At 65.8% G+C, this 57,671-nt stretch carries 41 protein-coding genes (2 of these 41 cut by a window edge); 21 read left to right on the top strand and 20 right to left on the bottom strand.

Annotated features, from left to right (window positions below; all coding sequences use genetic code 11):
* The 7 genes from ACFFGY_RS00380 to ACFFGY_RS00350 all read right to left on the bottom strand — a co-directional run.
* Positions 1-1,105, bottom strand: the 5' portion of a protein-coding gene (locus ACFFGY_RS00380) for a mandelate racemase/muconate lactonizing enzyme family protein (protein WP_377042357.1). The gene continues 74 nt to the left of window position 1, outside the view; 1,105 of the gene's 1,179 nt are visible here — the first part of the coding sequence; its start codon is at positions 1,103-1,105; the stop codon falls past the left edge of the window.
* Positions 1,106-1,123: 18 nt separating this feature from the next.
* Positions 1,124-2,221 carry an ABC transporter ATP-binding protein gene (locus tag ACFFGY_RS00375; RefSeq protein ID WP_377042356.1) on the bottom strand — a complete coding sequence of 366 codons (1,098 nt, stop codon included), beginning with the start codon at positions 2,219-2,221 and terminating at the stop codon, positions 1,124-1,126.
* A 74-nt stretch (positions 2,222-2,295) separates the two neighbouring features.
* Positions 2,296-3,201 carry a carbohydrate ABC transporter permease gene (locus ACFFGY_RS00370; protein WP_377042355.1) on the bottom strand — a complete coding sequence of 302 codons (906 nt, stop codon included), beginning with the start codon at positions 3,199-3,201 and terminating at the stop codon, positions 2,296-2,298.
* Positions 3,198-4,157 carry a carbohydrate ABC transporter permease gene (locus ACFFGY_RS00365; protein WP_377042354.1) on the bottom strand — a complete coding sequence of 320 codons (960 nt, stop codon included), beginning with the start codon at positions 4,155-4,157 and terminating at the stop codon, positions 3,198-3,200. The genes ACFFGY_RS00370 and ACFFGY_RS00365 overlap by 4 nt, the downstream gene beginning before the upstream one ends.
* A gap of 72 nt (positions 4,158-4,229) precedes the next feature.
* Complete coding sequence (locus ACFFGY_RS00360) at positions 4,230-5,738, bottom strand: extracellular solute-binding protein (RefSeq protein WP_377042353.1); 1,509 nt, start codon at positions 5,736-5,738, stop codon at positions 4,230-4,232.
* Positions 5,739-5,811: 73 nt separating this feature from the next.
* Entirely contained in the window at positions 5,812-6,555 is a 744-nt protein-coding gene (locus ACFFGY_RS00355) for a ribonuclease activity regulator RraA (RefSeq protein WP_377042351.1), read from the bottom strand.
* Positions 6,556-6,602: 47 nt separating this feature from the next.
* A complete protein-coding gene (locus ACFFGY_RS00350; RefSeq protein WP_377042350.1) occupies positions 6,603-7,919 on the bottom strand; it encodes a mandelate racemase/muconate lactonizing enzyme family protein in 1,317 nt (438 codons plus the stop codon).
* A 424-nt stretch (positions 7,920-8,343) separates the two neighbouring features.
* Between ACFFGY_RS00350 and ACFFGY_RS00345 the strand changes: the two genes are divergently transcribed.
* The 4 genes from ACFFGY_RS00345 (at position 8,344) to ACFFGY_RS00330 (ending at position 16,580) form a co-directional block, all read left to right on the top strand.
* Entirely contained in the window at positions 8,344-9,381 is a 1,038-nt protein-coding gene (locus ACFFGY_RS00345; protein ID WP_377042349.1) for a LacI family DNA-binding transcriptional regulator, read from the top strand.
* A gap of 306 nt (positions 9,382-9,687) precedes the next feature.
* Entirely contained in the window at positions 9,688-10,668 is a 981-nt protein-coding gene (locus tag ACFFGY_RS00340) for an aldo/keto reductase (protein ID WP_377042348.1), read from the top strand.
* A gap of 1,009 nt (positions 10,669-11,677) precedes the next feature.
* Positions 11,678-14,647: a carbohydrate-binding domain-containing protein gene (locus ACFFGY_RS00335; RefSeq protein WP_377042347.1), complete on the top strand. Its 2,970-nt coding sequence runs from the start codon at positions 11,678-11,680 to the stop codon at positions 14,645-14,647.
* Positions 14,648-15,464: 817 nt separating this feature from the next.
* Complete coding sequence (locus ACFFGY_RS00330; RefSeq protein WP_377042346.1) at positions 15,465-16,580, top strand: RMD1 family protein; 1,116 nt, start codon at positions 15,465-15,467, stop codon at positions 16,578-16,580.
* 153 nt (positions 16,581-16,733) lie between these two features.
* On the opposite strand, the gene ACFFGY_RS00325 is transcribed toward ACFFGY_RS00330, so the two are convergent.
* A complete protein-coding gene (locus ACFFGY_RS00325; RefSeq protein ID WP_377042345.1) occupies positions 16,734-17,219 on the bottom strand; it encodes a CYTH domain-containing protein in 486 nt (161 codons plus the stop codon).
* A gap of 185 nt (positions 17,220-17,404) precedes the next feature.
* Entirely contained in the window at positions 17,405-17,899 is a 495-nt protein-coding gene (locus tag ACFFGY_RS00320) for a CorA family divalent cation transporter (RefSeq protein ID WP_377042344.1), read from the bottom strand.
* Between the two features lie 326 nt (positions 17,900-18,225).
* On the opposite strand from ACFFGY_RS00320, the gene ACFFGY_RS00315 reads away from it, so the two are divergent.
* Positions 18,226-22,800 (top strand): choice-of-anchor I family protein, encoded by a 4,575-nt coding sequence (locus ACFFGY_RS00315; RefSeq protein WP_377042343.1) that lies wholly within the window; start codon positions 18,226-18,228, stop codon positions 22,798-22,800.
* Between the two features lie 454 nt (positions 22,801-23,254).
* Here the strand turns inward: ACFFGY_RS00315 and ACFFGY_RS00310 are convergent, their stop codons facing one another.
* Positions 23,255-25,582: an Orn/Lys/Arg family decarboxylase gene (locus tag ACFFGY_RS00310; RefSeq protein WP_377042342.1), complete on the bottom strand. Its 2,328-nt coding sequence runs from the start codon at positions 25,580-25,582 to the stop codon at positions 23,255-23,257.
* An 858-nt stretch (positions 25,583-26,440) separates the two neighbouring features.
* Between ACFFGY_RS00310 and ACFFGY_RS00305 the strand changes: the two genes are divergently transcribed.
* Positions 26,441-27,775: an OmpA family protein gene (locus tag ACFFGY_RS00305; protein ID WP_377042341.1), complete on the top strand. Its 1,335-nt coding sequence runs from the start codon at positions 26,441-26,443 to the stop codon at positions 27,773-27,775.
* 255 nt (positions 27,776-28,030) lie between these two features.
* Here ACFFGY_RS00305 and ACFFGY_RS00300 read toward each other — a convergent pair whose 3' ends face one another.
* Together ACFFGY_RS00300 and ACFFGY_RS00295 are read right to left on the bottom strand one after the other, a co-directional pair.
* Positions 28,031-29,191: an alpha-hydroxy acid oxidase gene (locus ACFFGY_RS00300; RefSeq protein WP_377042340.1), complete on the bottom strand. Its 1,161-nt coding sequence runs from the start codon at positions 29,189-29,191 to the stop codon at positions 28,031-28,033.
* 251 nt (positions 29,192-29,442) lie between these two features.
* Positions 29,443-29,823 (bottom strand): DUF427 domain-containing protein, encoded by a 381-nt coding sequence (locus ACFFGY_RS00295; RefSeq protein WP_377042339.1) that lies wholly within the window; start codon positions 29,821-29,823, stop codon positions 29,443-29,445.
* A gap of 429 nt (positions 29,824-30,252) precedes the next feature.
* Here ACFFGY_RS00295 and ACFFGY_RS00290 point away from each other — a divergent pair, with 429 nt between their 5' ends.
* Complete coding sequence (locus ACFFGY_RS00290) at positions 30,253-30,792, top strand: cytochrome b (RefSeq protein ID WP_377042338.1); 540 nt, start codon at positions 30,253-30,255, stop codon at positions 30,790-30,792.
* Between the two features lie 149 nt (positions 30,793-30,941).
* A complete protein-coding gene (locus ACFFGY_RS00285) occupies positions 30,942-31,922 on the top strand; it encodes an aldo/keto reductase (RefSeq protein ID WP_377042648.1) in 981 nt (326 codons plus the stop codon).
* 436 nt (positions 31,923-32,358) lie between these two features.
* Here the strand turns inward: ACFFGY_RS00285 and ACFFGY_RS00280 are convergent, their stop codons facing one another.
* Positions 32,359-33,948: an ABC transporter substrate-binding protein gene (locus ACFFGY_RS00280; protein WP_377042337.1), complete on the bottom strand. Its 1,590-nt coding sequence runs from the start codon at positions 33,946-33,948 to the stop codon at positions 32,359-32,361.
* 407 nt (positions 33,949-34,355) lie between these two features.
* Between ACFFGY_RS00280 and ACFFGY_RS00275 the strand changes: the two genes are divergently transcribed.
* Complete coding sequence (locus tag ACFFGY_RS00275; protein WP_377042336.1) at positions 34,356-35,639, top strand: MFS transporter; 1,284 nt, start codon at positions 34,356-34,358, stop codon at positions 35,637-35,639.
* 286 nt (positions 35,640-35,925) lie between these two features.
* Here ACFFGY_RS00275 and ACFFGY_RS00270 read toward each other — a convergent pair whose 3' ends face one another.
* Entirely contained in the window at positions 35,926-36,939 is a 1,014-nt protein-coding gene (locus tag ACFFGY_RS00270) for a hydroxyacid dehydrogenase (protein ID WP_377042335.1), read from the bottom strand.
* Between the two features lie 324 nt (positions 36,940-37,263).
* A complete protein-coding gene (locus tag ACFFGY_RS00265) occupies positions 37,264-37,944 on the bottom strand; it encodes an RraA family protein (protein WP_377042334.1) in 681 nt (226 codons plus the stop codon).
* 519 nt (positions 37,945-38,463) lie between these two features.
* On the opposite strand from ACFFGY_RS00265, the gene ACFFGY_RS00260 reads away from it, so the two are divergent.
* A complete protein-coding gene (locus ACFFGY_RS00260; RefSeq protein ID WP_377042333.1) occupies positions 38,464-39,189 on the top strand; it encodes an IclR family transcriptional regulator in 726 nt (241 codons plus the stop codon).
* A gap of 145 nt (positions 39,190-39,334) precedes the next feature.
* Here the strand turns inward: ACFFGY_RS00260 and ACFFGY_RS00255 are convergent, their stop codons facing one another.
* Genes ACFFGY_RS00255 through ACFFGY_RS00245 form a run of 3 tightly spaced genes read right to left on the bottom strand, consistent with a single transcriptional unit; the run spans position 39,335 to position 40,756 of the window.
* On the bottom strand, positions 39,335-40,153 hold the full coding sequence (locus ACFFGY_RS00255; RefSeq protein ID WP_377042332.1) for a calcium-binding protein: 819 nt from the start codon (positions 40,151-40,153) through the stop codon (positions 39,335-39,337).
* Positions 40,114-40,497 carry a DeoR/GlpR family DNA-binding transcription regulator gene (locus ACFFGY_RS00250; protein ID WP_377042331.1) on the bottom strand — a complete coding sequence of 128 codons (384 nt, stop codon included), beginning with the start codon at positions 40,495-40,497 and terminating at the stop codon, positions 40,114-40,116. Before ACFFGY_RS00250 ends, ACFFGY_RS00255 begins: the two co-directional genes overlap by 40 nt.
* 1 nt (position 40,498) lies before the next feature.
* The gene (locus ACFFGY_RS00245; RefSeq protein WP_377042330.1) at positions 40,499-40,756 is read right to left on the bottom strand and encodes a hypothetical protein; all 258 of its coding nucleotides are present in this window, start codon (positions 40,754-40,756) and stop codon (positions 40,499-40,501) included.
* A 126-nt stretch (positions 40,757-40,882) separates the two neighbouring features.
* Between ACFFGY_RS00245 and ACFFGY_RS00240 the strand changes: the two genes are divergently transcribed.
* The 6 genes from ACFFGY_RS00240 to ACFFGY_RS00215 are packed head-to-tail and all read left to right on the top strand — an operon-like array spanning position 40,883 to position 47,069.
* Positions 40,883-41,599, top strand: coding sequence for a FadR/GntR family transcriptional regulator (locus ACFFGY_RS00240; protein WP_377042329.1), 717 nt, complete (start codon positions 40,883-40,885; stop codon positions 41,597-41,599).
* 12 nt (positions 41,600-41,611) lie between these two features.
* Positions 41,612-43,189 carry an ABC transporter substrate-binding protein gene (locus ACFFGY_RS00235; protein ID WP_377042328.1) on the top strand — a complete coding sequence of 526 codons (1,578 nt, stop codon included), beginning with the start codon at positions 41,612-41,614 and terminating at the stop codon, positions 43,187-43,189.
* 9 nt (positions 43,190-43,198) lie between these two features.
* Positions 43,199-44,164 carry an ABC transporter permease gene (locus tag ACFFGY_RS00230; RefSeq protein ID WP_377042327.1) on the top strand — a complete coding sequence of 322 codons (966 nt, stop codon included), beginning with the start codon at positions 43,199-43,201 and terminating at the stop codon, positions 44,162-44,164.
* 1 nt (position 44,165) lies between these two features.
* Positions 44,166-45,023 (top strand): ABC transporter permease, encoded by an 858-nt coding sequence (locus ACFFGY_RS00225; RefSeq protein WP_377042326.1) that lies wholly within the window; start codon positions 44,166-44,168, stop codon positions 45,021-45,023.
* A gap of 28 nt (positions 45,024-45,051) precedes the next feature.
* On the top strand, positions 45,052-46,101 hold the full coding sequence (locus tag ACFFGY_RS00220; RefSeq protein ID WP_377042325.1) for an ABC transporter ATP-binding protein: 1,050 nt from the start codon (positions 45,052-45,054) through the stop codon (positions 46,099-46,101).
* Positions 46,098-47,069, top strand: a complete 972-nt coding sequence (locus ACFFGY_RS00215) for an ABC transporter ATP-binding protein (protein WP_377042324.1) — start codon at positions 46,098-46,100, stop codon at positions 47,067-47,069. The genes ACFFGY_RS00220 and ACFFGY_RS00215 overlap by 4 nt, the downstream gene beginning before the upstream one ends.
* A 133-nt stretch (positions 47,070-47,202) precedes the next feature.
* Here the strand turns inward: ACFFGY_RS00215 and ACFFGY_RS00210 are convergent, their stop codons facing one another.
* Positions 47,203-50,538: a PAS domain S-box protein gene (locus ACFFGY_RS00210; protein ID WP_377042323.1), complete on the bottom strand. Its 3,336-nt coding sequence runs from the start codon at positions 50,536-50,538 to the stop codon at positions 47,203-47,205.
* Positions 50,539-51,262: 724 nt separating this feature from the next.
* On the opposite strand from ACFFGY_RS00210, the gene ACFFGY_RS00205 reads away from it, so the two are divergent.
* From ACFFGY_RS00205 to ACFFGY_RS00190, 4 genes are all read left to right on the top strand, one after another.
* Positions 51,263-52,858 (top strand): hypothetical protein, encoded by a 1,596-nt coding sequence (locus ACFFGY_RS00205; RefSeq protein WP_377042322.1) that lies wholly within the window; start codon positions 51,263-51,265, stop codon positions 52,856-52,858.
* A 350-nt stretch (positions 52,859-53,208) separates the two neighbouring features.
* Positions 53,209-53,781: a sigma-70 family RNA polymerase sigma factor gene (locus tag ACFFGY_RS00200; protein ID WP_377042321.1), complete on the top strand. Its 573-nt coding sequence runs from the start codon at positions 53,209-53,211 to the stop codon at positions 53,779-53,781.
* Positions 53,774-54,544 (top strand): anti-sigma factor family protein, encoded by a 771-nt coding sequence (locus ACFFGY_RS00195; protein WP_377042320.1) that lies wholly within the window; start codon positions 53,774-53,776, stop codon positions 54,542-54,544. The genes ACFFGY_RS00200 and ACFFGY_RS00195 overlap by 8 nt, the downstream gene beginning before the upstream one ends.
* Before the next feature lie 130 nt (positions 54,545-54,674).
* Positions 54,675-56,297: a GMC oxidoreductase gene (locus tag ACFFGY_RS00190; RefSeq protein WP_377042319.1), complete on the top strand. Its 1,623-nt coding sequence runs from the start codon at positions 54,675-54,677 to the stop codon at positions 56,295-56,297.
* Positions 56,298-56,409: 112 nt separating this feature from the next.
* On the opposite strand, the gene ACFFGY_RS00185 is transcribed toward ACFFGY_RS00190, so the two are convergent.
* Positions 56,410-57,513, bottom strand: a complete 1,104-nt coding sequence (locus ACFFGY_RS00185; protein ID WP_377042318.1) for an NAD(P)-dependent alcohol dehydrogenase — start codon at positions 57,511-57,513, stop codon at positions 56,410-56,412.
* Between the two features lie 49 nt (positions 57,514-57,562).
* On the opposite strand from ACFFGY_RS00185, the gene ACFFGY_RS00180 reads away from it, so the two are divergent.
* A protein-coding gene (locus ACFFGY_RS00180; RefSeq protein WP_377042317.1) for a hypothetical protein crosses the window boundary here: on the top strand, positions 57,563-57,671 show its 5' portion. Its footprint extends 26 nt past the window's final position; only the first 109 of its 135 coding nucleotides appear in the window; the start codon lies at positions 57,563-57,565; its stop codon lies beyond the right edge, outside the window.

The following is a 57,671-nucleotide window of genomic DNA, read 5'->3' as shown; positions in this document are numbered from 1 at the left end:
TCAGGCCGTGTCCCGGGCGGTTGTTGAGGTGGATGAAACCGCCGGTGATCGTCGGCTCACCCACCACGAGGTCGCCCCACCAGGGAACGTCGTGCGCGTGGTATTCCATGACCAGGAAGTTGTTCATCGCCGCGCAGACATGGGCACCCGCCACCGTGCCAACCGGGCTCGCGACGTTATGAGGAGCGATAGGAGTGTAGTAGAGGTCGGCGTGGTCCGCGACCTTCTTGGCTTCCGCAAGGCCGCCCATCTTCGGGATATCGGGGGCAATGATCCGGGCGGCCTGCTTCTCGATCAAGTCGCGGTAGCCGTGCTTGCGGTACAGGTTTTCTCCGGTACAGATCGGCGTGCGCGTGCTGTGAGTGACGTGTCGCTGCGCCTCAATGTTTTCCGGTGGGACCGGGTCCTCCAGCCAGAGCAGGTCATAGGGTTCCAGCGCCTGAGCAAGGCGGATGGCATCGTTCACGCTGAACTTCCAGTGCGCGTCCATGGCCACCATGATCTCGGGGCCAACGGCTTCCCGCACTGCTCGCACCACATCCACCATCCAGCGCAGTTCCTGCGAGCCGATGGTGCGGTTGAACGGCTCGAACCATTGCCGCCGCAGGTGCGGATCGTCGGAAATGTCGAGGGTGAAGGGATTGCTGGTGTCGAGATCGAACTTGATGGCGCTGAAGCCGTCCTCCACGACCTCTCGCGCGCGTCGGCCGTAATCTGCCGGATCAGGCGTGGCACCGGCATGGCAGTCGGCGTAGATGCGGATCTTTTCGCGGAAGCGGCCACCGAAGAAGGTGGAAATCGGCGTCTTCAGTGCCCGTCCCAGCAGGTCCCACAGCGCGATCTCGATGCCGCTGATCGCCGTGACCGTCGCGCCACCCTGCGAGCCCTCCCCCGATAGGCAGCGGATCATCACTTCAGTGATCTTGGAGATGTTGACCGGGTCTTCCCCGAGCAGCAGCGGTCTGGCCTTGTGAACCAGTTCCGCGACACCCGCACCCCAGTAAGCCTCGCCCAGGCCAGACACGCCACTGTCGGTCTCGATACGGACGAGGACCCAGGGGAAGTTCCCCTCGATGACGGCGGTGCTGACGTTCGTGATCTTCATGGCGCTGTTCCCCTCACACTAATGCAAGCTCAGGGCCTGCTGCGTGCGCCCGTCGAACAGGTGCAGCTTGTCCTGCTCAAACCGAAGCCAGACCGGATCATCCGGCGCGACCTGCACCTCCGGTGGCACGCTGACGACCAGCAACGCCGCTCCGACGTGTACGTGCACGTAGGTGATGTCGCCCGTCGGCTCTACCGTGTAGACCCGACCATGAACGGTATTCGGCGTCTCCTCCTGTAAGAGGCGGATTGCGCCGTGCCGCGCGCCGAGAACAATCTCGTCGCTGCCGGAGGCCAGCGCCTTGCGCCCGTTCCCCGCGGAAAGCGTGCAGTTCCAGCCATCGGCACCGAGCAGGACCACATCCGTCCCCTGCATGGAGACGCGCGCTGGCAGGAGATTCATCGCCGGGCTGCCCACGAACCCCGCGACGAAGGTGTTGGCCGGGGCGTCGAAGACGCGCGCCGGCGTATCGTACTGCTGCAGGTCACCGCCGTTCATCACCGCCATCCGGTCGGCCATGGTCACGGCCTCCATCTGGTCGTGCGTGACGTAGATCACGGTCGCCCGCTGCTCTAGGTGGAACCGCTTGAGCTCAGAACGCATCTGAACGCGCAGCTTCGCGTCGAGGTTCGACAACGGCTCATCCATCAGGAAGACGCGCGGGTTGCGCACCAGCGCCCGGCCCAGCGCGACGCGCTGCTGCTGCCCGCCGGAAAGCTCCCGCGGGCGCCGCTGCAGCAGGGGCTCGATGCTGAGCACATTGGCGGCGGAGCGCACCTTTGCCTCGATCTCGGCGCCGGGCATCTTCCGCATGCGCAGGGGGAAGGCCAGGTTGTCGAACACGGTCTTGTTCGGATAGAGCGCGTAGTTCTGGAACACCATCGCGATGTCCCGGTCCTTGGGATCGAGGTCGTTGACCACCCGTCCGCCGATCACGATGTCGCCGTCACTATGCTCGATCAGCCCCGCGACGAGGTTGAGCGTGGTGGTCTTGCCGCAGCCGGAGGGACCAACGAGAGCCACGAACTCCCCATCGTTGATCGTCAGCGACAAGTGGTTGACGGCCACCATCGGGCCGTAGCGTTTCACCACGTCGCGCAGCTGTACCTGAGCCATGTGTTCTTCCCTGGATTGTTGTGTCCCCGGTCCTGCTGCGCCGGGGATCTTGGGACGTTGGGGCGGGTGTGCGGCTAAGCCTTGACCGCGCCTTCCGTCAGCGCTCGGACGAAGTATTTCTGCAGAACAAGGAAAAGCAGCACCACCGGCACGCTGGTGATAAAGGACGCCGCCATCAGGCCCGGCCAGTTAGTGGCGTATTCCGTGAAGAAGCGCTGCAGCCCGATCGGCAGGGTCAGCTTGCTCTTGTCGTTGAGGAAGGTCAGGGCATAGACGTACTCGTTCCACGCCAGGATGAAGGAGTAGATCGCGGTCGCGATGATGCCTGGTGTGGAGAGCGGCATGACCACCCGCAGGAAGGCCTGGAACCGGGTCGCCCCGTCGATCCGCGCCGCCTGCTCGAGTTGCACCGGGATGTTGTCGTAGAAGCCCTTGAGCAGCCAGATCGAGAGCGGCAGTCCGAAGGTCAGGTAGGTCAGGATCAGCGACAGCTCCGTGTTCACGAGGCGTAGCGCGCGCATCATGATGAAGAGCGGCATCAGGAACACCACGGCCGGGAACATGTTCCGCAGCAGCACGGAGTGGAACAGCAGGTGCCGCCCGGGAAAGCGGAAGCGGGAAAAGGCATAGGCAGCCGGCACCGCCACGATGACACCGAGCACCGTCGTCGCGCTCGCGACCAGGATGCTGTTCGCCATGTAGCGCAGGAAGTCCCGCCCAACCTCGTTGGCCGGTGAGAGCAGGCGCGTATACTGTTCGAAGGTCACTTCGCGCGGGATCCAGGACGGCGGGTACTGCAGCGCCGCGAATTGGGTCTTCAACGAGGTCAGCAACATCCAGAGCATCGGCAGCACGGTGAAGACCAGCAGGGCCGTGAGAAAGAGAACCCGCGCCACGTCCCAGCCGGTCCATTTCCGCCGGCGTCGCGTCTTGGGGATGGACGCGAGGGCGGTCGGAGGAGCCTCGAGGGCCGTACTCATTCCGCTGCCTCCTTGCTGCCGCGCGACAGGGCGCGAACGTAGAAGTATCCCAGGCTCATCATCACCACGAACAGGATCACCGAGTAGGCGGAGGCGAGGCCGAAGCGGGTACGCTCGAAGGCGAGCTGGTAGATGGCGGTGATCCAGATGTCGGAGGCTCCGACCGGGCCGCCGCCCGTCATGATCCAGGGGATGATAAAGCTGTTCAGATTCGCCACCAATAGCAGCAGCGTCGTCACCACGGTCACGCCGCGCAGGTGCGGAAAGGTGATGTGCCAGAAGCGATGCCAGGGTCCCGCCCCGTCGACCTGCGCGGCGCGGTGGAGCTGGTCGGGCACCGTTTGCAGCCCGGCCAGCAGCATGATCATGGCGAAGGGGAACTCCTTCCACACGTTGACCACGATCAGGGCAGGCAGCACCGTTTCCGTGTTGTCGATCAGATTCAAAGGGTGATCCGTGATCCCAAACTCGATCAGGATCGCGCTGATCACTCCGAAATCGCTGTGGTACAGCCAACGCCAGATGTAGGAGGCCGCGACCCCGCTGATAACATAAGGGATCAGCAGGATACCCCGCAGCATTCCGCGGCCGATGAAGGCCCTGTTCAGCGACAAGGCCGCGCCGAGGCCCAGAACGAAGGCGAAGAAGGTGGAGAAGACCGTCCAAACCGCCGTGTTCCAGGTGACCTCCCGGAATGCCTCGCTGCCGAGAATGCGGAGATAGTTGTCCACTCCGACATAGGTCTTGTCCTCCAGCGCCAGGCTGGGCGGCGTGTCAAAGAAGGAAAGGTAGACCGTGTAGTACACGGGATAGCCGATCACGAGGAGCATGACCCCGAGTGCCGGCGCGATGTACAGGTAATCGGTCCAGTGACGCAGGATGCGTTCGAGCAGTCCGACGCTGCGCCGCGTTGTTACTTCAACTCTGACCGAAGGCTGTGAGAGCGATACGTCCACGAGTGAGGTCCTTCCATCGCGGGGAGCGAGGCGCGGCGGCCGTCCCAGCAGCACGCCGCGTCGCACCGGCGATCAGAGTCCAGACAGCAGCGACTTCACCTTCCGCGCCGCATCGTCGGCGGCATCCGAGACCGACATCTTCCGCGTCAGTGCGTTCTGCAACATGTTCGGGACGATGATGTTCATGATCTCCCCGGATTCAGGAATCACCGGATAGGGGATGCCACTGGTGAGCATGGAGGTCGTCACGTTCAGGAACTTCGTCTGCCCCAGCCGCTCCTTCATCCACTTCGTGCGGAAGCCGCGCCGGTTGCCGGGATTGGAGCTGGTCCAGGCCAGCTTGGTGGACCACTCCGGTCCGGTCGAGAAGGCGATGAAGGCCCGGGCGGCTTCGGTGTCGAGCGTGCCGTCGACCATCTTCGGATTGAACATGTGCAGGTTCCACCCGCCGAAAACCACGGCGCGCCGCGCTGGTCCCTGAGGGATGAGCCCGTAGCGCATGTTCGCCACCACAGCGTCCGCAATTCTTTTGTCGTCACCGGTGGCGCGCTGCGCACGATCCACCATGGTCGCGTACTCGCTAGGATGGCTAATCATCATCGCGAGCTGCCCCGCGATGAACGGGTCCTGGTTCTCCGTTTGCGTGTTGGTCAGCGCGGAAGTGGGCACGGAGCGGTCGCGGACGTACATGTCATAGGACGCCTGCAACGCCGCCTTGGAGCCGCTGTTGTTGAGCATCACTGTCTTGTAGGTCGGCGCATCCGCGGCCTCGTCCAGTGCTCCTCCACCATAGGCCCAGAGCTGCGGCATGAAGCGGAAGGGCGTGTTGCCGGCATTGGCACGCGCCACCATGCCGTAGCCGCTCTTGCCAGTCTTTTCCTTGATCTGCCGGGAGTAGGTGACGAGTTCGTCCCAGGTGGCGGGCGGACGTTCCGGGTCGAGTCCGGCAGCCTGGAAGATGGCTGCGTTCCAGATCAGGGCCATGGTCTCGTTGTTGGTGGGCACGCCGTAGGTCTTGCCTGCCCAGGTGACCGACTTCATCGCACCCGGCCAGAATTCGGCGGAGTCGTAGCCGACATCCTCCGGCTTCAGCTGGCTGAGCTGCCCCTTGGCAGCGAACTCGACGCCCCAGAGGATCGGAAACTTCGCCACCATCGGCGCCGCGTTGCCGAGCACCGCCGTGCGTGCCTTGTTGAGCATCTGATTGTAGTCGAGGCTCTGCTTTTCGATCGTGACGTTCGGGTAAGTCTTGGCGAAGGCCGCCCAGAACTGAGCATCAATCACGTGGTCCAGCCGTGGAGATGCTTCGTTCGGTCCCACGTACCAGTAAGTCAGCTTTCCCCTGTAGTTGAGCGGCACCACCTTGGCGCACTCAGCCGCGGTGTCGACGTCGATCGTTCCCGCAATGCTGTTGATGTAGTCGGGAGTCCAGAGTGCCGCCTCGGCAGCGGTTCCAGCCGGGGACGGAGCAGCGGCAAGCCCCCGGGGCAGGCCGGCTGCCAGCGTCGCCGCTCCGGCAGCACCGAGCAGCTGGCGCCGTGACATGGACGCGGCGGGGGCGACGCGATCTTGAGACAGCATCCCAACGTTCCTCCATTTGCCCGCTTTCTGACGTGCGGGTTTGTACGCGGTCCTGCTTGGTCTCCCGTGGAAGTCAGGGACGCGCCTCCTGTGCGCGCAGCCACGCCTCGTATTCAGGCCGGGCTTCCTCCGAGAGGGGATAGTATCGCTTCAACTCCCCTCCTGCCGTCAAACGTTCCTTGGAGAAAGCCTCCCACTCGTGATGCCTGGAGGCCTGCGCGATCACCTCTTCGGCCAATTTGACGGGTACCACGACGGCGCCGTCGTCATCGGCCACGACAATGTCGCCCGGCATGACAAGCACGCCGCCGCACGCAACTGGCACGTTTACCGCGAAAGGCATAATATCCGTCTGCGTGTGGAAGTTCGGGGTCAGCCCGCGGATCCAGTAACCAAGATCAATCGCCTTGGCATTGGGGAAGTCGCGCAGGCAGCCGTCGATCACCACGCCCGCGCCGCCTTTCCCCCTGAAGTAGGTCAGCATCATTTCCCCGAAGATGCCGCTGCGCATGTCGCCGCGGGCGTCCACCACGACGACGTCGCCGGGCTGTGTATGATAGAGAACGTGGCGGTGCAGCTGCAGCTCGGGCTGCGCGTACTCGTCCGCACCGTACAGGTCTTCCCGCTTGGGCATGAACTGCAGCGTCAGGGCTGGACCGGCCATGGCTCGACCAGGTTTGTAGGAGGTCGGGCCGAACATGTGAGCGTTGCGGATGCCCATGCGGCTGAGCGTGCTCGTCACCGTGGCGGCACCGATATGGTGCAGCGCATTCACCCATTCCTGGGGCGGGCGGGTGATGTCGTTGGTCTGGATCATGGGTCAATCTCCGGGACGCGGGTGGGCGGGACAGTCGGCGGTGCAGGTCATCCGCGCTCCACCCGCTCGAAGCCGATCTTCTTCCTGTTCCAGCTTTCGGTCGGCAGGAACATGGTGCCCGGCGTGCGCAGATTGGCCTCGACGACCTCCGGGTTCAGGTCGATCCCCAGGCCGGGGGCCTCCGGCACCTTCACGTAGCCTTCGTTCATGTAGTCCGTGTCGAGGCCGGTCACGAGGTCAGCCCAGAAAGGGACGTCGAGCCCGTGGTGCTCCAGCGCGACCAGGCTGGAGATCGCCGCACCGCAATGCACGTTGGCCATGAATCCAATCGGAGAGCAGGCGCAGTGAAGGGCCGTAGGCAGGCCATGACGCTCGCCATAGTCAGCGATGTTCTTGGTTTCCAGCATGCCGCCGGAGCTCAGCAGGTCGGGGTGCAGCACGTCGAAAGCGCGGGTCTCGATCGCCTCGCGGAACCCGTCCCAAAGGTAAAGGTCCTCCCCGCCCGCAACCGGCGTCAGCAGCGCGTCGGCGACCCTCCTGTGCCCTTCGATATCGTGCCAGGGAAGCGGGTCCTCCAGCCAGGCAAGGTTGAAGGGCTCCAGTGCCTTGCCGAGACGGATCGCCTCGTCGGCCGTGACGTAGCCTTCCCCGAAGTGGTCGATGCAGAGGGAAACGTCGTTGCCAACTTCCCTGCGCACCGCCGCGACGATCTCCACCGCCGCCGCGATACCGGCCTCGCTGAGCTTCGCGCCGCGGCCGGATGAGGGCGCACGTGCCGCCTTGGCCAGGTCGTACTCGTAGCGCGTCGGTTGCCCGATCACCCCACCCGGGGTCATTTCGAACAGCTTGGGCTTGAGATCGAACTTGATGAAGGTCAGTCCCATCTCGGCACGGCCGCGCACGGCACGCGCGTAGCCCTCCGGTGACGCGTCGTCCGGCACGGGCGTGTCGCCGTAGAGCCGCACGCGGTCACGGTACTTGCCGCCGAGGAACTGGTAGCAGGGCACGCCGTAGATCTTGCCCACGAGGTCCCAGAGCGCGATTTCGATACCTGACACGCCGCCGCCTTCCCGCCCCCAATTGCCGTAGCGGCGCATGGCCCGGAAGATCATGTCGACGTTGCACGGGTTCTGCCCGATCAGCATGTGCTTGAACTGCAGCGCGTTCTCGGGATGGCCGCCGTCGCGCACCTCACCCAGGCCGTAGACGCCCTGGTTGGTGTCGATGCGGATGATCGGGTAGTAGCAGTGCCCCGTCACCACCGCGACCCGCATGTCGGTGATGCGCAGCTCGCTTGGTCGGGAGTGGGTGGAGACGACGCTCTCGACCCGCTCGATGATGTTGCTGTCCTGGGCAAGCGCCATCGGGTTCGCACTCCTGCATCGGTCGCGCGGCGTCTGCCGGCACGTCCGGACGGTGGAACGGGCACCGGTTTGGCGCGGTGCTCGCCAGATCGGGAAGGATGATGTCGGGCCTGCAAGCCGCCGCCCGGCGCAATGCGCTCAGGATGAAGAGCGATGATCCCCGCGCGGTCGTGGACGAAACGGCGTGCCTGGATTATCGCGCGCACGGACAGAGTGCATGGCTTGTTTCCTCTCCCGGAGGACACGCCCGCTTCGGTTCACCTGATGGCGCCTGCGGTGCGCTCATTTGTTAACCGAATCATTATCGCTGCCAAACTTGAAGCGCAACCCTGTTGCGTAGCCACCGCAACATTTTCCATGGCCGAGTTGCAGGCCTCTGGAATGTTGCGGCACAACAAGACCTGCGCAGAAGGATCGACGCTCAATGGCCCTGGGCCGCCCCACCATCCAAGACGTCGCAGACCGGCTCGGCCTGTCGAAGTTCTCGGTCTCGCGTGCGCTCTCGGGAAAGCCTGGCGTCGGAGCGGCAACGAGGGCACGCGTCCTGCAGGTCGCGCACAGCATGGGTTATCGGCTGAACCCGGACCTGCCGCAGGCAAGCCGCCAGATCTTGTTCATCCGTCAGGAGCTCGATCCGGTTAGCGGCGAGCTGTGGCTTAACATGATGCACGGCGCGGAGCAGGAGGCGCAGAAACTCGGCTTCTCCATCGTGCCGCGCCAGGCGCAGTACCTCGGTGACGGCAGCCGGCTGGACAGCGCTGTCGTCGGCCTGATCCTCGCGGTGCCGCGCCCACCGGAGCTCACGGCGCTGGCGCTGCGCACTGGCCTGCCGGTGGTGTGCGCCAGCTACGTTGGCCCACTTGAGCGCATCGATCAGGTCGTCGGCGCGGACTGGGAAGCCGGGTTTGCCGTTGCTCGCCTCCTGCTCGGCCTCGGCCACCGTAACATGGCGTTCGTCCACGGCAGCACCACGCCGCTGGGCCGTGCGGAGCGGTTTCGTGGGTTCCGCGATGGCTTGCTGGAGGCCGGAGACGCCACGGTGGAAGACATCATCTTCAACGAGGCGGGAGGATTCCGTGACCCGTTCCTCGCCTGGATCCGCGATGGTGGGGAGCCGACCGCATTGTTCTGCGCCCATGACGGCATCGCGGTAAACGTTGTTTCCGAGCTGCTGCGCATGGGCATCCGCGTACCGGAAGATGTATCCGTCGTCGGCTTCAACAATTTTGCTTCGGCGTCGCAGGTGTCTCCGCGGCTGACCACGGTGCACACGCCCCAGGTCGAGATCGGCGCAGCCATGGTGCGTTGCATCGCTGACCGCCTGACCCGGACCGGATCGCAGGCACCGCCGCCGGTCCGCCTCGCCTACGTGGCGGAGATCATCCAGCGGGAGTCCACCGCACCCGCCAGTCCAAAGACGTGGCTCGCGCAGACACGGCGGGTGGCAGCCCGAAAGGCTTGATCCGTGCGGATCGGCTCGCTGGCGAGGACGGCCATGCGGCGCCAAGCTGGAAGCCTTCCGTTATCTTTGTTAGGTTATTTGTTGCGCTTTTACCTGTTTTTTGTTGCCTCCAAACCGCGGACGCTCCTAACCTCAGCCTGGACGCGCAGGGGCGAGAACCTGTTCAGCATCGCTTGAATTGGCGGGGGTTGCTCCTCTTGCGTCGCTTGTTGTGCTGGTCAATCCCCTCGTCATGGTAGCGGCCTGTCCGCATCAGCGCCTGAGGGATTGGGACGTAACGTCCAGCCGTGAGCTGGGAGAGCAGACTTGAAATACACGAAGCTCGGCCGCTCCGGCCTCGAGGTTTCCCGTATCTGCCTGGGATGCATGACCTTCGGGGAGCCTGATAGAGGCAACCCGAAATGGACCCTGCCGGAGGAGGAAAGCCGTCCGATCATCCGCCAGGCGCTGGAGCTCGGCATCAACTTCTTCGATACAGCCAATATCTACTCGAACGGCTCCAGTGAGGAGATCGTCGGTCGGGCACTGAAGGAGTTTGCCCGTCGCGACGAGATCGTCATCGCCACGAAGCTGAACACCGCGATGCGCCCGGGTCCCAACGCGCAGGGCCTTTCGCGCAAAACAATCATGACAGAGATCGACAACAGCCTGCGGCGGCTTGGTACGGACTACGTCGACCTCTACCAAATTCATCGCTGGGACCCGAACACGCCGATAGAGGAGACGCTGGAGGCGCTTACGGAGGTCGTGCGTGCGGGAAAGGTGCGATATATCGGCGCCTCCTCCATGCATGCGTGGAAGTTTGCCAAGGCGCTTTACCTTTCCGATCGGAAAGGCTGGGCGCGCTTCATCTGCATGCAGAACCACTACAACCTGCTGAACCGTGAGGAGGAGCGGGAGATGATCCCTCTCTGCCTTGCCGAGGGAGTCGGCCTGATCCCCTGGGGGCCGCTCGCGCGCGGCCTGCTGGCGCGTGAGCCGGGCTACAAGAGCCTGCGCAAGGACACGGACCTCCTGCGGCCGGTGTTCTATGACCCGACGGAGGCGATTGATCGTCCCGTGATTGATGCCGTGGCCGCGGTCGCCGCGCGCCATGGTGTGCCTCGGGCCCAGATCGCCTTGGCCTGGCTGCTTGCCAATCCCGCAATGGCGGCCCCGATCATCGGTGCCAGTCGTGCGCTTCAGGTAAGCGAGGCGGTGGGTGCCGTTTCCGTGGTCCTCACGCCGGAAGACATGGATGCGCTGACGCGTCACTACCTGCCCCACAAGGTGTATGGGTTTGAGTAGGCGTGATTGCGATCGTGCATCATACGGCAGGGTATAAGTTTGCTTTTTCTCTGTTTGAGAAGTGCTTCCGGCGCAGTTGTTTCTACAGACCGACATCGCCTGAAGATTGATCAGAGTGAAATAGGCACTCGGGTGTAGCTGGATGCCTGGCGTGAAGCGCCGCACTACTCAGATCGGGAACGTGCGGCACTGGCCTGGACGGAGGCACTGACCCTCATTGCTGAAACCCGCAGCCAGATGGAGCACCGACACCGGTCTCTCCTCGGCAATGCAGCAGCGTGACAGCCGGGTGGGATGACTGCGGGTACGCAGGAACAATGTCCACCATGAGGGCAGCCCACGATCAGCCACGCTGCGATGTGGCTGACGTGGCGTGGCCGGCAGGGCGGTGACCTGTCCGAGCGGCCGTCTCGGCCAATGCGGCTGAGGCTGTGTCACTAAGTTGATCCAGCGTTCCGAGAAGCGCGGAGCGTGGTCACGTTGGACGAGCGGCAGGCCAAACGGGAGGCGGTGCTCTACGGCTTCACCTCGAGGAACACGTGGCAGCCATTGGTTACCCGGTCGTGCTGGACGATGTGATCTCGATGCAGCCGTCGAGGCTGCACCGAGGCTCCTCCAGTCCAGCCGAAGCGGAGCACCGCATCTTGCCCCGCGTGGAAGCCTGAACAGGTGACGCACCCCCCCAAAAGCACTCGGCTGCACCCTGATAATCCGCGACCGTAATAACATGTGTTAACTGTAAGATCCCCTGACATCGCTTCCGCGCTCAACCCTTAGTTGCACCGATCAACGTCCATTTGCCTTGTAAAGCTCTCCGACACTGCCTGAGGATAGTTTTCCAATGAAATGAAATACCTCGATTATCTGCCCTAAGTCCGTTGCTATTCCGTTCGCCGATGTGTCAGGTCGTCGCCGCCGGACCCGTTCTTTGAGGGATGTCCGGAATTTGGAACGATTTCTTAGGCCGGAATGCCAACCCAGAGCGGGCGCTTCCGGGGAAGGGCAGAACATGAGCGTACAGCAAAACGGCATCGTCGCGCTGCGCCTGGAGAACGCGGGAGCCGCGGATCTCGAGGCCGGCGTGGCCACCTTCGGCCAGGTCTTCGCCCAGGGGGAGGTCGGCAACGGCTCTCACCTGACGGCCAGCATCGGTGGGGTGGATGTTGCCGTGCAGATGGACGTGAAAACGCGCTGGGCGGACGGTTCGGTCAAGCAGGCCGTGGTGTCCGTGGCACGGCCCGACCTCCAGGCCGGAAGCTCCGCTGAGGTGGTGCTGAATGCGGCCGCCGGGGCGAATCAGGCCGCCGCGGTCGACATGAACTCGGTGCTCGCGAACCATTCCTTCGCCGTGGACCTGACGGGGGGGAGCAGCCCTGTCCACGTCGACGTGCTCGACGTTCTGCGCACGGCGCTGGCCAATGGCACCGCGGACTTCTGGCAGCAAGGTGAGCTCGCGACCCAGGCCCGCGTGTCCGTGGACCTGCCGGGCTCGCAGCGCCTCGTTTTCGACGTCACTGCCTACAAGGGCGGCGGCATGTCGGTGGAAGCGCAGTTCAACAACGACGCCGCCATGATCACCGATGGCGGACGCGCGTCCTGCAACGTCCAGGTCACCATGGATGGGCATGTCGCGGCCAACGAGAGCGTAAGCCAGGGCCTGTACCAGAACTGGCACCAGAGCTTCGACACCGGCGTGGACGGTGGTCAGGGCACCGGCAGCCCCGAGGCCGGATGGCTCAACATCCACCAGGACATCTCGCATCTCGCCGATACCGGCGCGGTCGCGCAGTACGATCTTTCCACCCCGATCCCCGAGGCCGACCTCGCAGCGCTGGGCACCGCGGCCGCGGCCGCCGGTACGGACACCCCGCTGGCGGTGAACGGGGTTACGCAGTACATGCCCGGCACCGGCGGGCGCGCCGACATCGGCTTCACCACCGAGACCAACACCACCTGGCTGATCACCCAAGATGCCCGCGCGGCCGCCTATGCGCTGGATCAGGCCGAGACCGCCAGCAGCGTGCCGTGGAACATGTGGGACGCGGCCAACGGCAAGTGGCTGAGCGCCGACGACTACCCGAAGCTGTGGACCGACCCTCGCGGCGGCACCGGCGCGGCGGGTGACGCCAATTCGGGCAGCCTGACGCAGCAGTCCGACGGCGACACCGGCTGGAACCTCGACTCCGCGCATCAGCCGGATCTGTCCTACGTTCCCTACCTGATGACCGGGGAGCGCTGGATGCTGGACAACCTCCAGGCTCAGGCGGCCTGGAACGTGGAAAGCGTGTGGACGGCCCAGCGCGGCGACGACGGCATGCTGGTGGTCCAGGACAACCAGGTGCGTGGTGCGGCCTGGAGCCTGCGCCAAATCGACGAGGCCGCTTATGCGAGCCCCGATGGCAGCGCCGAGAAGGCCTACTTCACGGAAGTGTCCAACGCGAACTGGTCCTGGCTGGTGTCCAAGATCCCGGAATGGACGGCGCAACAGGGCGAGGCGCACGGCTACCTGCCCGGCGAGTACGGCGCGGCCGGTGCCCTGCCGCCCTGGCAGCAGGACTACTTCGCCTCCACCGCGATCGCGGCCGCGTCGCAGGGTAATGCGGATGCCCTCACCTTCCTGAAGTGGGAGGCGAACTTCCTGGTCGGGCGGTTCACCCATGCCGCCGAGGGCTTCGCCGAGCATGACGGCGCCGCCTACCTGATCGCCAACGCCGATGCGACCACCGGCACGCCCTACACGACCTGGGCCGAGATCGGTGCGCAGACCGTGGCCCGCGGCTGGTCCAACGGCGACGGCTGGGAACAGAGCCAGGGTGACTACCCGCAGCTGGCACTGGCGACCCTGGCGGGCATTGCCCGCCTTACCGGCTCGCAGGAGGCTGTCGACGCCTACAACGCCCTGGTGGCCGACGGCGCACCCTTCACGACCCAGGCCGACTATGCTCAGGACCCGACCTTCGCCATCGAGGCGCCCGGCGCGGCTGGCTCGGTGACCCCGGTCAACACGGGGTCGAGCACCACGCCGGTCACCGGGGCGGCGGCTCCGGCGACGGATCCGGTGACCAGCACGGACCCCGTGGCCGTCACCGACCCGGCGACAGCTGATCCGGTGAAGGAGCCGGCGACGGGAACGGAAACCGGACAGACCGGCACCGATCAGGGCGACAACACGCCGGCATCGTCCGCAGCGGGCCAGGACGGCCTGTCGATCGTGCTGGGCGCCGAAGCCTGGCAGGGCAACCCGGTCGCCACGGTGATGGTGGACGGCGAGGTGCGCTTCCGCGGTGAGGTGACGGCAACGCATGCTTCGGGCGGCGAGGCCATCGACCTTGGCAACTATGCCGCGGGCTCGGACCATGTTGTCACCGTGACCTACGACAACGACGCCTGGGGCGGCACGGCCGAAGCCGACCGCAACCTCTACGTCGAGGACATCGTGGCGGGGGGGATCAAGACCGGGAGTCAGGGCGACCTGCTGAACTCGGGCACCTTGACCTTCCGGGTCGAGACGCCGTCGACCGAGACCGCTGCCGCGGCCCCGGCGGAGACGCCGACCAGGACACCGACCGACACCACGGCCGAAACGCCGGCGACGACCCCGGTCGCGGCGCCGACTGACGCGCAGGCTTCCGTGCCCAGCGTCGGCGAGGGTGATCACGTGATCAGGCTCGGCCTGTCCGAAGACGCCTTCGGGGGCGACGCCCACTTCGCCCTAGAGTTGGATGGAAAGCAGATCATCGACTCCCGCGCGGTAACGGCCTCGCACAGCATGGGCGACGTGGAAATGCTGGACATCCTCACCTCCGTCGATCTGAGCAAGGGTGACCATCAGCTGAGCGTCCAGTTCCTGGACGACCACTGGGGCGGCAGCGCGGACCAGGACCGGAACCTCTACGTGGACTCCATCCGGGTGGACGGCACGGACCTCCAGCATAGCGCGGCGCTGACGAACAACGGCGACGCGCTCTTCTCGATCTGAACGGCAACCGAAGCTTCTGTTACTGTGTCCAGCGCTGAGAAGCGCTGGACACGCTCCGTTCATCAAAAACACAAAGAAAAACGAACCTGCCCGACTTCATGGGCGTGACCCGATGCCTGATGGTAGCGCCCCCGGAGATTCACGCTGGGAAGTAGACATTTAAAGACTGCATGCCGCCAATCCTAGCAGCTCATCACTCATGCTGAGCGATGGAAGTTCTCCACTGCCATGCAATTGGGATTAAGTGGCACTTCCACTCCAGGTAATGCATTGCTCCGCCGAGGGCATTACTGCTCGAAGCATTCTACTACTACTTTCAGAACCTCATCGCCAATCACCTACGGACGTACAACTTGGTGAGGCTGTACGGGGTTTGAGAAAGGCCGGGGCTACATCCCTGCAATCAGATGACGAATTTGCGAAATCGCTGGGGTGCAGTCACCGAGGCATCCCTTCCTGTCCGGGCGCATCGATTCGCGGAACAACGTCCTTCGCACCGGCGGGCAGAGCATCCGGGGAGCAGGCTGAACTGTTGTTTTCCCGACGCTGAAGGTTCAGGTCGATCAAGGAACGGCACGATCAAGCTTGACGCCTGGAACCACGACTTGCAGGCCTGCGGCACCTGGCTGGCCTGCAGCATGTAGGCAGCGGCAGCGGCCGCGGCAGTCGCGCACGGCCCGCCCTTCGGGCTCGCCGAAGAGGCGACTTGAGAGCGGGCAGAACTGGGCAGGAGGGGCAACTGATTATCGCGACACGCGGCGTGGCGCCGGTTGAGCGGGGCACCTTGCCGGAGCAGCCGAAACCCGGACCCACGGCCATGGCGGAGCCCAAGATCGTTGCCGGGCAGGTCATCGTGCTCCGGCTCTTCGACCTTGCCTACGAGATCGACCTGCGAAAGGCGGAAGCCCTGTGGTCCGAGCGGACGCGCGAAGCGAGCGCCCGCAGCCGCCTGATGGGAACCTCACCCAAGGCGGTCTCCTTCGGCGTGCCGCCGCTGGCGCTGACGCTGGGGCCGGTGCCGTTGGGGATTGGTGGGACCACCGTCACGGCGACCGCGGGCGTGCGCCTGTACGATTTTGGCATCGCCGCGCTGGCGCTGCGGCTGCCGGCCATGGATGTCAGTTGGAAAGAGTTCACGGAACTGGTGAACGGCGTCGACCGGCTGGTGGGACCCGGCGGGATATCGGCTCCGTGGGACGCGCTCCTGGGGCGTCTGGGCGAGCTGCTGGCGGAATCACTGGACCGACCGAGCCGCGTGCCGCTGCAGGAAGACTACCTGATTGCCATGGTGGAGCGCTTCGACACCCCGCTGACGTCCGCCTCATTGCAGGAGCGGCTGGACCTGGTGCCACTGCTTTCGGGCGAGGCGCGGCCGCTGTCCGAGGGCGCGCAGCGCGATCTCCTCCGACACCGCTTCTCCTACCACCCCGACGACCTGGCGGTGGTCACCTGGGACCGTGCCTTCCTGTACGAGCCGCAGGGGGAAACCGACGTTGCGGACGTGCTGGAGATGGCCAACGCGCAGCTGCTGGAAATGCGCACCTACGATGAAATGCTCGACGACGAGCTACCCCGGGTGCGTGACCTGGTGGAAGCTGCGCGGCGGCAGACCAGCCTCCTGGCATCGCGTCGCTACTCCCGACTGGCGCAGCGCCTGCACACCACCGTGGCGGAGGTGACGGAACTGACCGAGCGCGTCGACAACGCCCTGCAGGTGACGGAGGACGTCTATCTCGCGCGCGTGTACGCTGCCGCGATCGAGCTGTTCCGCGTCCCCAACGTCAGTGCCGCGGTGGACCGAAAGCTGGCCACGATCCGCGAAACCTACACCGCCCTGCACGGCGAGGCTGCCAGCACGCGCGCGGAGGTGCTCGAGGTGATGATCCTCGTGCTGATCGCGCTCGAGATCTTGCTGTCGCTGGTCCGCCCGTGAAAGATCATAGGCTTCATCCGCGCGCTGCTGGATGGGGTCGCGGCGCGGGTCGGTCGCGGCGTGCTTCGGAAGGGGTCAGGGATCAACAGGCTCTCCGGCATTGCTTCCCTGCTGGCCCGATCGGGTGACCTCGTCCGGGGAGGGTCGCCGGCCTCAGACCTTCAGCTTTTCCCTGGGAGGTGTCGTACTGCGGGCAAGAACCGAGTTCCGGTATCGATGATCTGCTGTCACTTCCGGTCCCACCCAGGATGGCAGCGCCAGTGGCTGCTCAGGGTGGCTCAACTCGACCTCGGCCAGGATAAGACCGGCCAGCGATCCGGAAAAAACATCCACGCTCCAGATGAGGCCTTGATGGGGCACGCAGTGACGGCGCTTCTCGATCAAGCGATCGCCGCAGAGCGATCGCAGGATTTCCTCAGCATCGGCAGGAGGAATGGGGTACTCGTACTCTGCCCGACTGGGCGACTTGGCACCCTTGATCGTCAAGAAGGCGTGGTCACCGAAGATGCGGACGCGTACGGTTGCGCCAGCACCTTCATGCGACATCAGGTAGCCCTGGCGGAACTCGTGGATCTGTGTACACCCGGCACGCCACCGGTCACCTTGCACCAGGAACTTGCGCTCGATCTCGACAGGCATTCACCACCTTTACCTTGCTCTGACCGGCCATCCTGACCCGGCGGGCTCTTCGTCAAACTGCTGAACGGCCTGCACGAGGCGAGTTCATCGTCCACCCAACGAAGTTCTGGCTCTGACGTTCTCTTGGGGTAACTCACGAAATCTGCCCCACGCCAACGCTTCGGGCTTTGAAGCATGCGGACAGGTTACTTGCGGTGCTGGCGCGCTCGCCACTGCAGCAGTTCGAGCCTCACCAGAACCAGAACGGCCAACCCCGCTGCGAGCAGCATGGCTCCAACGGCCCACCAAGTGCCGCTCGCACTCGCAGTTCCCGGAAGACCGCTCGTGTTCATGCCGAAGAAGCCGGTCACCAGGGTGGGAGGCAGCAGGATGGCCGTGAGGACGGAGAGCACCATGAGGCGCTGATTGGTTTCTTCCGAGGTCAGCGCGGCCAGTTGATCCTGGGCAATGCGGCCGCGCTCCTGCAGGGCCGCAACCGAGCGCTGCAGCCCCTCCAGCCGGGCGGCGGCGCGCCGTACATCATGGCCCCCCTGATCGAGCCAGTCAGGCGCGAAGTCAGCCAGTTCCACGTAGCGCTGTACGACCGGCTCGAGCCGACGGTTCAGCAGCAGGATGGGGCCTCCAGGCGGCGAGAAGGAGAAGACGGAGGACCACCCACCAAGACTTCGCGGCGGGTCCATCAAGGAGGTGCCGACCCTTTAGCCCTTAGTTTGGAGGAAGGTTTCGGGAGGTCGAATGGAAGCTGGTGGGTCAGCCTCAGCATCCGTGCCGGAGCATGCCCCGGGCCTCCGGCATCAAGGCAGAGTTTAGCTTTCCACGCCGGTATTCCACGGCTTACCCGCCACCATTCGGCGGACTTCGGCCTGCAAAGCCTCTGACAAGGCTCCTTCGCAACAGTGGGGTGGCCGCATTCTACCCGGCCGGAATTGTCACAAAACCATGCATGATGAACCGTTAATCTACCTGTAATGCGCCTTCCAATATCCTCGGGAAGGTAGGCGAACACATGGCCGGTCTGACGGCGAGCTCGCTCTGGAGCTTCAACAACAGCAGCGCGGCAGGTGCCGTTGCGGGCGGAGCCGAAGTCGTGGAGTACGACGCGACTCGCCAGATCGTCCTGAGCCTGGGACCGAACGGGGTGGACGTGCTGCAGGCCTCCGACGGCGCGCTCCGCTTCAGCCTGCCGAAGAGCGACCTCGGAACCTTGGGCAGCGGCAACAGCGTCGCCGTATCCGGCAATATCGTGGCCGTGACCTATGACGGCCCCGAGCCCGCCACCAACGGTACGGTGGCCTTCTACGAGCTGGACGCGGCCGGAACCTCCGCCACCCTGCTGCGCACCGTGACCGTGGGCGCAGTTCCCGACAACGTGGTGTTCACCGCCGACGGCACGCAGGTGCTGGTGGCGATCGAAGGTGAGCCGGCGCCGGACTACACGGCCGATCCGGTAGGCGGCGTGGCGGTGATCGACGTCGCCACCGGCGTCGCCAGCTTTGCCGGCTTCGGCAGCTTCGACACCGCGGCGCTGGTGGCCAGCGGCGTGCGGATCACCGGGCCGGAAGGCACCACAGCGGCCACCGACATCGAGCCCGAGTACATCGCCCTCTCGGCCGATGGCACCAAGGCCTACGTGACCCTGCAGGAAAACAACGCCATCGGCGTGCTGGACCTCACTGCCAAGGGCGGACCGGCCTTCACCGCCGTGCTGCCGCTGGGCACCAAGGATTTTTCACTGGAAGGCAACGGCTTCGATGCCTCCGACCGTGACGGTGGTGTCAACATCGCCAACTGGCCGGTCAGCGGCCTCTACATGCCCGACGGCATCGCCACCTTCCAGCAGGATGGCGTAACCTACCTCGTCACCGCCAACGAGGGCGACACGCGGGAATGGGGCGACTACGTCGACTCCGCCCGGCTTTCCACCCTCACACTCGACCCGACCATCTTTCCCGACGCGGCCGCGCTGCAGGCGGACGACGCACTCGGCCGCCTCAATGTTTCGACGGTGGATGGCGACACGGATGGTGACGGCGACATCGACGTCATCACCACCTTCGGCGCGCGCAGCATCTCGATCTGGGAAGTGACCGACACCGGCCTGGTACAGACCTACGACTCTGGCGACCTGATCGAGCGGACGCTTGCCGCCGATTACCCCGAGCTGCTCGACGACAGCCGCTCCGACAACAAGGGCCCGGAACCGGAGGGCATCACCCTCGGCACGGTGAATGGGCAGCTCTACGCTTTCGCGGGGCTGGAGCGGTCCAACGCCATCATGGCCTTTCGCATCGACGGTCCAGCCGATGTGAGCTACGCCGGCACGATCGCCAACGAGGGCGACGTGGCGCCGGAAGTGTTCACCTTCGTGCCGGCCGAGGAGTCCACTTCGGGCTCCGCGGAACTGCTGATCGGCAATGAGACCAGCGGCAACACCCGCGCCGTCGCGCTGAACGAAGAGACGAGTGACGGCAGCTACACCCTGCAGATCCTGCACGGCTCGGACTTCGAGGCCGGCCTGCTCGCGGTGGACCGCGCGAAGAACTTCGCCGCGATCGTGGACAAGCTGGAGGATGAGGTTCCCAACAGCATCACCCTGTCCTCCGGCGACAACTTCATCCCCGGTCCCTTTATCGCCGCCGGCACGGATCCCACGGTCCGCGCGGCGCTGATCGACGCTTATGCCCATATCCTGGGCGTGCCGGCCGAGCAGCTGTCGGGCCTGACCCTGGCCGCGGCGCGTGCCGACATCGCCATCCTGAACGCCATCGGCGTCCAGGCCTCCACGATCGGCAACCACGACCTCGACCTCGGCACCAACGCCTTCGCCGACGCGATCGACTTCATCAAGGGCACCGGCACGACCAGCACCTCGGTCACCAATATCGGCGCCCTGTTTCCCTTCCTGTCCGCCGACCTCGACTTCTCGGGCGACGCCGCGCTGCAGGGGCTCTACACGACGGAGCTGCGTGACGCCGCCAGCTACGGCGCGACGGCGGCCGACCTCGCCTCCCCCACCGCGCTGGCGGCGCTCGCGACGGATCAGCAGATCGCGCCCTGGAGCGTGATCGAGGAAGGCGGCCAGAAGATCGGCATCCTGGGCGTCACCACCCAGCTCGAGGCGAGCCTCACCAGCGTCGGCAGCGTCACAGTGAAGGACCCAGCCGGTGACGGCGGGGTGGACAATACCGACGAACTCGCCGCGGTGCTGCAGCCCTACGTCGACCAGATGATCGCCCAGGGGCTGAACAAGATCATCCTGCTGAGCCACCTTCAGCAGTATCAGCTGGAGCTCGACCTCGCGACCAAGCTGACGGGCGTGGACGTGATCGTCGCCGGCGGCAGCCACCAGATCTTCGCCGACGGCGACGACGTGCTGGCGAACGGCGACACCGCGGCGCAGACCTACCCAGTGGTGCGGACCGGCGCCGACGGTAACCCGGTCGTGGTGGTGAACACCGGCAACGAGTATTCTTATGTCGGCCGCCTGAACGTCACCTTCGACGCGAATGGCGTGATCCAGACCGACGCGATCGACCCGGCGCTGAACGGGCCCATCGCCACCACCGACGCCAACGTCGCGGCGCTGTGGGGCAGCGAGGATCCCTTCGCCGAGGGCACGCGCGGTGGCACGGTCGCGGAGCTGACCGACGCGATCGGCACCGTGATCGAGAGCAAGGACGGCAACGTCTTCGGCTACTCCGACGTCTACCTCAACGGTCTGCGCAACTCCGTGCGTACCGAGGAAACCAACCTCGGCAACCTGACCGCCGACGCCTTCCTGTATGCCGGGCGGCTGGTGGACGGCTCGGTGACTGTGGCCCTGCACAATGGCGGCGGCATCCGCGCCGAGATCGGCTCCTATGCCTCGGACGCCACGGCGACGCCGCTGCCGCCGGCGGCCAACCCCGATGCAGGCAAGGCGCTGGGCGGCGTGAGCCAGCTGGATATCGAGAACTCGCTTCGCTTCAACAACAACCTGTCGCTGGTCACCGTCACCGCGGCGGAGCTGAAGCAGCTGCTGGAATGGAACGCCGCCCTTTATAACCCGGGTACCACGCCCGGCGGCTTCGACCAGTACGGCGGCCTGGCCTACAGCTTCGATCCCGCCGGCACGGCGCAGGTTCTCAGCACGACGGACGGCAGCGTGGTCACGGCCGGCAGCCGCGTGGCCAATGCCGCCATCCTGGACGACGACGGCAGCGTGGCCGACGTCCTGATCCAAGACGGCGTGCTGGTTGGCGACGCCGACCGCACCATCCGCATCGCCACCTTCGACTTCATCACCACCGGCGGCGATAACAACCCGTTGAAGTTCTACGCCGAGGATCGCGTCGATCTGCTGAACAGCGAGACCCTGGCCGCGGCCGGAACCGAGCTCGGCATCACCGGGCCGGCGGCCGGTAGCGAGCAGTGGGCGCTTGCCGCCTATATGCGCGCCAAGTACGCCGATCAGGACTACGCCTTCGCCCAGGCCGACACGGCGCAGAGCGGTGACACCCGCATCCAGAACCTGGCGGTGCAGACCGACAGCGTGTTCCAGGCGGCCCAGACTGCGTTCGAGGGCGGCAGCACGCTCACGGGCACCACGGGCAGCGACCTCCTCCAGGGTGGAACGGGCAACGACATCTTCTTGGTCAGCACCGGCCGCGACACGGTGGTCGATACTGGCGGCCAGGACACGCTGGTCTTCACGGCGCTCGGTCGAGCCGACGGCGGCTTGACCAAGGCGATCGGCGGTGGCGTGAATGCCTTCACCTGGGTCGACAGCGGCGGCGACTCGAACACCACGCACTGGTCCGGCGTGGAAACCGTGCGCTTCGCGGATGGTGAGCTGCAGTTCGATGCGCAGGACACCGGCGTCAAGGTCGCGCTGCTGTACCAGGCGCTGCTGGACCGTGAGGCAGGCGCGCTCGACCTCGCCCTGTCGATGAACTACCTGCGGGCGGGCGGTACGCTGGAAGATCTCGCGGTTTCGGTCGCCAACAGCGACGAAGCGGCCGCGGCCACCAGTACGCTCTCGAACGGCGACTTCGTGCGACACCTCTACGCCGACGCGGTGCTGGGGCGTGAGGTGGACGCGGATGGCGAAGCCTACTGGACCGGGCTGCTGGACGCCGGCACCTCGACCCGGGCGCAGGTCGCGCTCACCATCATCAGCTCAGCCGAGGCGGCCGCGGATCCGACTGGCCTGGCGACGCAGGGTGTGCTGGTGGGCAATCTTCAGGCGCTGGAAGTCGGACATGCCTACCAGGCTGTTCTCGGTCGTGGCGCTGAGGCCGGCGGGTTGGACTTCTGGTCGAGCCAGTTGGAGAAGGGTGTCGCTGAAGCCGATCTGGTGCGTGCCTTCGCGAATTCGGTCGAGTTCCACACCCGCTACGATGGAACGACCGACGAGAACTTCGTGACAGCCCTCTATGAGAGCCATTTCGATCGTCAGGCGGATGCGGCCGGTGCGCAGTACTGGACGGATGCGCTGGGTGCCGGCCTCAGCCGGGCTGAAGTGGAAGTGGCCTTCTATAGCTCGGCCGAGACGACGCAGGTTCTCACCGGGCTGGCGCAGCAAGGCCTCGACCTGATCTGAGCCATCCGGGCCGGGCGGGCTTCAGCTCGCCCGGTCTGGCGCGGTGGCGGATGGATAGCCTCTGTCCCTAATTAACTGAACGGTGTCGGTGCGGGGACTGGTGGCACCGCCGGCGAAATGAACGGCTAAGGCCTAGACGTCACGACACGACGAGAAGGGGCTGCTACGTGCCGTCGGAGCCGCTGCGGCCTCGGGCTGACGCGCTTCCTACGCTCGGATATCACTTCGTCAGCGGGCGCCAGGATCTCGCGGCGCGTCACTCAAGCCCTCGGCCGCGCGCAGCCGCCCAGCACTGTCACCGAGCCCATTATTGATCTCGCGCGTTGGTGGAGACATCCTGCGGACGCTGGCTGCGCACGTTGCACAGCCGTTTGCGGGCTTCGGAGGTCTAGGTTTCGGGCGCTCGATCTCTGCCGTTCAAGATCGTGCAGGCGAGCGGGGTAACGTTTCCAGGCTACTCGCGAACAACGTAGGTGTAGAAGCGGATACGGCCGTCCGGATCGGTCTCACGATAAAGGCCCTGCACTTCGCTCTCGAAACCGGGGAACCGGTTGCACGCTGCTTCGAAGGCTTTGAGATAATCGACCATAGGCCTGGCCGCGTCGTTGAGACGCTCGCCAGGGATGATCGTGGCGATCCCCGGCGGATAAACGAGCCAAAGGGTTGCGGCGATCCGGCCCATGGTCTCATCGAGGGGCACGTAATCCACTTTGTTTTTCACGAGCGCACGCACAGCCTCGTTCGGCGGGATCGCCATCTCCGGGAGGTGACGTCGCATGAACTGAGCGGATTGGAGCTGGCTGATGCCACAGCTGCGATAGAAAGCGTGCATTTCCGCGCACAGGTCGCGCAGGCGTTCACGCCCGTAACGTCCAGGCCGGCGAGCAACGAAGTTGGGAATCACCTTGTCGAGCGGCGCGTTCGTGTCGTGGAGCTTCTTGAAGGTGATCAGGTGCGCGAGCAGCGTGCCCGCCTTGCTGCTTTCCACACCAGGGGTCAGCAGGAAGAGCAAACTGTTGAGATCGTTCTTCTCCGGCACGATGCGGTTTTGGCGAAGGTATTCAGCGACAACCGGGGCAGGAATCCCGTGCTCGTCATAGTCCCCCTGGGCAAAGCCTGGCGTGAGCAGGGTCAGCTTATTCGGATCGGTGATGGCCCAACCGGCAGGATTATCGCCAAAGCCGTGCCATTCGGCGGCAGGCGTCAGCGACCAATGGTACGGATTACTGGCCAGAATATCGGTCGGCGCATCTTCCCACGGCATCTCGCTGCCGTCGATGCACGCCGTCTTCGGCACGAAAGGTTCAAAGAACCAGCGCTTGGCGGGATCGGACTCGAGTTCGAAATCGCGCTTGGTGAAGCGCAGCTTCTTGCGCAGCTCGATACCCAGCCGGATGGTGTCGTCCCAGAGCACCTCGCCCGAGCGCCCCTTCATCATCTGCGCGCCGACATCGAGTGAGGCGAAGAGCGGGTAAAAAGGGCTGGTGGATGCGTGCAGCAGGAACATCTCGTTGAAGCGGCGGTGCTCGACGCGCCGCCGCTGTTCGCCGAGATGGCTATCCTTCACGTGGATCTGCGAAGCCTGAGAGAAGCTCGCCAGCTGCTTATGCGTGCTCTGAGTGACGATAATGCCAGGCCCTTCGCTGCCCAGCTTGTCGAGTCCCATGCCGAACCGTCCCTGGAAGAGCGGGTGGAACTTCATGAAGCCGGCCCAGGCTTCGTCAAACAGAATGTAGTCACACAGGGAGCCAATCTTGGCGATGATCTGGTCGGCGGAGTGGATAGTACCGTCGTAGGTGCACTGCTCAATCACCGCCGCGCGGAAAGGTCGGGGGCGCTTCCAGGCTTCCGGGTCCTTGACCAGGGGATTGTCTCGGATGGCCGCGCGTAGACGATCCTCGTCCAATGCTTCGGCGCGCATGGGGCCAATCAGCCCATGCGGGTTGCGCATCGTTTCGATAAAGATCGGTGTCGCCTCACCCAGGAACAGGGCACCGTGATGTGCTGCTTTGTGATTGTTGCGGTCGAAAAGGACAAGGTCACCCTCCGCCAGGAGAGCCTGCAGCGCAATCTTGTTCGAGGTCGACGTACCGTTCAGCACGAAGTAAGTGCGTTCAGCACCGAAGATTTCGGCGGCTTCCTGCTGAGCCCGCAAGGCCGGACCTTCGTGCGTCAGCAGGTCGCCCATCTCGAGCACGGAATTGTCGAGGTCATCGCGGAAGACAGCCTGGCCGAGATGTTCCACGAAGATGCGGCCGATGGGACTGCGGCTGTAGAACATGCCGCCATTGTGCCCTGGGCAGGTCCAGAGCTGGTTTCCTTGCTCGGCGTAGTCGACGAGGGCACCGAAGAAAGGCGTCTTCAGTGTCTCGGCATATTGTCGCAGCCTGGAAACAAGATTACGGGCGATGAAGTCGGGGGTTTCTTCGGCAAGGAAGACAAACCCGTCGACGTCGTCCAGCACTTCAACAGGGATGTCCTCGAGCCGCTGACGGCGCACCAGAAGAATGATCGGCACGTCCAGGCCGCGCTTACGAACGAGGGAGATCAGGGCAGCGGAGCGGCCTTGCAGCCCCTTCTTGCCCCAATCGACCACGATGCAACCGATGGCCGCATCGGTGCGCACGACGAGTTCCGCATCGTCATCACGCCGCGCGCGGGTGACGGCATAGCCCATACCCTCGATTTCCGCGAGAATTTGGCGGAGGCGTGCCCCCTCCAAGTCGGCTTCATCGAACCCCGGGGCGCAAACGAGAAATTTGAAGCGGCGGCCGTATTCCATGTCACGGCTCCTGCTACGTATCGGCTGTCGGGTCTATAGCAGCATTATGAAGATGCAGGCCGCGGTCTCCTGCCGTGCCGGCAACAACAGTGCTCAGACGCAGACTCTCAAATTTCATCTTTTGGTGACCCAATCAGCTGACCGATGAACGAGGGGGCGTTGCCGATGTCGAGCTGAGGCATGGGGCGATCGATACCTCAGAGCAGTCATCTCGCCCGGGCTTGCACCACGCCCCTATCGGCCCGGTCGCCGCACCACTGAGCCGTCGCCGGGGCTTGGCGTCCGTCCGGCCAGCCTTCCGATCTCTGCACGCGAATGAGTTCATTCTGGCGCGTCGTTTCCATGCCAGCTTAGCGGACGGAGTTCGTTCATTTTGCATACAGGCGGCTCAAGGTGCGCAGCAATCCGCAATTTTGTATCCTCGAGGCAGCCGCAAAGTTCAGCAACTGGGCATTATCCTTCGAGGCTTAGGTCCATTCTCGCTGCTAACCTCCGGCGAGTTGTGGCCAGCCGCAGATTTTGAAGCCGTTCGACCAACCATGGGGATCATTTCATTATGGCAGGCGACGTCTTTCCCGACTTTGTCTGCGAAGACTGCAGCCGAGCTGCCCTGATTTTGGAAACCCGCATTGGACCGCAAGATAGCACAACCGGAGGGAATGTCTTCTTTTACGGAATCAAACCCAGGATTGATGGCCGAACCGGCACTCAAGTGAGAAGGTTTAGCGCTCAAGGGCCGCGGATGCCGCTTGGAAAGGATAAATCCTCTTCGTTACTCCACTCACTCAATTCAATCTGAACGCAACTTTCGCGTCCGGAGCATCACAGGGCGTTCCAAAATCTGAAGGGAGTCAACACATGGCGAACGAGGTTACCGGCCGCGCAGCCATTTCCAGAGTGCAACGCGTTTCCGGAACAAAAACGCGCCTTTCCCGTGTCGCTGCGTTGGCCGCCACCCTATTGCTTCTGCAAGCCTGTTCGGGCACGCCGCCAACAGCGGAGCAATCCTTGGTAACCGGCACGCAGGTCACGCAGCGGACAGAGCTGTCACTTCCGTTCCCCGAGGCCGTGGCGGAGTTGGGTGCCGCGCTCGTGGCGAACGCGCAATTGGGGGCTCCGGATACGGATGGTCGGTATCCCCTGATCGTGGATCCCTGGGTAGACCGTGTCAGTGGCAACCAGGTGGAGGCCACGCGTTCGATTGAAAGTCAGCTCGGCGCCCTCGTCAGCGCGCGCTACCCCCAGATCAAGCTCCTGCCATTCAACACCGCGAGTTTGAAGCAGCAGCCATTGATCCTGCTCGGCGCCGTGGCACCGGAGGATAACGGCGGTTCCGTTTCGCAGGTCTCATCAACGGTGCCGCAGGCATCAGCCTATCGCGTCTGGGGCGTCATCGGCGACCTTCGTACGGGTCGGATCGTATCGCGGGCCAGCGTTCGAGCCCAGGCTGCGGGCGTCAGCACGCGACCGGCGGCTTTCTTCCGCGATAGTCCTGCCTGGATGCCAGACCAGAGCATCCAGAGCTACTATCGCAGCATCGATGGCGAGATCGGTGGAACCTTAGACCCGACCTACCTGCAGAGCATCCAGGCAGCGGCCTTCATCAACGACGGCATTCGGGCCTACGAGACTGGCCGCTATGACGAGGCGCTGACGGCCTATACGCAAGCCAGGCAGTCACCCTTGGGTGAACAGAGCCGGGTTTACAACGGCCTTTACCTCGCAAATCAGGCGCTTGGCCGGACGCAGCAGGCAGCCGATGCTCTTGGCCACGTCATTCGCCTCGGGCTGTTGAGTCAAAGGCTGGCCCTGAAGTTCGTGTTCCGGCCAGGGTCGAACCTGTTCTGGCCAGACCCGGCAGTGAGCGGGGCCTATCCGATGTGGCTGCGCGAAATTGCCGAGCAAACAGCGGCGAGCAACACATGCCTCGAGCTCACCGGACATACCAGCGCTACCGGATCCTCGGACGGCAATCAGCGTCTTTCCTTGCGCCGTGCAAACTACGTACGCGACCGGCTGGTGGCACTCTCACCAAGTCTGCGGCAGCGCATCAGGACGCGGGGGGCCGGCAGCACAGCCGTGCTCGTGGGAACCGGCACGGACGATGCCAGCGACCTCCTGGACCGTCGCGTCGAGTTCCAACCGGTGGCATGTCCAGGCGTGCCAGCAATGAGCGCGACGCAGAGCCTTTGATCGGCGCGCAGACATTGGAACATCGACCTGCATCAGCCGGCTGGTACGCGCGGATCACCGGCTTACCGTGGGGCGGCCTTTCGGGTGGAACGGCCGCTCGCGTTCAGAAGCCGGAACCTCACGACTGCTTTGGCTCCGGCCGCTCCTGACCGGCCTATCGGGCAGCCCTGAAGCTGGCGACGGAGATAAGCGACAGTGTATTGGCCGACATCGGACCCGCCGCGGAACCCGGGCCCGCCCGCAACGGCATGCCCTTCAACCCACCCCTCCCGATCGAAAGCGCAGGTTCTCCGGCCGAAGCTGCGCGATGGATGTGCACCCCATCAGCTTCATGGCTCGCTCAAGCTCATGACGCATGAGCTCCAGCGCACGCTCGACTCCCTCCTGTCCCGCGGCAGCCAAGGGAAAAAGATAGTAGCGGCCGACGCCCACCGCCTTGGCACCCAGCGATAATGCCTTGAGAACGTGCGTACCCCGTTGCACGCCACCGTCCATCAGCACGTCGAGCCGGTCACCGGCCGCATCAACGATTTCGGCCAGCTGGTCGAACGAGGAGCGTGAACCGTCGAGTTGCCGCCCGCCGTGATTAGACACCACGACGCCGGTGCAGCCGATGGAAGCTGCTTGTTTCGCGTCTTCCGCCGACATCACGCCCTTGAGGCAGAACTGTCCATCCCAATCCCGTACCATCGCTGCCACGTCGTCCCAGTTCATCGACGGATCGAGCATCTCGGAGAAGTAATGGCTGATCGACATGGCGCCACGCCCCATGTCGACGTGGTTTTCCAGCTGCGGCAGCCGGAAAGCGCCCTGACGAAAGTAGTTTACAGCCCAGGACGGCTTGGCCGCGAATTGTGAAACACCAGCGGCATTCAGCCGGAACGGAATAGCAAAGCCGGTCCGCTTATCGCGCTCGCGATTGCCGCCGGTGATGCTGTCCACCGTCAGCATCATCACCTGCACGCCAGCCTGCTTCGCGCGCGCCATCATTTCGCGGTTCAGTTCGCGGTCCTTGTGGAAGTAGAACTGGTAGATCTGCGGGCCGGTGCTGATACGCCGGGCTTCCTCGAGGCTGGTGGTGCCCAAGGAGGAAACGCCGAACATGGTGCCGTACTTGGCCGCAGCCGCCGCCACGGCACGCTCGCCGTCATGGTGGAAAAGGCGCTGCAGTGCAGTAGGCGAACAGTAGAAAGGCAGTTGCAGCGTTTGGCCCAGCACGGTGGTGGACAGATCCACCTCGCGCACACCCCGCAGCACATTGGGGACGAGGTCGCATTCCTCGAAAGCTGCGGTGTTGCGGCGATAGGTGACCTCGTCATCCGCGGCACCGTCGATGTAGTTGAAGATTGGGCCTGGCAGGCGACGCCGGGCCATGCGGCGGAAATCGTGAAAGTTGTGGCAGTCCTGCAGCCGCATTATGATATTTCCTCCCGAATCAGCTTCGTTCGTCCGTTTGATGGGATGCTTAAATCCGACGGCCAAATCCGCTGCTCGGCAGATTAAGGGATTGCGGAAGGCAGCGCTATGACTGGAGTCAAGGCTGGTAGCTGCCCGTCCGCTTCGGATCGCCCGAAGAAACGAGCAAGGCATCTCCGTCCGCGGAGTAGACGGCCATGCTCATTTTCGTGAGGAAGCAGAGACCTTTCCGTGCCCCCCATAGATGCCGATCAGGCATCTCGTTCCTCGATGGTGTCCACACGGTCGGGGTAGAAGGCGAGGTGATCCTTGATTTCGGCAACGGCAGCGTAGGGCGTTTCATAAGTCCAGATTGCGTCCGCTGCCCGAGCCTCGCCCGAATGAATGCTGAAGTAGGAGGCTTCGCCCTTGTAGGGGCAGTAGGTCTTTGTGGCAGAGCGCTCCAGAACGCCCATGTCGACGTCCTTGCGCGGGATGTACTGCACCTTGGGATAAGTTGACTCGCTTAAGGTGAGTGCATCGGTCGTGTCAGCGATCACCTTCCCGCCGAACGTCACGCTCACCCGCTTCTGGTTGCGCACGATTTGGATGGGGTGGTCGGGTCCAGGAATTTTGTTGATTTTGGCGGACATCGAACATCTCCTTGGATAGGGTCGATCGGGAAAGGTGGAGCCGGATAGCGGCTGGTCGCGCCATGGATCGCGGCAACTCGACTCGCCCTCTGCTTGGCCAGTATGCCTGTCTTGATCTGGAGAATACCACTGAACCGTTCCGGCTCCTGGCGCTCACTCAAGGGTGGCTGCTTGGCTGCTCCCGTACAACACAGCTGTCGATCCTCATAACCGTGCCGCCTACGCCGCCAGGTTCAAGTAGCCTGTCCGGGCGACGGCCAAGTACAAGGCACCTTTTGCTGACGCGGCACCTCTATCTTGGCAGGTCATGCGAGGCGTGGCAGGCATGGTGGACATTGTGACGCCCCCCTACCAGTCCTGTTCTGCCGATAGGGCCGTCGGAAGGCGTTTCAAAGCCCATGACAACATACCGGTGTGAAGGAGGGCAGGATGGCGCCGGCTGGCTGGTTTGATACGCCAAGTGGCTACGGCCGCATCAGCCGCGGCTTCCATTGGTTGATGGCGGCACTCTTTGCCTGGCACTTCGCGGGGGCGCTGCTCTTTGTCAGCATCGGCGATACGGCGATCACGCGCTTCGTCGGTGGAACCCACTTCACCATGGGCTTCACCCTATTCGTCCTGGTGCTGCTGCGCGGCGTCTGGGGTTTGATCAACCTGAAGCGGCGACCGCCGCACCCGGGCCGCCTGGGTCGTGCGGCGGTCGCCGGACACCTCTTGATCTACGCCCTGATGGTGATCGTGCCAGGCCTCGCCCTGCTGCGCCAGTACGGATCAGGCGATCCGTTCTCGCCCTACGGCATCCCGGTGATGCCGGCACGCGGCAACAGGATCGAATGGATGATGGTTCCGGCCGACCTGCTGCACTATTGGCTCGGCTTCACCCTCCTGGTCGTGGTGCTCGGACACGCCGCCATGGCCGTGCTTCACCGGATCTTGTGGAAGGAGGACGTGCTGGGGCGGATGACGTGAAAGGTCGCCCCTGGTGGCCTCAGAGCGCTGACCCTAGTTGCTTCTGACGCTACCCCGCGCCTGCGTCCCTGCCGCAACGTCCTGGCCAACTGACGGCATCCAACCAGGCGTGGCCTATGCCCTTCCTCGCTTCATCAAGGAGCTCCGGTATGGAATTTCGAAAGCTCGGCCGAACCGGTCTCGAGGTGTCCCGCATCTGTCTGGGGTGCATGAGCTACGGCGATGCCTCCCGCGGCGGCCATCCCTGGGCTCTGCCGGAAGATCAATCCCGCCCCTTCATCCGTAAAGCGCTCGATCTCGGCATCAACTTCTTCGACACCGCCAATGTTTATTCCGCCGGATCCAGCGAGGAGATCGTCGGCCGCGCGCTGAAGGACTTTGTTTCACGCGAGGAGATCGTGCTCGCCACCAAGGTGCACGGTCGGATGCGGCCCGGCGCGAACGGCCAGGGCCTGTCGCGCAAGGCGATCCTGCAGGAGATCAATGCCAGCCTGCGCCGGCTCGGCACTGACTACGTGGACCTCTACCAGATCCACCGCTGGGACTATCACACGCCCATCGAGGAAACGATGGAGGCGCTGCATGACGTGGTTCGGGCAGGCAAGGCACGCTACATCGGCGCTTCCTCGATGTACGCCTGGCAGTTCGCCAAGGCACAGGCCGTCGCGGAACGCCATGGCTGGAGCCGCTTCAGCAGCATGCAGAACTACCTCAACCTCCTTTACCGTGAAGAGGAGCGGGAAATGATCCCGCTCTGCCGCGACGAGGGTGTGGGGATCATTCCCTGGAGCCCGCTGGCACGTGGCCGGCTGACGCGCGACTGGGACGAGACCAGCGCCCGTGCCGAGACCGACGCCTTCGGAAAGACCCTCTACGCCAGCACGGGCGAGGCCGACCGCCGCGTCGTGGAACGCGTGGCGGAAATTGCGACCGAGCGTGGCGTTCCACGCGCGCAGGTGGCGCTCGCTTGGGTTCTCGCGAAGCCAGGCATCACCGCGCCGATCGTCGGCGCCACGAAACTGCAGCACTTGGACGACGCCGTATCCGCGCTGGAGATCTCGCTCTCGCCCGAGGAAATCGCCCGGCTGGAGGAACCCTACGTTCCGCACGCCGTGACCGGCTTCAGGTGAGGTGCGGCGGCGGGCTCGCCCGTCACGAGGTGTTCGGTGCCGGGCGCCCGCCCGGCTCGGACTGGATGTCCTGATCCTTCCCGAACAACTCCGCTCGCCTATCCTGCCTCAGGAAGCTGGGGCAGGAACCTGGCAAAGCCCGTGTCCACGAACACCGCCTTCCAAGGCAGAACCGTGCCGTGCTGAGCAAGACGGGAAACGTTCACCCAGGTGGCGCCGTCGCCGCGGCGCTCCCACGACGACGCCTGCATGCTCCATCGGCAAGCGCAGCAGCGGCAAGCTGTCCTCCCGCACTCAGCGCTGAATGAGCGTGGTGTAAGACCTGTCCAACACGGAAACCTGCAGTGAACGACGGGGGGCAACCTGCGCAGGTGCAGCCCTCGTCAGGCATGTGCCCTGTTTCGCCGTGATTGCCAGCCCGACCTTATCCCCGGCGTTACGATGCCAGCCGCTTCACGTTCCAGAACTTCACGAAGCCATCCAGCACGCCGTCGATGTTGCGGCGCCACGCCATGGGCTGGAAGATCTGCCCCGTCGGAATAAAGGTTGCGTCGGACCAGGCCTGCAGCTGGATCTTCTCGGCCAGGGCTTTCTGCGCGCCGGGATCACGCTCTTCCAGCCAAGCGTCGCGCAGGCGCTCTCCTTCGGGACTGTCGGGCCAGCCGTACCATCCCTGCAAGCCATTGCCGCGTGCGACGCTGGTCACCGCCGGGTCCAGGATGTTGAGGCCGGACACCATGGACGGAAACACGCTCCAGCCGCCCTTCGTCACCGCTTCGCGCGAATTGCGGCGCTGGAACAGCGTTCCGCTGTCCACGGCCTGCACCTCCACGTTCAGGCCGATGCGCTGGAACAGGTCGATGCCGACCTGACCAATCGGGGCGCTGATGGGATGGTCCATGGGCAGCATGAAGGCCACCTTGTCGCCCTTGTAGCCCGACGCTTCCACCGCCTTGCGCGCGGCGGCGATGTCCGTCTTGCCGAACAATCCGTCCAGACCCGCCTCGTTGGCCATCGGCGTGCCAGGGCAGAACATGCCGAGCTTAACGTGCCAGGTGTCGGGATCGCTGCTGTAGGCGCGCATGAACTCGGCTTGGTCAACGGCCCCGAGCACGGCCCGGCGCAGCGCGATGTTGTTGAAGGGCGGCTGCATGCAATTGAACCGCAGGATTGGCGTCAGCCCCTGGCGGTCCTTCACCTCGACGCGTAGGTTCGGATCACTCTTCAGCAGGGGCGCCAGGTCGGGTGAAGGCGTTTCCCACCAGTCCACCTCGCCTGCCTGTAGGGCGGTGGAGGCTGCGGAAACATCGGGCATGGTGATCCACTCGACCCGGTCGAAATGCGCCACCTTCGGCCCGGCCGTTCCGGTGGGTGTACCGTCGGGACGCGGCACGTACTCCTCGAAGCGGGCATAGGCGGCGCGGGCACCGGCCAGGTGTTCCCGCTCAAGGAAGCGGAAAGGACCGGAGCCGACCATTTCGCTTACCTGCCGGGCCGGGTCGGCCGTGGCCAGCCGCTCCGGCATCATGGCGCACATGCTGGGAGAGGCTTTCGCGAGCGCTGCCGGCAGCAGCGGGAAAGGCTTGTTGAGGCGGAACACGATCGTCCGGTCATCCTGGGCGGAAAGCTCGTCCGTCGCCGCCATCAGGGCCTGCCCGAAGGAATCGCGCGACGCCCAGCGCCGGATGCTGGCGACGCAGTCGCGGGCCGTGACCGCGGCGCCGTCGTGGAAGCGCAGCCCCTGGCGCAGCGTCAGCAGCCAGCGGCGGCCATCGTCCTCCACCAAGTGGCCCTGCACCATTTGTGGCTGTGGCCGGAACTGGTCGTCCAGCCCGTAGAGCGTGTCGAACACCAAGAAAGCATGATTCCGCGTGGGCGTGGCCGTGGTGGCGACGGGGTCCAGCAGCGAAAGGTCCACGAAGGGCACGAAGCGCAGAACGCTCTGCGATGCCGCGCGAAGGATCGAGGGCGTGGCGAGGGACACGGATGTGGCGGCGATGCCGCCCAGGAACTGGCGACGCAGCATGGATGATCCTCCGGGACGGCCCTGTTGGCGGGCGCTGGTTCTTGCTTCGCCCGAAGTCTGGCACGGCGTGGAGAAGAAGGAAACGACGTTTCACTTTCGGCATGCTCAGCAGTTGCGGCCGGGCTGAACCGAACGCCGCCACCAGCCGCCTGACATCTTCGGATAACGCGTTCAGGCCCGGCAGTGCCGAACGCATCCTTCAGCCGCGATCTCGGTCGGAGGCGAGCATCGGGGTGTGAAGCGGCCGGCACCAGGCCACGCGAGGAGCCGAACCTCGCATTGGAAAAATGGAACGTCGTTTCGTAAATCTTGATCCGGCTGCCCTCTGGTGCTTAAGAAGCTGCCAACAGCAAAGCCTCGGGGGATCTATGTCCGGCGTAGCCGCCACGGGTGACGACAACGAACGAATGACGATGCGCAAGGTAGTGGTCCGGCTCGTGCCGTTCCTCATGCTTTGCTATTTCTTCAACCTTCTCGACCGCTCCAACATCGGTGTCGCCGCGCTGCAGATGCGGCCGCAACTTGGCTTGTCTGCCGCCGCCTACGGCCTCGGCGGCAGCCTGTTCTTCGTCGGCTACTTCCTGTTCGAGGTGCCCAGCAATCTGGCCCTGCAGCGCTTCGGCGCGCGCCGCTGGATCGCGCGGATCATGATTTCCTGGGGCGTGATGTGCACGTTGATGGCGCTGATCCAGGGGCCACTGTCCTTCTACGTGCTGCGCTTCTTGCTCGGGATCGCGGAGGCGGGCTTCTTTCCGGGGATCGTGCTGTTCTCCACCTACTGGTTTCCGCGGCAGTACCAGGCGCGGATCGTGGCCGCCTTCTCCATGTCGGTGCCGCTCGCGAGCTTTATCGGATCTCCCGTTTCCAGCGCCCTGCTGTTGGCGGACGGCTTCCTCGGCCTCCACGGCTGGCAGTGGGTCTTCGTGGCCGAGGGTATTCCCACCATCCTGCTGGGTTTCGCCTGCCTCGTGGTGCTGAAGGACCGGCCTGCCGACGCCGCCTGGCTGACACCGGCGCAGCAGAGCTGGCTGACGCAGCGGCTTGATGCGGAAAAGGCCGGCCGCCGCACCATCGGCCACATGAGCCTGGGGCAGCTGGCGCGTAACCCCACGGTCTGGTGCCTGGCCATCGCCTGCGCTGCCAGTTCCGCCGCCAGCGCCAGCCTGTCGGTCTGGCAGCCGCAGCTGCTCAAGAGCTTCGGCCTGACGAACTTTCAGGCGGGACTGGTGAACTCCATTCCCTACGGCTTCGCCGCGGCGCTCATGATGTTCTGGGGAGCGCACTCGGACCGCACCGGGGAGCGGCGCTGGCACACGGCGCTGCCGCTGCTCGTGATCGCCTCCGGCTTCGTAGGCGTGTTCTTCTCGAACTCCTCCCTGCCGCTCACCGTGGCGCTTCTGAGCTGCGTGCTGGTCAGCTACTCGTCGTTCAAAGGACCGTTCTGGGCCTTCACCTCCCAAACCCTGTCGCCCACCACCGCCGCGGCCGGCATCGCCGGCATCAACGCCGTGTCCAACCTGGCGGGCGGCGGCATGGTATCGCTGGTGGGCGCGATCCAGGATGCGACGGGAAGCTATGGTGCCGCCATGCTGCCCATCGTGGTGCTGGCCCTGGTCGGCGCCAGCCTCGTGCTGGTGATCGGCCGCCGGCGTGGTGAGCCCGCCGCCACCGGCCTGCGCCAGCCCTCCTAACGGTGCCGGAGGCGCCGCCCCCGGCGGTGCCTCCAGCTACTTCCTGACGGTGGCCTCTTCCCCTACCGCAATCCCTTCACCCGTTGAGGCCGTGGAACTCGAACGGGTTCCCACCATTCGGGCGGTGCCGTGCATCAGCCGTTCCCACCAGCCGGCCCCAGGTCCAGCTGGCCGGTATCGCCGCTCAGGCTGAGGGCACCTCCCCGTACCCCCCGCTGTTTCCCCGCGTCCCCCTGGCGCCGGCGGCGCCAGGAGGATGCGCGGGGTACGGCCAGAAGGTCGGCCGTCAGGCCGAAACGAGCCCTGCCGACAGGCCGCCCGGCACCACCACCGCCCCTTCCAGCGCGGGCAGGCGCCCGTTCATCACCGCGATGATGCTTTCCGCCGCGCCGCAGGCCATACCCACCGCGCCGCGCGGGGTGTTGGCCGCCAGGTGCGGCGTGGCGACGACGCGCGGGTGCGAGCGGAAGGGGCTGTTCTCCTCCAGCGGCTCCACCGCGAAGACGTCCACCCCCGCCCAGCTCAGCTGCCCGGCATCCAGCGCGGCGAGCAGCGCATCCTGATTCACGATACCGCCGCGCGCGGTGTGCACCAGGATGGCGCCGCGCGGCAGCAGGGACAGTTCCGCAGCACCGATCAGGTCGCGCGTTTCAGGCTCCAGCGGGCAGTGCAGGGACAGCACTTCGGCCTGGCGCAGGAGTTCGGGCAGGGTTTCCACCCGCTCGGCCGGGCCGGACACGGGACCCGCTGGCAGCAGGGGATCGTAGGCCAGCACGCGCATGCCGAAGCCGGCCGCCATGCGCGCGACCTTGGTGCCGATCGCGCCGTAGCCGACGATGCCCAGCGTCATCCCGTCGATGTCGCGCGTCATGCGCGACGTCTTCTCCCACAGCCCGTCGCGCATGCCGGCGGTGACGGAAGGCAGGTCCTTGAGCATCGTCAGCATCAGCGCCATGGCATGCTCGGCCACCGAGCGGGAATTGGCGCCGGCCGCGCGCGTCACGGTCAGGCCGCGCGCACGGGCAGCGGGCACGTCGATGCCGTCGATGCCGGCGCCATGGCGGGCCACCAGCCGCAGCTCCGGCGCGGCGGCATCCATCACCGTGCCATCGATGCGGCCCTGGCGATGCAGGATGGCCACGGGCCGGTGCTCCCGGATGGCGGCGAGAAGTTCCGCCTCGCCCGGGTAGCCGCTGGTGCAGCGCACGGCGTAGCCCGCCTCCTCCAGCATCGCCACGGCCTCAGGGGCCAGCCTGGCGGCTGATACAAGGACGTTGGGGCGCGAGTTGGCGTCGGACATGGGGATGAACCTTCCGGAACGGGATCGAGGAAGAGAAAACGGAAGGGGGCTAACCCCTCCAGGTCAGCGCGAACGGGGCACCCGCGAAAACCGTGCGGTGTTCGGCGTCATGAAAAGGGGGAGCGTCACACCACGATAATCGCAGCGGCCGAAACTTCGGCCTGGGAACCGCAGCCAGCCAGCCGGAGGATGTCCCGTCCCCGGAACGCCGCAGGCGATACGCCGCGCCCTGATCGGGCGCGGCAGGGCGGATGGGACACAGGATGGCGGTGAGCGGGAGCATGGCCACTCGTCCCCGACGCTGCCCCGCGCGGGAGGGTGGTTTTAGTCGAGCCCCTCGCAGCCCAGGCGGCGCAGCGCGGCATCCACCCAAGCGGTGTCGTTGGTGCCCGCCGCGATGGCGACAACCTGCTTCTCCTCCGCCGCGTGCTTGGCGCTCGCGGCGGCATGGATTGCTTCCGCCTCGTCGATGGGCACGCAGAGCAGACCGTCGTCGTCACCCAGCACGAGGTCACCCGGCATGATCACCATGCCGTCGATGGCGACCGGTACGTTGATCTCACCCGGCCCGTCCTTGTAGGGGCCGCGATGGGTGACCCCAGCCGCGAAGACCGGGAAGTCCTGCGCGCCGATCGCGGCGCTGTCGCGGATCGCACCGTTGATGACGATGCCGCCGAGACCGCGCTTGACCATCTGCGCCAGCATCAGCTCGCCGATCAGGGCATTGGTCAGGTCCCCGCCGGCGTCCACCACGATCACGTCGCCCGGCTGCGCCAGGCCGATGGCCTTGTGGATCATCAGGTTGTCACCCGGGCGCGTCTTCACCGTTAGCGCGGCGCCGGCAAGCACCACGCCGGCACGATGCATCGGCCGCAGCCGCGCGCCGCCAGCAGTCATGCGCGACATCACGTCACTGACGTTGGCGACGGGAAGGTCGCGAAACCGCGCCACCAGGGCAGCGTCGACCTGCCGGGCACGTGGATGGATGCGAAAACCGATTGTCATAAGCCCTTCCTCCTCCGGAACGCGGCGCCATTGCGCGCCATTTCGTTGACACTGTCACGCCCCGGGTGCCAGATCACGCCAAAAAACGCAACGACGTTTCGAACTCAACGGACAGGGAAGTGGAATCACGGGTGAGCCGTCAACCTCCCGCCCGGATTGCCCGCCGCCCTGTGCGCATCATCGTGCCCGGGGCCCGGGCGGGGCCGTGGACACCATGGCACGTCGCATCGCCCAGAAGCTGAGCGACAGCCTGGGCCAGAGCTTCGTGGTGGAAAACAAGTCCGGCGCTCTTCACTCCGTGCAGAGCCGTTGGCGTGCGTCGCCTCCTGTGCCGGGTGGTCCACCACCAACCTTGCTTTCCAAACCGACGGAGGGCGTGATCTCTTTATCGTCGAGTCCGAAGCCGGGAGTATTTTGAGGGCAACCCTGGAAACACCAGGTCTTACCCTCTACTCCCACGCGGAGTGACGAGCACGGATCGTCCGATGGACGCGTTTTGCAGGGAGGTAAACAGGTCCAGTGGGTGTTCTGGCAGCCCAGACATCATCAGGCTCTTCGCTGGAGGGCGTTGCCTCGGCAGGCAGAGCCCTGATCCTCCTCTCGGCTTTCCGCAAAGGCGACGAAGCCGTGAGTCTGGCTGAACTGACGGCCAGAACAGGGCTCGTGAAGACCACGATCATGCGGCTCGGCATCTCGCTAGAGGAGCATGGCTACCTCATCCGTGGAGCGGATGGTTCCTATCGCCTCGGTGCGGAACTGTTCCGGCTCGGCTCGATCTATCAGCAGGCTTTCCGGGCCGAGGCCTTTGTCATGCCCGCGCTGGAGAAGCTGGTCGCCGAGACCGGTGAAAGCGCCTCCTTCTATGTTTGCAGCGACGAGCAAAGGCTTTGCCTTTACCGCGTCGATTCTCCCCATCGCCTGAGGCTGCATGTCCGTCAGGGAGACAAGCTTCCGATGGACAGTTCTGCCATAGCCCAGGTCCTGCGGATCTTCGGAACACCCGGCCAGTCGGCCCCGAAGGCGGCGACCAAGGTTCCGATCTACACTGGCGGGGAGCGAGATCCTCATGTCGCCGGCATGGCGACGCCCGTTTTCGGGCCCGGAGAGGGTTTCGCGGGTGCGCTATGCCTGACGGGCCCGGTCACGCGCTTCACCCGGGAAGCGGCAAAACGAGCCAGCCCGATCCTGGTGAACGTCGCGGCTGATCTGACCCGTTCCCTCGGTGGCGTGCTTCCGTCGAGATGATGTTGAAATCGGAGCGGGCCTAGGCGGCGCCCGCTCCGGCAAGCTCGTGTCCGGCCGGAGCGGGGTGTGCTGCACAGCACAACCACCGCCCCGAAGCCCTCGAGAAACTGAGAACACCCCTGCCTCCTTCCCGGGGACCGCCCGGTCAGGCCATCAGGGCGTTCGGGTCGGAAACATCGGACACCCAGAGGAGCCGGACAGCGCCGCCTGCGAAAAGGAGCGCGCCGTCCTGGGTGTCATCGAAATCGACGTCCATCCGCACACCCAAGTAGTTGCGGATGCCTTCCAGGCTGAGGTGATCAACCCCCACCTCAAAATCGGTGATCGTGTCGATCCCCGCCAGGAGCCCTCCTTCGATAACGAAGAGGTCGGCGCCCGGCCCGCCGGTCAGGCGGTCGTTGCCCAGGCCACCGTGAAGGACGTCGTTGCCGTCACCGCTGTCGAGGATGTCATCGCCTGGCTCACCGTAACGGGTGCCGATCCCCTTTCCACCGAACAGCCGTTCGTCGCCGAGCCCGCCCCAGAGCTGATCGGCGCCGTCGAGGCCGGAGATGGTGTTGTTACCGAGCCCGCCGCGGATGATGTCCTCGCCCGCGTTGCCGGCGATCGCATCGGACCAGATCGTCACGGTGACCGGGGCGTTGTTGGCACCCCCGGCCACCGTGACCGTCACCCGGGCGGTCGAGGTCGCGCCGGCGCTGTCGGCCATGGTGTAGGAGAAGCTTTCCTGCACCGTGGCGCCCGGCCTCACCAGGTCGAACTCGTCGGCGTCGGCGGAACAGGCCAGGGTCTTCGTCGCCGCGTTGAAGGTGACCGTGCCCTTCAGGCTGGTCGTGTCCACCGAAACGATCGCGCGGGTGTCGCCGGCGTCGGCGTCCGTGTCGTTGCCGAGCAGCGCCGCCCACAGGTTGGGGAAGCCAAGGATCAGGGGGAAGCCGGATCGCCCGGCAGGAGAGGCGGGCACGGCACGATCGCCGTGTCCGATTGCGCCAGCCGGTCGCGTATCGCCGGTGGCAGCTCCGCGTCGCAGAAGACGGCGGAAACATCCTCGATCCCCCCGCCGCGCACATGCGCGGGGCGGCCGAACTTGGAAGCATCGAGCACCAGGAAGGAGCGGCGAGCGTGCCGCATCATCACCTCGCGGATGCGCACCTCCTCGCGCGAGTAGTCCAGCAGCGATCCGTCCGCATCCACGCCGCCGACGCCGAACACGGCGGTGTCCACGCGGTAGGCGGTGAACAGTTCCTCCCCCGCCGGGCCGCAGACGTCGAGGTCCCGGGTGCGGACGGTGCCGCCCGCGATCGCCACCTCAAACTCCGATTTCTGCGCGGCGGCCAGGGCCAGCGGCAGATTGAGCTTCGGAGCGCAGCAGGCGGGCGCATTCGGCGGGCTCCATCGCCCGTAGTGGGAAGCGCGCGGCGTGTCCCGGGCCGATGCAGAACAGCGCGTTGACCGTCCCTGCCACGGCGACCGGCGTGATCTTCTCGTCGCGGAACTGCGGAAACTGTTCGTGGATGAGGCGTCGGGCGACGGCGATGTCGATGGGCAGCTGGTCACTGTGCATCATCGGTTGTCGTCCTCACAGCGGCCAGCCGCTCCGACAGCCGCCGTTCTCCCGGTCCCTGGCGGTGATACTTCCCCTCGCAGCACGTTTTCAGTTGCTAGATATCTGACAGCTAAATATCTATATGATATGTCATCTCGGCCGAAGCCGCTCGACAGGCCCAGGCTCCTGCACATCACCGTCCAGGAAAGCCTGAAGGCCTTTATCACCGACAATCGCCTCGCAGCGGGCGATCCGCTGCCGCCCGAAGGCGCGTTGGCGCGGGCGCTGCAGGTCAGCCGCTCCTCTGTTCGGGAAGCGGTCCGCGCCCTGGAATCGTTGGGCATCATCGAATCCCGTCGCGGGGTGGGCGTGTTCGTCAGCGCCTTCTCGTTCGCCCCGCTGCTCGACAACCTTGCTTTCGGTCTGCGGGACTCCCTGTGTGAGCTGAAGGAATTGCTGGAGATCCGCCGCGCGTTGGAGGTCGCCACGATTGGCGACGCCATGCGCGCCATGTCGGTGGACGACAAGGCGGAGCTCCGCCGCATCGTCGACGCCATGCATGACCGTGCCGAGCACGCCGAAGACTTCGCGGCGGAGGATCAGGAATTTCATCGCGTGCTGTTCCGCAGCGGCGGCAACGTCACGCTGGGACGATTGCTCGACGTCTTCTGGGTGGCCTTCGCCAGGGCCTCGGCCGACCTGAAGCTGCACAACACCGCTCCGCTCGCAACCTGGCAGGACCACAAGGCCATCGCGGAGGCCGTGACGGCTGGCGAGGTGGAGACCGCCCGCATACGCCTGCACGAGCACTACGAAAGCATCCTGACGTTAATCGCCGAAAGAATGGCGCGACGCACAAGCTAGGGAGGGGCTGCCATGAAGCGCAGAAACGTCCTGCTGGGCCTGGGCGCCCTGGGAAGCTTGCCGGGTGTCGGACGCGCCCGGGCGCAAGCAACGGCCAAAACAATCTCGGGCGGTTTCGATGTCGGACCGGGCGGCCTGCCCGGCAACTTCAACCCGCTCGCGGCGACCGCCGGCTTCACCTGGTTCTCGCTCTACCTCGAGCCGCTGATCACCTACGACGAGACGCTGTCCAAGGTGGTGGGCGCGCTGGCCGAGCGGTGGGAGGTAGGGACGGAACTGACCAGCTATACCTTCCACCTCGCGGAGGCGAAGTGGCATGACGGCCAACCGTTCACCTCTGCCGACGTGGCCTTCACCCTGGGGCTGGCGCGCAACGGCGCTTCCGGTTCGGTCTTCGCGGGGCGCTTGTCCACCGTGGACAGGGTCGAGACGCCCGACGCGCGCACCGTGATCATCCGTCTGTCGCGGCCGAACGCCTCCATGACCGACACGCTGAGCCGGCTGATGATCCTGCCGCAGCACGCCCTGTCCGCCGTGCCCGTGGCGGAGTTGCCGCGCAATAGCTGGTGGTCCACCTCACCGGTCGGCACCGGCCCTTTCCGCTTTTCCCGCTACGTCAGCGGCCAGTACGTGGAACTGCTGGCCAATCCGGACTACCGCGGCGGCGCACCGCGCGTGGGGCGCGTGGTGAACCGTTACTTCGAGAACACCGCCGGCGCCGTGGCCGCGCTGCGTTCGGGCGAGATCCAGTTCAGCTACGTGGAAGCGGACGACCTGCCCAACTTCAAGGGCGACAACCGGTTCCGGATCATCGAAGGCAGTTCCTACGTGGTGAACTACCTCGGCTTCAACGCCGAAGTGCCGTTGTGGAAGGATCTGCGGGTCCGCCAGGCAGTCATGCACGCGATTGACCGCGCAGCCATCGTGACATCGCTGTACGGCGGTGCTGCGACGGTGGCGAACTGCGCCTATGTTGCGCCGCAGCTCGTACCCTCCGGGCTCGACACCTACGGCTACGACCCCGACAAGGCGCAGGCCCTGCTGCGCGCCGCCGGGTGGAACAGGATCAACGGCGACAAGCCGGTCACGGTCCTGACCTACTACACCAACGCGCTGGCAGCCAACGTGCTCGCCGCGATCCAGTCCATGCTGGCACAGGTCGGGATCAACGTGGTCCCGCGCGCCGTCGACGTGCCGACCTACAACAGCATCGTCTACGCCACCGGTAAAACCGATCCATCGCAGTTCCCGCTGATCTATGCCGGACTGCAGGACGGACCCGATCCCAGCAACATCAACGTCGGTCTCAACACGTCGGAGATCCCGCCGGCCGGTGCGAATGTCCTGCGCATCGACATGCCGCCGCTCACCGAGGCCCTGAACGCGGCCCTGGCCGAAATCGATCCGGCGCGGCGCACCGACCGCTACCGCGACGTGTGCCGCACGATGAACGCCAACCTGCCCTGGGGCACGCTGTGGGTGGCCAATCGCTACGGCGTCGCCTCCACGCGGCTGAAGGATTTCGTGTGGACCCCGGCACCGGGCGGCGGCCCCTACCAGGCGCGCCCGGAACGCTGGGACATCGCCTAGAGCCGCCCCGTGCGGACGCTCCGCTACGCGCTGCGGCGGCTGCTGGTGGGTGCCCTCATGCTGCTGGCGCTCAGCATGGTGGTGTTCGTGCTGCTGCGGCTGACGCCGGGTGACCCGGTGGACGCCTACGTCAATCCTTCCTCGCCGCTGTCGCCGCAGGACCTGCTCAACCTCCGTGCCAGCCTCGGTCTCGACCGACCCCTGCCGGTGCAATACCTGATCTGGCTGCGCGAGGCGCTGCAGGGCGACCTCGGCTACGCGTCCAGCGGCAATGGCGACCCCGTGCTGCCGCTCGTGCTGTCGCGGGTCGGGCCGACGCTGCTGCTGATGGCCGTGGGGTTGAGCATCGCCGTCCTGGCGGGGATGAGCGCGGGCGTCCTGGGGGCCGTGCGCCGCAACGGTGCCGCCGACCTGTCGCTCTCGGTGCTGGCGCTGGCCGGCATCTCCGCCCCGTCCTTCCTGCTGGCGCTGATCGGCCTCTACGTCTTCGCGGTCCGGCTCGGCTGGGCACCGTCCGGCGGCATGGAAACGCCGGGCGAGCCCTTTTCGCTACCCGATCTGCTGCGGCACCTGATCCTGCCGGCCTGCCTCCTGTCGATCGGCCACGGCGCGCTGGTGATGCGCTACACCCGCGGTGCGATGCTGGAGGTGCTGGACGCCGACTACGTCCGCACCGCCCGCGCCAAGGGCGTACGCGAGGTCGCGGTGATCGGCCTGCACGCCCTGCGCAACGCGCTGCTGCCGGTCGTGACGCTGATCGGCTCAACCATCGGCCTCGCGGTCGGCGGCGCAGTGTTTATCGAGAGCGTGTTCAACTGGCCCGGCATGGGCCTGCTGCTGGTCACCGCGGTCCGCGCGCGGGACTACCCGGTGATCATGGGCGCGACGCTGGTGGTCGGCGCCTGCGTCCTGCTCGCCAATATCCTGACCGACCTGATCTACGTCGTGATCGATCCCCGCATCGAGGTGGCCTGAGATGGTGGCTCGGAGCCCCCTCGCCCGCGCGGGGGCACGCTTCCTGCGGAACCGGACCGCGCTGGCCGGCGTCGCTCTCCTGGTGCCGGCGCTGCTGCTGATCGGGACCTATGACTGGTGGCTCCGGTGGGGTCCCAACAACATCGACCTGCTGGCCCGCAATGCGCCGCCCTCGGCCCAGCACTGGCTGGGAACGGACGGCGTCGGGCGCGACGTGCTGGCGCGCACCCTGCAGGGCGGCCGGACGTCGTTCGCGGTCGCCTCCGGCTCGGTCCTGTTGTCGGTGGCGGCCGGGTTCCTGGTCGGCGCGCTGGCGGCCTTCGGTGGACGCGGGGCGGATGCGGTGGCCATGCGCTCGGTGGACCTTGCCATGACGCTGCCCCCGGTGATCGTGCTGCTGGTGCTGGCCTCCATCACCGGGCCGGGCCTGTGGCCGACGGTGGCGGTGATCGCGCTGCTGTCCTGGCCCGTGCTGGCGCGCATGATCCGTGCCCGGCTCTTGGAAGTGCGCGAGCGCGACTTCGTTCAGGCCGCGCGCGGCATGGGCGCCGGGCTGCCGCACCTGCTGCTGCGGCACGGGCTGCCGAACACGATCGACATCCTGGTGGTCTACGTCACGCTCCAGTTCGCCAACGCCATCCTGCTCGAGGCCGGGCTGTCGTTCCTGGGCCTGGGCATCCCGCCGCCTGCCGCGAGCTGGGGCAACATGATGACCGCGGCGCAGAGCACCGTCGTGCTGGAACAATTCGCTTGGCAATGGATGACGCCGGGCGCCGCGCTGCTGTTGACGGTGCTGGCCATCAACTTCGTCGGCGACGGGCTGCGCGATGCCTTCGATCCCCGCACCGGCCTGCAGTAGCGCCGCTCACGGTAGCGGAGAACACCACATGCCCAGGCTCCAGGGGGTCGTTCCGCCCGTCGTGACTTCGGAGCCTGTCCTGTCCGTCAGCGGCCTGCGGGCGGAATTCACCGCGGGTGGAAACACGGTGACCGCCGTGAGCGACGTCGACCTCGTGATCCCGGCCGGCGAAACACTGGCGCTGGTGGGCGAGTCCGGATCGGGTAAGTCGGTCACCAGCCTGTCGCTGCTGCGCCTGCTGCCACGCGGCGTCGGGCGGGTCGCTGCGGGCCGGATCCGCTTCGCACCGCCAGGCGAGACGCCGATGGACCTGGCGGCGCTCGATGCGGAGGCGCTGCGGCAGGTGCGCGGCCGTCGGATCGGCGTCGTCTTTCAGGAGCCGATGACCAGCCTGAACCCGGTCTTCACCGTCGGCCAGCAGGTGGGCGAGCCGCTCCGTGTGCATCAGGGCGCCTCACGGGACACGGCCTTCAGAAGCGCGGTGCGGCTGCTGGATCGGGTCGGCATTCCCGACGCCCCCCGCCGTGCCCGACAATACCCGCACGAGCTGTCTGGCGGCATGCGCCAGCGCGTCACCATCGCCATGGCTCTCGCCTGCGATCCGGCCCTGCTGATCGCCGACGAGCCCACGACGGCGCTCGACGTGACGATCCAGGCGCAAATCCTTGACCTGCTCGGCCGCCAGCAGCGGGAACGTGGCATGGCCATGCTGTTCGTCACCCACAACCTGGGCGTGGTCGCCACCATCGCTGATCGGGTGGCGGTGATGTATGCCGGGCGCGTCGTGGAGGACGGCAGCGTGGCGGAGGTGTTTCGCGCCCCGCGTCACCCTTACACGGCCGGCCTGATGCGATCCATGCCGCAACTGGGCAAGGCAACCGCGCTGCGCCGTGCCGGGCAGTTCCTGCCCTCCATTCCCGGCACGGTTCCCTCACTGACCCGCATGCCGCCTGGCTGCGCCTTCGCCCCGCGCTGCCCCATGGCGGCACCAGCCTGCGACGCGCTCATGCCCGCGCTGGAGATCGTGGCGCCTGGCCATCACAGCCGCTGCCTGCGCTGGAGAGAGATGCCGTCGTGATCCCCGTGCTTTCCGTCCGAGATCTCGGCAAGTCCTACCCCCTCCGCGCCGCGCGTGGTGGGATGCTGTGCATCCTCGAGGGCATCTCCTTCGACATCGCGCGGGGCGAGGTGGTCGGCCTGGTGGGTGAGTCGGGCAGCGGCAAGACCACCATCGGGCGCTGCGTTCTGCGGCTGGTGGAGCCCAGCGCTGGAAGCATCAGGCTGGAGGGGCAGGACATCACCACCCTGGGCCGTCGCGCGCTCAGGGCCCTGCGGCCGCGCATGCAGTACGTGTTCCAGGACCCGAGCGCGAGCCTGTCGCCCCGCATGACCGTGGGCGAGATCCTCACGGAGGGGCTGCACATCCAACGCATCGGCCCGGCGCGCGAACGGCGGCAGCGGGCCTTGCGGGCGCTGGAGCAGGTGGAACTGCCAGTCGACGCGCTGTTCCGCTATCCGCATGAATTCTCGGGCGGACAACGCCAGCGGATCGGCATCGCCCGTGCGCTCGCGCTGGAGCCGACGTTGCTGGTGGCGGACGAGCCGGTTTCGGCACTCGACGTTTCGGTTCAGGCGCAGGTCATCAACTTGCTGCGCGGGCTGCAGCAACGGCTGGGCCTCACGATGCTGTTCATTTCCCACGACCTCGCGGTGGTGGAGTACCTGTGCGACAGGGTGATCGTACTCTACCTCGGCCGGGTGATGGAGATGGCGCCGAGCGAGGCGCTCTATGCCGCTCCCCGGCACCCCTATACCCAGGCGCTGCTGGCCGCGGTGCCGGACACCGATCCGCTGCGCCGCCGTGCCGGCGCGCCCCTGACGGGCGACATTCCCAGCGTTGCCAACCCGCCTTCCGGCTGCGTGTTCCGCACGCGCTGCCCGCACGCACTGCCCGCCTGCGCCGCGAGCGTGCCGGCACTCCGCGAGGTCGCACCGAGTCATCTGAAAGCCTGCCTGCGCGACGACATCCCCGTGGGGGTTCCATGACGGCGATCGTTCCCGGGAGTGCGCAGCATCCCGAGGCACCGGGGAATATCGCGTGCCTGCCTGCGACGCAGAAAACAGGCGCGCGAGCGTCGTGCAAGTCATCCCATGGCGCTGACCCGCGCAGATCGTCAGGTCACGACAAGGCTCGCCCCGTGATCAGCTCCTTGATCCGGCTCGCGAGAACCTCCATCGCGAAGGGCTTGGTCATGACGTGCATGCCGGGCTCGAGGTGCCCGTCACCAACCACCGCGTTCTCGGCGTAGCCGGTGATGAACAGCACCTTAAGGTCGGGACGGTTGAGCCTGGCCGCGTCGGCCATCTGCCGGCCGTTCATGCCGCCGGGCAGACCCACATCGGTCACCAAGAGATCGATACGGGCATCGGACTGCAGCACCTTCAACCCGGACGGGCCATCGGCCGCCTCGATGGCCGCGTAGCCCAGATCCTCGAGTACCTCGGTCACCAGCATGCGAACGGTCGGCTCATCATCCACAACCAGCACCGTTTCGCCAGCCCCTGCGCGGGGCGCATCGGCCAGGTCCGGCTGGACGTCGGGTCCGGCGGCATCGCCGTAGTGCCGCGGCAGGTAGAGGCACATGGTCGTCCCTTGCCCCACCTCGGAATAGATCCGCACCTGTCCACCTGACTGCCGCACGAAGCCGTAGATCATGGACAGGCCGAGACCGGTGCCCTGACCGATCGGCTTGGTGGTGAAGAACGGGTCGAAGGCCTTGGCGATCACGTCCGGCGTCATGCCCGTCCCCGTGTCCGTCACGCAAAGGGAGATGTACTGGCCAGGCGGCAGGTCACGCTCGCCAGCCGCGTGCCGGTCCAGCCACTTGTTCGCGGTTTCAACCGTGATCCTCCCGCCCGCGGGCATGGCATCCCGGGCGTTGATGCACAGGTTGAGCAGGGCGTTTTCCAGCTGCGGCGCATCCACCAGCGTCGGCCAGAGGCCACCGGCCTCCACCACCTCGACCTCAATTTCCGGCCCGACGGTGCGCCGGATCAGGTCGGCCATGCCCGCCACGAGCCCGTTCACGTCCGTTGGCCTGGGATCCAGCGTTTGCCGGCGCGAGAAGGCCAGCAGCCGGTGCGTCAGGGCCGCTGCGCGCTTGGCCGCACCCTGGGCGGCGTTGACATAGCGGTCCACGTCCTTCAGCCGGCCCTGGGCCACGCGGGTGCCCAGCAGCTCCAGGCTGCCGGTGATCCCGGTGAGCAGGTTGTTGAAGTCGTGCGCCAGCCCGCCGGTGAGCTGGCCGACCGCCTCCATCTTCTGGCTCTGGCGCAGCTGCTCCTCGATACGCATCAGCTCGGCGGTACGTTCGGCGACGCGCTGTTCCAGCGTCTCGTTCAGCGCACGCAGCGCCGCGGCGGCGCGGTCACGCTCCGCTTCGATGGTCCGCCGCTCCTCCACGTCGAGCAGCACGCCGGGAAAGCTCAGCGGCGTTCCGTCCGCGGCGTGATCGACACGGCCGTTGGCCTCGATCCAGTAGTACTCCCCGTCCTCGCGCCGTACCCGGTACTGGTGTGCGTAGGAGCCGCCGCGGGCGATCGCCTCGTTGATGGCGACGGCAAGCCCTGCCTTGTCGTCCGGATGAACGCCGGCAATCACCTGCTCGAGGCTGAGGCCGGCACGTCCGAGCGCCGGATCAAGGCCGAAGGCACGGGCAAAGCCCTCGTCCACCGTGAAACGGTCCGTAGGCAGGTCCCAGTTCCACGTACCAATGATCGCGCCGGCCGCGAGGGCCAGCTGCACGCGCTCGGCATGCAGCTTCAGCGTGGCCTCGATCTCCCGCGCATCGGTCACGTCGCGCGTCGTGCCGGCGACGGCTTCAACCTCACCGCTCTCGCCGATCACCGGAACCAGGATGTATTCGTAGATGCGCCGCCCGAAGGCGCCCGCGAAAGGGACCTCGCCGCGCACCGGCTGCTTGGTGGCGATCACCTGCTCGATCTCGCGGTCGTGCATGGCCGCGTGCCAGTCCGGATAACCCAGTTCCAGGCAGTTCCGGCCGATCGCCTCGTCCCAGGTCCTTCCCCACATCCGGAGCAGAACATTGTTCGCGTACACGAAGCGATGATCGAGACCCCAGACATAGGCCAGGTCGGGAGTGTTGCTCAGGATGGCTTCATAAAGACGACGCTGAAGTTCCGCCTTGGCTTGGCTCGCGCTCAGCGCCGCCTCAGCCTGCCGGCGCTCGCTGATGTCGAGCATGGCACCGATCATGCGGGCAGCCCGGCCGTCACGATCCCGGATGACATAGCCACGGTCCAGAACGTCGGCATAGCTGCCATCGGCCCGCATGAAGCGGTACTCGTCGATCCAGCTCGTTCCCGCGCCGTCGATCACGGCGTGAATACTGCGATCCACCCGCTCCCGATCCTCCGGATGGACCGCCGAGAGCCACCACTCTCCCGTCGGAGCCACCAGATCGGGCGTCCAGCCATAGGCGCCCCGCAACGCATCGTTCCACTGGATGAGGTTGGTTCGAAGATCCCAGTCCCAGACCGCATCGTTCGTCGCCCGCGACGCGAGCCTGTAGCGTTCGTTGAGGGCGGCCTGAGTTTCCCCGGCCTGATGCTGCTCCGTGCGGTCACGCATCACCTTCACGTAGCCGACATGCACGCCGTCCTCGTTCAGGAGCTGCATCATCTCGCCACTGCCCCAGAAGCGAGAACCATCCTTGCGCTCGTGCCAGCGCTCGTTGAGCGACCGCCGGTTCCGGAAAGTCCGTTCCCGTTCAGCCTCCGGCGCGTGCTGCTGCCGGTCTTCCGGCGTGAAGATCAGGTCGGCGGACTGCCCGACCATCTCCGCCTCGGTCCAGCCCGTCAGGTTGACGGCGCCTGGGTTCCAGCCAAGCACCTTCCCCTGCAGGTCGGTGCTGATGATGGCGAAGTCGGTCACGCTGAGCAGCGTCTGGCGCTGGAGCGCCTCCATGCGGGCCTGCTGCGCAATGGCCCGGCGTAGCTCCAGCTGTCCCATGACCTGGCGGGCCAGGGCCTTGAGCACGAAACTCTGCTGCGGGGTCAGCCCCTCGGGGCGGGGCTTCGCGTCGAGCACGCAAAGCGTTCCCAGGGGCAGGCCCTCAGGGGTGCGCAGTGGTTCCCCCGCGTAGAACCGCAGGGTCGGTCCGGACGTCACCAGTGGATTGCAGTTGAAGCGGGTGTCCTTCAGGAGATCCGGGATCACCAGCTTGTCAGGCTGCAGCATCACCTGGGCGCAGATGGAGTTGTCGAGCGGCATCTCGCGAACGCCCAGGCCCGTTTCCGCCTTGAACCACTGCCGGTGAGCCGCGATCAGGTTCACGGCCGCCATCGGTGCATCCAGCAGCTCCGCAGCCAGGCGAACGAGATCGTCGAACTCCTGCTCGGGAGGCGTATCGAGGATGGCGTAGCGTTCGAGAGCGGTGAGACGCTCGGCTTCCGTCCAGGAGCGCTCCGTGTCCTGCACGCTCACGAGGAACACGCTTGCCCGGCGATCAGGCCTTCTGAGCGGCTGCTCCGCCCGGCGGACCAGGGCGGATCAGCCAGCAGCTGCGAAGCAGCTTCGATGACCTCGCCGGCGATCTGATAACGCCCGAATGCCACCGGCGCATCGACAAGGCCACAGGGTCTCAGAACTCGGAGGGCGGTCGAGAGATCACTGGATGGCATGGGACCAACCTAGCAGGCGGCACCCGGACATGAAATGTCACACCGCGTCGGAAGGTCCGCGGGTGCGGCAAAGGGGGCATCAAGAAGGAGGTAGGAAGTATTCCCGCCCGCTTCCCTGCGCACAGCTGCTGCGGGTCCGCGAGCTGGTGCCGCAAGGGTCGGTGCCACCCTGGCGGGCCGGTTCGGTGCGTGGCGGAGGCGGAGCACAGCGAGACCCCGTGGCCGCTACAGGCGCATCCTGGCCTACTGTCATTGCTGGTACGTTTCAAATATGATTCATTGCGATTATGGAACTTTTTGGCCGTGCCTTCATGTCCTGCCGTGTCCTGGTGCTGTTGGCGCTGCTGCACCTCGTGGCCTGCACCAACCTGCCCACGAAGAACCAACCCGACACGGCGGCAGAAAGAGTTCCGGCAACACCGGTGCGTTGGCGTGTCGACCCGGCGTGCCTGGCCGCGCAGCCCCAGACGTCCGGTCAGACCCGCGAAGAACTGGCGGCAAGGTGCCGATCCTCCTCCCAGCGGGACCTCATCTCGGTGGCATTATCCGGGGGCGGCACCAAGGCAGCCGTGTTCTCCGGCGAGGCACTCTTCTACCTGGATTTCCTGGGGCTGCTCGGCCGGACGAGCGTGCTCTCCTCCGTGTCCGGCGGCAGCTTCGCCGGGTCCGTCTACGCCCTGTCCTGCGACCCGGACACGCCTTGCCAGGGCGTGCAGCCGCACGGGCGCGAACGCCCGGTGTGGCTCTACGAACCCGTCATGCGAACCCTGGGCCAAGGCTACAAGGAACTGATCCGCGAGCAGGCCGTGCGCGCCTTCATGCCGCTGGTTCCGTCCACGGTCAGCGCAGGCCGTTTCGCCGAGATCATCGATCGGCAGTTCCTGGGCGAAGGGCGCGGAGGACGTGACCCGTTCACCTTCGGCGATCTCAACCCGGCAAGACCGCACCTCTTCCTGAACGCCACGATCACCTCCGAGAACCGTGTCGGACTGGGGAGCCAGGTCGCCCAGGCAGGGTGCTGGCCCCTGCCGAACCGCGGCTTCCTGCGCCGACGGACACCCGACGAGTACTTCCACTTCGCCTTCAGCGACCTTTACTTCGGTATGTTGAAATCGCGCGTTTCCGATTACCCGCTGGCCTCCGGCGTCGCAGCATCCTCGGCCTTCCCGGCCCTGATCGACTTTGCCCAGTTGCAGGATTACTGTGCCACCAAGGACAGCGAGCGCACCGTGCTGCTGATGGATGGTGGCGCCAACGACAACCAGGCGCTCATCGAGATCTACATGATCCTGTCGGAGCTGGTTTACGGCCAGCACCGCTCCGACCTCTGGCAGCTCAACCCTCGGGCGCTCGAAACATTATCCGGGCAGGACCGGGCCTTCGTGATCGTGATCAACTCCTCCGTCACGGAGATGACCGGGGCCGATGTCACACGGCGGCGCCCCTTCGGGCTCATCGGCCTGCTGGATGCGGTGCTGTCGAAGTCACTGGCGGCGATCGACGTCTACTCCGCCGAGGGCTACACACTGCGCAAGCAGTCCTACCTGACCCTGGCGGACCTGCTCCGGCAAACGCAGCCGCAGGCCGCGCCGGTGTATCCGAGCGAGATCGCCCTGACCGCGCTGGACCAGTACGTCCTGGGTGGAACCGAGGCGGCACTGCGCGGGAAGGCGCAGGCGGCCGATGCCCCGGGCGCCGACATCGCGACCGCCTGGGCGGAACGGCGCGCCGAACGGCAGCGCCGGGCCTATGATGCGATCGTTGAGCGGCCGGAGGTACGGGATCTCCTGCGGCTCCCATCCTACCATCCCCAATGCTACTTCGACATGCGCAAGGCGCTCGACGCCTCGCTGGTCAGCCTGGATGAGCAGGACCAGGCCTGCCTGCAGGAGGGCGCCCGCTGGGCGACGGCCCTGCGGGCACAGGAAATGTGCGACAGCGCGGATCCTTTCGTCGCCCGCCCGGACGGGCTGCGCTGCGAAGGCGGCCACGTCGTTCCGGACCCTGCCCGCATCACGCGCCTGCCGCCCCTGCCGAGCCCGAGCCGGTGCGAACAGCGCGTCCAGGCCTACCTGAGCAAGCCGTCGGGCGCCCAGGCGATCGACCAACGCCTCCAGTGCAGGCGCTTATAGGGCGCCAGCGCTCATGCAGGGCGGCATTCGCCGGGCAGTCCCGTGAGGTGGTGGCGCATCCTTGATCCCGCCCGGAGGACATTTGCGCCTGCCCACCGGGGTGAGCGGGACGAGCCAGTGGTGCCTGGACCGTTGCGGGAGCGAGACCCGCCCGTCGCCGCATCGAAGCTCACGGATCAGGCCGCAATGAGCTTTCGCAGCCGATATGGCGGGGCACGATCAGGATAGCCGAGAGCGACACCGGAGCTTCAGGGCCGTATTTCGCGCCCAAGGCGCACAAAATCGACCCGCCAGGAGAAAAAACGACCAGCTGCGGGAATAAACCCGTCCTCGGCTCCGTTTCAGCCACCATGGCAGGCACGCGAAAACGGTTCGACGTCGAGGAGCAGATCCCCTTCCTGCGTCGTTACGCCCGCGTCCTTGCGCGGCACGCGGCGGATGCGGATGACCTCGTGCAGGAAGCGCTGGTGCGAGCCTACGACCGCCGCGCAGCCTTCCGCATTGGCGGCAATCTGCGGGCATGGCTGCTCTCGATCACCTACAGCACCTTCGTGGACGGCTGGCGCTCGCGGCGCTCGGAACGGGTGCGTGAGGGTGATTACGCAACGATCCAACCGCGTGAGGCTGATCCGACGCAGCTGGATCACGTTCACCTGCGCCAGATCGAGGAAGCATTCCTGCTCCTGCCCGATGATCAGCGCGCAGCCTTCCACCTCGTGGTGGTGGAAGGCCTCTCCTACGAGGACGCTGCCGCGGCCCTGGGCGTGCCAACCGGCACCGTGATGTCGCGCCTCAGCCGGGCCCGCGCTGCCCTGCGCGGCGTGGAGCATGCCGACTCCCGAGATGGCAGCGCCACCCGCAAACTGCCGCCGGGCGAACCGCGTCTTCGCGTCGTGAGTAGCAGAGGAGGGTCAAATGGTTGATCCGGTCTCGGACTTCGAACTGGACGCCTTCGTCGACAACCAGCTCGACATGGCCCGGCGCGTCGAGGTGGAGGATTTCCTGTCCCGCAACCCCGCCGTCGCCGCGCGCGTCATGGCGGATCTGCGCATCAACGACCAGGTCCGGCTTCTGCAGCGACGCAACGCGCCTCCCCCGACCATGACCGCCGCCGCGTCGGCAGCCGTGCGCAAGCTCGAGCGCAGCCTCGTTCGCGCGTGGTGGACACGCGGCCTGATCCGCGGAGGAATCGCCGCAGCTCTCATCGGATTAGGCTGGCTGGGCAGCGTGCAGCTCGGCCCCACCATCATCCAGGAAACCGAGGCTTCTCCCAGGATTCCATCCTTCGTGGACGAAGCGGTGTCGGCCCACCACGTCTCGATGCTTCGGGCCGCGATGCCGTCGCAGGAAGAAGATCCCGACTACAACCCGGCGGAAATCCGTGCCGTGACGTCGATCACGGTTCCCAAGGTTCCGGGAGACTGGCGCGTCCTCGACGTGCAGGTGTTTCCATCCAAGGCAGGATCGAGCATCGAAATGGTGGTGTCGGTGCCTGGGGACATCGTCCTGTCCATCTTCGCGGTCCGGGCTCCGGCACCCGGTCAGTCGGTGCCGCGGCACGTCCAGCAGGCGGGCAAGAACGTCTTCTGGTGGTACCAGGGCGAGGTTGCCTACGCCCTGACCGGCGACGTGGATCCGGACACGCTCGAGGATCTGGCATTGAACCTCGTTGATGGACTGCACTGAGCTTGCCGACCGGCACCGCCCCGCCAGGCCGTCGCGATTTCAAAATGCGCCCTGATCGTTCCCGGCCCTTCAATCACTTACCCCGGTGCTGCCGCAGTGCCGGGCGCAGCACGAATGGACACTGGCAACCATGTTCGTAGATCTCGAGGGCGTTGAGAGTGGCACGGTTGTTGAAGCCGACGTCGTCATCATCGGTGCGGGCGCTGCGGGTATTGCCATGGCCCGACGTCTTGCTCGAACCCCTTTGCGCGTGGTGCTGCTTGAAAGCGGTGGACTGAAGCCGAACGCGGCCGCGCAGGCGCTCAACGAAGGCACCAACCTTGGCCTACCCTACTATCCGCTGACGCAATCCCGCTCGCGGGGCTTCGGCGGCACCACCGCCACTTGGTCGGGACGCAACATTCCCCTTGACCCTGTGGATTTCACGCGCCGTGCCTGGGTGCCGCACAGCGGCTGGCCGGTGAGCTACGACACCATGCTGCCCTTCTTCCACGAGGCAAGCGCGGTGATGAACGTCGGCCAGGGCAGCTACGGTGCTCTCTGGGACGAAGTTGGTGTTCCGGACCCGGCTCTCGATCCCGCCAGCTTCGTGGTGCGTTTCTGGCGCATTCGCGCCGAACGTTTGGGCGAACGCTATCGCGACGAGTTGCAACGCTCGCATTCTGTGACGGTGCTGCTGGGCGGCACCGCAACGGAGCTCCTGGCATCGGGTGACGGACGCACGGTGTCAGGAGCCCGCGTTCGTACCCTGGGCGGCCGCAGCTTCGAGCTACGCGCCCGACACTTCGTACTCGCCACGGGCGGGATCGAGAACGCCCGGCTGCTGCTGGCGTCCGATGCGCGGGAACGCGGTGGCATCGGCAACGGCCAGGGACTGGTCGGGCGCTTCTTCATGGAACACCCCAAGTGCCGCACGGCGACACTGCAGGCCACCGACCCGTACCGGATGCTGGAGGTGTGGCGCCAACACTACCCACGCAGTGGGCCGCGGCTCTGGCCGAGCATCGTGTCCACGCCGGAGGTTCAGGCCCGCCACGGCATCCTGAACTCCTCCCTGGCCATCTACTTCCGTTCATTGCCGGGGGTGACGGAGGCGGCGTCACGCATCGGAACTGCGATCAAGCAGCGTCGTCGCCCCGCGATGGGTGACCTTCTGGCACTCGCGCCGGTGCTGCACGAGGTGCCGGCCAACCTGGTACGACGCTTCGTGCGGCGACGGTCCTTCATCGTCCGGCCCACGGCGCTGTACGTCCTGACGCGCGGGGAACAGGCACCCAACCCGGACAGCCGGGTGGTGCTCTCGACGGAGCGCGATGCCCTGGGTCAGCGACGGGCCGACCTCGACTGGCGGCTGTCCTCGCTCGACAAGCACTCCGCGAAGGTGATGACGGAGCTGCTGGGATCTGAGTTCACGCGCCTCGGCCTGGGCAAGGTTGCGCCTGATGGGTGGCTCCTGGATGGCACCGCGGACTGGCCGCTGGAAGACACCGAGGGCGATCACCACACGATCCTGCAGGGTGGGCACCATCACATCGGCACCACGCGGATGGGAGACAATCCACGCACCGCCGTGGTGGACGCGGATTGCCGGGTGTTCGGCAAGGAGAACCTTTACGTGGCGGGCTCCTCAGTGTTCCCGACCTCCGGCTGGGCAAACCCGACCCTGACCATCGTGGCGCTGGCGCTGCGGCTGGCCGACCACCTGGCCGTTCAGGCGGTGGCAGCACCCATGCCGGTGGCGGATGCCGCGTAAGCAGCCGGCTGGCGGCGCGCCGTAACCGCGCTGCCCAGTCGTCAGGATGCGGCGCCACCCGGCGTCGCCACGAGACACGGTCAGGGCGCGGCCATCGTGCCGCTGCTGCTCCTCAAGCCGCCTCGACCTCCTCGGCACGCAGCGAGGCGATGTCGATGACGTAGCGGAAGCGGACGTCGCCCCGCTCCACCTTGCGGTAGGCGTCGTTGATCTCTTGGATCGGGATCACTTGGATGTCGGGGCCGATCCCGTGCTCGGCGCAGAAATCCAGCACTTCCTGCGTTTCCGCGATGCTGCCGATCAGCGAACCCGCGACGCTCTTGCGATGCATGGCGCGCTCCATGTTGTTTTCCGGCGCCAGCGGCTCCAGCGCGCCCACCACCGCCAGCGTCGCGTTGCGCTTGAGCATCTGCACGTAGGGATTCACGTCGTGCTTCTCCGGCACGGTGCTGAGCATGAAGTCGAAGCTGTTCTTCAGCGCCTTCATGGCGTCCTTGTCGCTTTCCGGCACGCAGCTGACGCCCAGGCGCGCCGCCTCTTTCTTCTTTTCCTCCGTGCGGGTGAAGACCGTCACTTCCGCACCCATTGCCTTGGCGAGTTTCGCTGCCATGTCGCCCAGCCCGCCAAAACCGATGACGCCCACCTTGTCACCAGCCTTGACCTTCCAGTAGCGCAGCGGTGAGTAGGTCGTGACGCCGGCACAAAGGATGGGCGCGGCGACTTCAGGCTTCAGCGCGGCCGGGATCTTCAGTACGAAATCCTCGGCCACGACGATGCGGGTGGCGTAGCCACCGAAGGTGTTGTCGCGACCGTAGTGGTTCTGCCCATCCGGTGACTTGGCCGCCGGCACCATCGGGCCATTGTAGGTCGCGAGCCAGCTGTTCGGACCCTCGCAATACTGCTGCTCCCCGGCCCGGCAGGGCTCGCAGGCGCGGCAGCTGTCGATCATGCAACCCACCCCCACGACGTCACCGACCTTGTGACGCGTAACCGAGCCGCCGACCCGCGCCACGCGCCCGACGATCTCGTGCCCGGGCATGCAGGGGTAAACGGTGTTGCCCCACTCGTTCTTCGCCTGATGGATGTCGGAGTGGCAGACGCCGCAGAAGAGAACCTCGATCTCGACCTCCCCAGCCTTGGGGTCGTCGCACTGGAACGTCATGGGCCGCAAGCGGCTGAACGAGTGCTTGGCGGCGTAGCCGATCGCTTGGGGCATGGTCAGTCCGTGGGTTGAACAGGCTGCGAAGAGAGTCGGAGGTGAGAACGTGCCCGGCGCTCCCGTGCTGCAGTTCCTCGCGCCGGAACTTCGTTTTCGACGAGCCAAGCTGTTCAACACCGTGTCATGGACGATCCGGCACACCTTTCCGGGTGCCT

The organism is Roseomonas elaeocarpi (assembly GCF_042433915.1).
GTDB classification, from domain to species: Bacteria; Pseudomonadota; Alphaproteobacteria; order Acetobacterales; family Acetobacteraceae; genus Roseomonas; species Roseomonas elaeocarpi.
Note: the sequence above shows the minus strand (reverse complement) of the source record. Positions and strands in the feature narration are given on the sequence as shown.

Excerpts from the sequence above, each read along its gene's own strand:
- ACFFGY_RS00375 (WP_377042356.1), bottom strand. The coding sequence starts at position 2,221 with ATGGCTCAGGTACAGCTGCGCGACGTGGTGAAACGCTACGGCCCGATG.
- ACFFGY_RS00370 (WP_377042355.1), bottom strand. The coding sequence starts at position 3,201 with ATGAGTACGGCCCTCGAGGCTCCTCCGACCGCCCTCGCGTCCATCCCC.
- ACFFGY_RS00360 (WP_377042353.1), bottom strand. The coding sequence starts at position 5,738 with ATGCTGTCTCAAGATCGCGTCGCCCCCGCCGCGTCCATGTCACGGCGC.
- ACFFGY_RS00355 (WP_377042351.1), bottom strand. The coding sequence starts at position 6,555 with ATGATCCAGACCAACGACATCACCCGCCCGCCCCAGGAATGGGTGAAT.
- ACFFGY_RS00350 (WP_377042350.1), bottom strand. The coding sequence starts at position 7,919 with ATGGCGCTTGCCCAGGACAGCAACATCATCGAGCGGGTCGAGAGCGTC.
- ACFFGY_RS00345 (WP_377042349.1), top strand. The coding sequence starts at position 8,344 with ATGGCCCTGGGCCGCCCCACCATCCAAGACGTCGCAGACCGGCTCGGC.
- ACFFGY_RS00335 (WP_377042347.1), top strand. The coding sequence starts at position 11,678 with ATGAGCGTACAGCAAAACGGCATCGTCGCGCTGCGCCTGGAGAACGCG.
- ACFFGY_RS00330 (WP_377042346.1), top strand. The coding sequence starts at position 15,465 with ATGGCGGAGCCCAAGATCGTTGCCGGGCAGGTCATCGTGCTCCGGCTC.
- ACFFGY_RS00325 (WP_377042345.1), bottom strand. The coding sequence starts at position 17,219 with ATGCCTGTCGAGATCGAGCGCAAGTTCCTGGTGCAAGGTGACCGGTGG.
- ACFFGY_RS00320 (WP_377042344.1), bottom strand. The coding sequence starts at position 17,899 with ATGGACCCGCCGCGAAGTCTTGGTGGGTGGTCCTCCGTCTTCTCCTTC.
- ACFFGY_RS00315 (WP_377042343.1), top strand. The coding sequence starts at position 18,226 with ATGGCCGGTCTGACGGCGAGCTCGCTCTGGAGCTTCAACAACAGCAGC.
- ACFFGY_RS00310 (WP_377042342.1), bottom strand. The coding sequence starts at position 25,582 with ATGGAATACGGCCGCCGCTTCAAATTTCTCGTTTGCGCCCCGGGGTTC.
- ACFFGY_RS00305 (WP_377042341.1), top strand. The coding sequence starts at position 26,441 with ATGGCGAACGAGGTTACCGGCCGCGCAGCCATTTCCAGAGTGCAACGC.
- ACFFGY_RS00300 (WP_377042340.1), bottom strand. The coding sequence starts at position 29,191 with ATGCGGCTGCAGGACTGCCACAACTTTCACGATTTCCGCCGCATGGCC.
- ACFFGY_RS00295 (WP_377042339.1), bottom strand. The coding sequence starts at position 29,823 with ATGTCCGCCAAAATCAACAAAATTCCTGGACCCGACCACCCCATCCAA.
- ACFFGY_RS00290 (WP_377042338.1), top strand. The coding sequence starts at position 30,253 with ATGGCGCCGGCTGGCTGGTTTGATACGCCAAGTGGCTACGGCCGCATC.
- ACFFGY_RS00285 (WP_377042648.1), top strand. The coding sequence starts at position 30,942 with ATGGAATTTCGAAAGCTCGGCCGAACCGGTCTCGAGGTGTCCCGCATC.
- ACFFGY_RS00280 (WP_377042337.1), bottom strand. The coding sequence starts at position 33,948 with ATGCTGCGTCGCCAGTTCCTGGGCGGCATCGCCGCCACATCCGTGTCC.
- ACFFGY_RS00275 (WP_377042336.1), top strand. The coding sequence starts at position 34,356 with ATGACGATGCGCAAGGTAGTGGTCCGGCTCGTGCCGTTCCTCATGCTT.
- ACFFGY_RS00270 (WP_377042335.1), bottom strand. The coding sequence starts at position 36,939 with ATGTCCGACGCCAACTCGCGCCCCAACGTCCTTGTATCAGCCGCCAGG.
- ACFFGY_RS00265 (WP_377042334.1), bottom strand. The coding sequence starts at position 37,944 with ATGACAATCGGTTTTCGCATCCATCCACGTGCCCGGCAGGTCGACGCT.
- ACFFGY_RS00245 (WP_377042330.1), bottom strand. The coding sequence starts at position 40,756 with ATGATGCACAGTGACCAGCTGCCCATCGACATCGCCGTCGCCCGACGC.
- ACFFGY_RS00240 (WP_377042329.1), top strand. The coding sequence starts at position 40,883 with ATGTCATCTCGGCCGAAGCCGCTCGACAGGCCCAGGCTCCTGCACATC.
- ACFFGY_RS00235 (WP_377042328.1), top strand. The coding sequence starts at position 41,612 with ATGAAGCGCAGAAACGTCCTGCTGGGCCTGGGCGCCCTGGGAAGCTTG.
- ACFFGY_RS00225 (WP_377042326.1), top strand. The coding sequence starts at position 44,166 with ATGGTGGCTCGGAGCCCCCTCGCCCGCGCGGGGGCACGCTTCCTGCGG.
- ACFFGY_RS00220 (WP_377042325.1), top strand. The coding sequence starts at position 45,052 with ATGCCCAGGCTCCAGGGGGTCGTTCCGCCCGTCGTGACTTCGGAGCCT.
- ACFFGY_RS00200 (WP_377042321.1), top strand. The coding sequence starts at position 53,209 with ATGGCAGGCACGCGAAAACGGTTCGACGTCGAGGAGCAGATCCCCTTC.
- ACFFGY_RS00195 (WP_377042320.1), top strand. The coding sequence starts at position 53,774 with ATGGTTGATCCGGTCTCGGACTTCGAACTGGACGCCTTCGTCGACAAC.
- ACFFGY_RS00190 (WP_377042319.1), top strand. The coding sequence starts at position 54,675 with ATGTTCGTAGATCTCGAGGGCGTTGAGAGTGGCACGGTTGTTGAAGCC.
- ACFFGY_RS00185 (WP_377042318.1), bottom strand. The coding sequence starts at position 57,513 with ATGCCCCAAGCGATCGGCTACGCCGCCAAGCACTCGTTCAGCCGCTTG.